General features: G+C 44.1%; 55 protein-coding genes and 7 tRNA genes. 27 read left to right on the top strand and 35 right to left on the bottom strand.

Annotation, left to right across the window (positions count from 1 at the left end; translation table 11 throughout):
- The first annotated feature begins 183 nt into the window (after positions 1–183).
- From AC5O63_RS21715 to AC5O63_RS21690, 6 genes are all read left to right on the top strand, one after another.
- Positions 184–268: transfer RNA gene (locus AC5O63_RS21715), tRNA-Leu, on the top strand.
- A gap of 3 nt (positions 269–271) precedes the next feature.
- Positions 272–348, top strand: a tRNA-Met gene (locus AC5O63_RS21710).
- Positions 349–397: 49 nt separating this feature from the next.
- Positions 398–482 (top strand) — tRNA-Leu (locus AC5O63_RS21705).
- A gap of 25 nt (positions 483–507) precedes the next feature.
- Positions 508–592, top strand: a tRNA-Leu gene (locus tag AC5O63_RS21700).
- Positions 593–594: 2 nt separating this feature from the next.
- Positions 595–671: transfer RNA gene (locus AC5O63_RS21695), tRNA-Met, on the top strand.
- Between the two features lie 52 nt (positions 672–723).
- Positions 724–808, top strand: a tRNA-Leu gene (locus AC5O63_RS21690).
- A gap of 233 nt (positions 809–1,041) precedes the next feature.
- Here AC5O63_RS21690 and AC5O63_RS21685 read toward each other — a convergent pair.
- From AC5O63_RS21685 to AC5O63_RS21615, 15 genes are all read right to left on the bottom strand, one after another.
- The gene (locus tag AC5O63_RS21685) at positions 1,042–2,175 is read right to left on the bottom strand and encodes a flagellin (RefSeq protein WP_494506220.1); all 1,134 of its coding nucleotides are present in this window, start codon (positions 2,173–2,175) and stop codon (positions 1,042–1,044) included.
- Between the two features lie 496 nt (positions 2,176–2,671).
- Positions 2,672–3,817, bottom strand: coding sequence for a flagellin (locus AC5O63_RS21680; RefSeq protein WP_004746752.1), 1,146 nt, complete (start codon positions 3,815–3,817; stop codon positions 2,672–2,674).
- 370 nt (positions 3,818–4,187) lie between these two features.
- Positions 4,188–5,381, bottom strand: coding sequence for a flagellar hook-associated protein FlgL (gene flgL / locus AC5O63_RS21675; protein ID WP_272785491.1), 1,194 nt, complete (start codon positions 5,379–5,381; stop codon positions 4,188–4,190).
- A gap of 10 nt (positions 5,382–5,391) precedes the next feature.
- Positions 5,392–7,266 carry a flagellar hook-associated protein FlgK gene (gene flgK, locus AC5O63_RS21670; protein ID WP_494506219.1) on the bottom strand — a complete coding sequence of 625 codons (1,875 nt, stop codon included), beginning with the start codon at positions 7,264–7,266 and terminating at the stop codon, positions 5,392–5,394.
- A 452-nt stretch (positions 7,267–7,718) separates the two neighbouring features.
- On the bottom strand, positions 7,719–8,627 hold the full coding sequence (gene flgJ / locus AC5O63_RS21665; protein ID WP_069666947.1) for a flagellar assembly peptidoglycan hydrolase FlgJ: 909 nt from the start codon (positions 8,625–8,627) through the stop codon (positions 7,719–7,721).
- 10 nt (positions 8,628–8,637) lie between these two features.
- Positions 8,638–9,729 carry a flagellar basal body P-ring protein FlgI gene (locus tag AC5O63_RS21660; RefSeq protein WP_069667281.1) on the bottom strand — a complete coding sequence of 364 codons (1,092 nt, stop codon included), beginning with the start codon at positions 9,727–9,729 and terminating at the stop codon, positions 8,638–8,640.
- 67 nt (positions 9,730–9,796) lie between these two features.
- Positions 9,797–10,576, bottom strand: a complete 780-nt coding sequence (gene flgH / locus AC5O63_RS21655) for a flagellar basal body L-ring protein FlgH (RefSeq protein WP_171801964.1) — start codon at positions 10,574–10,576, stop codon at positions 9,797–9,799.
- A gap of 25 nt (positions 10,577–10,601) precedes the next feature.
- On the bottom strand, positions 10,602–11,390 hold the full coding sequence (gene flgG / locus AC5O63_RS21650; protein ID WP_004746763.1) for a flagellar basal-body rod protein FlgG: 789 nt from the start codon (positions 11,388–11,390) through the stop codon (positions 10,602–10,604).
- A 19-nt stretch (positions 11,391–11,409) separates the two neighbouring features.
- Positions 11,410–12,159 carry a flagellar basal-body rod protein FlgF gene (flgF, locus tag AC5O63_RS21645; RefSeq protein ID WP_069666949.1) on the bottom strand — a complete coding sequence of 250 codons (750 nt, stop codon included), beginning with the start codon at positions 12,157–12,159 and terminating at the stop codon, positions 11,410–11,412.
- Between the two features lie 214 nt (positions 12,160–12,373).
- Positions 12,374–13,678 carry a flagellar hook protein FlgE gene (gene flgE / locus AC5O63_RS21640; RefSeq protein ID WP_171325237.1) on the bottom strand — a complete coding sequence of 435 codons (1,305 nt, stop codon included), beginning with the start codon at positions 13,676–13,678 and terminating at the stop codon, positions 12,374–12,376.
- A gap of 39 nt (positions 13,679–13,717) precedes the next feature.
- The gene (gene flgD / locus AC5O63_RS21635; protein ID WP_004746769.1) at positions 13,718–14,428 is read right to left on the bottom strand and encodes a flagellar hook assembly protein FlgD; all 711 of its coding nucleotides are present in this window, start codon (positions 14,426–14,428) and stop codon (positions 13,718–13,720) included.
- A gap of 15 nt (positions 14,429–14,443) precedes the next feature.
- On the bottom strand, positions 14,444–14,860 hold the full coding sequence (flgC, locus tag AC5O63_RS21630) for a flagellar basal body rod protein FlgC (protein ID WP_004746770.1): 417 nt from the start codon (positions 14,858–14,860) through the stop codon (positions 14,444–14,446).
- Complete coding sequence (gene flgB, locus AC5O63_RS21625; protein WP_272785493.1) at positions 14,860–15,258, bottom strand: flagellar basal body rod protein FlgB; 399 nt, start codon at positions 15,256–15,258, stop codon at positions 14,860–14,862. The genes flgC and flgB overlap by 1 nt, the downstream gene beginning before the upstream one ends.
- A gap of 244 nt (positions 15,259–15,502) precedes the next feature.
- Positions 15,503–16,330, bottom strand: coding sequence for a protein-glutamate O-methyltransferase (locus AC5O63_RS21620; protein WP_004746773.1), 828 nt, complete (start codon positions 16,328–16,330; stop codon positions 15,503–15,505).
- A gap of 12 nt (positions 16,331–16,342) precedes the next feature.
- The gene (locus AC5O63_RS21615) at positions 16,343–17,269 is read right to left on the bottom strand and encodes a chemotaxis protein CheV (RefSeq protein WP_494506218.1); all 927 of its coding nucleotides are present in this window, start codon (positions 17,267–17,269) and stop codon (positions 16,343–16,345) included.
- An 80-nt stretch (positions 17,270–17,349) separates the two neighbouring features.
- Here AC5O63_RS21615 and flgA point away from each other — a divergent pair, with 80 nt between their 5' ends.
- The 3 genes from flgA (at position 17,350) to AC5O63_RS21600 (ending at position 18,939) form a co-directional block, all read left to right on the top strand.
- Positions 17,350–18,096 carry a flagellar basal body P-ring formation chaperone FlgA gene (gene flgA, locus AC5O63_RS21610; protein ID WP_494506217.1) on the top strand — a complete coding sequence of 249 codons (747 nt, stop codon included), beginning with the start codon at positions 17,350–17,352 and terminating at the stop codon, positions 18,094–18,096.
- An 85-nt stretch (positions 18,097–18,181) separates the two neighbouring features.
- The gene (flgM, locus tag AC5O63_RS21605) at positions 18,182–18,496 is read left to right on the top strand and encodes a flagellar biosynthesis anti-sigma factor FlgM (protein ID WP_272785496.1); all 315 of its coding nucleotides are present in this window, start codon (positions 18,182–18,184) and stop codon (positions 18,494–18,496) included.
- A gap of 17 nt (positions 18,497–18,513) precedes the next feature.
- On the top strand, positions 18,514–18,939 hold the full coding sequence (locus AC5O63_RS21600) for a flagella synthesis protein FlgN (protein WP_494506216.1): 426 nt from the start codon (positions 18,514–18,516) through the stop codon (positions 18,937–18,939).
- 64 nt (positions 18,940–19,003) lie between these two features.
- Here the strand turns inward: AC5O63_RS21600 and flgP are convergent, their stop codons facing one another.
- A complete protein-coding gene (flgP, locus tag AC5O63_RS21595; protein WP_004746782.1) occupies positions 19,004–19,435 on the bottom strand; it encodes a flagellar assembly lipoprotein FlgP in 432 nt (143 codons plus the stop codon).
- An 8-nt stretch (positions 19,436–19,443) separates the two neighbouring features.
- Positions 19,444–20,079, bottom strand: a complete 636-nt coding sequence (locus AC5O63_RS21590) for a FlgO family outer membrane protein (protein ID WP_004746784.1) — start codon at positions 20,077–20,079, stop codon at positions 19,444–19,446.
- A 163-nt stretch (positions 20,080–20,242) separates the two neighbouring features.
- Between AC5O63_RS21590 and AC5O63_RS21585 the strand changes: the two genes are divergently transcribed.
- From AC5O63_RS21585 to AC5O63_RS21575, 3 genes are all read left to right on the top strand, one after another.
- Positions 20,243–21,379 carry a flagellar assembly protein FlgT gene (locus tag AC5O63_RS21585; protein ID WP_494506215.1) on the top strand — a complete coding sequence of 379 codons (1,137 nt, stop codon included), beginning with the start codon at positions 20,243–20,245 and terminating at the stop codon, positions 21,377–21,379.
- Positions 21,380–21,431: 52 nt separating this feature from the next.
- A tRNA-Arg gene (locus AC5O63_RS21580) sits at positions 21,432–21,508 on the top strand.
- A gap of 187 nt (positions 21,509–21,695) precedes the next feature.
- Complete coding sequence (locus tag AC5O63_RS21575; RefSeq protein WP_004746786.1) at positions 21,696–22,202, top strand: hypothetical protein; 507 nt, start codon at positions 21,696–21,698, stop codon at positions 22,200–22,202.
- Positions 22,203–22,267: 65 nt separating this feature from the next.
- Here the strand turns inward: AC5O63_RS21575 and AC5O63_RS21570 are convergent, their stop codons facing one another.
- The 5 genes from AC5O63_RS21570 to AC5O63_RS21550 form a co-directional block, all read right to left on the bottom strand.
- Positions 22,268–23,242 (bottom strand): OmpA family protein, encoded by a 975-nt coding sequence (locus tag AC5O63_RS21570; RefSeq protein ID WP_494506214.1) that lies wholly within the window; start codon positions 23,240–23,242, stop codon positions 22,268–22,270.
- Between the two features lie 221 nt (positions 23,243–23,463).
- Positions 23,464–24,432 (bottom strand): OmpA family protein, encoded by a 969-nt coding sequence (locus AC5O63_RS21565; RefSeq protein WP_494506213.1) that lies wholly within the window; start codon positions 24,430–24,432, stop codon positions 23,464–23,466.
- Between the two features lie 270 nt (positions 24,433–24,702).
- Positions 24,703–26,130 carry a glutamate--tRNA ligase gene (gltX, locus tag AC5O63_RS21560; protein ID WP_494506212.1) on the bottom strand — a complete coding sequence of 476 codons (1,428 nt, stop codon included), beginning with the start codon at positions 26,128–26,130 and terminating at the stop codon, positions 24,703–24,705.
- A gap of 120 nt (positions 26,131–26,250) precedes the next feature.
- Positions 26,251–26,907, bottom strand: coding sequence for a YccT family protein (locus AC5O63_RS21555; protein ID WP_494506211.1), 657 nt, complete (start codon positions 26,905–26,907; stop codon positions 26,251–26,253).
- Between the two features lie 75 nt (positions 26,908–26,982).
- Positions 26,983–28,128 carry a porin gene (locus tag AC5O63_RS21550; RefSeq protein WP_494506210.1) on the bottom strand — a complete coding sequence of 382 codons (1,146 nt, stop codon included), beginning with the start codon at positions 28,126–28,128 and terminating at the stop codon, positions 26,983–26,985.
- Between the two features lie 479 nt (positions 28,129–28,607).
- Here AC5O63_RS21550 and AC5O63_RS21545 point away from each other — a divergent pair, with 479 nt between their 5' ends.
- The 4 genes from AC5O63_RS21545 (at position 28,608) to AC5O63_RS21530 (ending at position 34,292) form a co-directional block, all read left to right on the top strand.
- Positions 28,608–31,304, top strand: a complete 2,697-nt coding sequence (locus AC5O63_RS21545; RefSeq protein WP_494506209.1) for a heavy metal translocating P-type ATPase — start codon at positions 28,608–28,610, stop codon at positions 31,302–31,304.
- Positions 31,301–31,744, top strand: a complete 444-nt coding sequence (locus tag AC5O63_RS21540; protein WP_239825272.1) for a DUF411 domain-containing protein — start codon at positions 31,301–31,303, stop codon at positions 31,742–31,744. Before AC5O63_RS21545 ends, AC5O63_RS21540 begins: the two co-directional genes overlap by 4 nt.
- A gap of 276 nt (positions 31,745–32,020) precedes the next feature.
- On the top strand, positions 32,021–32,647 hold the full coding sequence (locus tag AC5O63_RS21535; protein WP_494506208.1) for an outer membrane beta-barrel protein: 627 nt from the start codon (positions 32,021–32,023) through the stop codon (positions 32,645–32,647).
- A gap of 145 nt (positions 32,648–32,792) precedes the next feature.
- The gene (locus AC5O63_RS21530; RefSeq protein ID WP_494506207.1) at positions 32,793–34,292 is read left to right on the top strand and encodes a winged helix-turn-helix domain-containing protein; all 1,500 of its coding nucleotides are present in this window, start codon (positions 32,793–32,795) and stop codon (positions 34,290–34,292) included.
- Between the two features lie 59 nt (positions 34,293–34,351).
- Here the strand turns inward: AC5O63_RS21530 and AC5O63_RS21525 are convergent, their stop codons facing one another.
- The 4 genes from AC5O63_RS21525 to htpG form a co-directional block, all read right to left on the bottom strand.
- The gene (locus AC5O63_RS21525) at positions 34,352–35,038 is read right to left on the bottom strand and encodes an oligogalacturonate-specific porin KdgM family protein (protein WP_494506206.1); all 687 of its coding nucleotides are present in this window, start codon (positions 35,036–35,038) and stop codon (positions 34,352–34,354) included.
- Between the two features lie 478 nt (positions 35,039–35,516).
- Complete coding sequence (gene hemH / locus AC5O63_RS21520; RefSeq protein WP_494506205.1) at positions 35,517–36,476, bottom strand: ferrochelatase; 960 nt, start codon at positions 36,474–36,476, stop codon at positions 35,517–35,519.
- Between the two features lie 132 nt (positions 36,477–36,608).
- Positions 36,609–37,253, bottom strand: coding sequence for an adenylate kinase (gene adk / locus AC5O63_RS21515; protein ID WP_004748977.1), 645 nt, complete (start codon positions 37,251–37,253; stop codon positions 36,609–36,611).
- Positions 37,254–37,569: 316 nt separating this feature from the next.
- The gene (htpG, locus tag AC5O63_RS21510; RefSeq protein ID WP_171325277.1) at positions 37,570–39,474 is read right to left on the bottom strand and encodes a molecular chaperone HtpG; all 1,905 of its coding nucleotides are present in this window, start codon (positions 39,472–39,474) and stop codon (positions 37,570–37,572) included.
- Positions 39,475–39,739: 265 nt separating this feature from the next.
- Between htpG and AC5O63_RS21505 the strand changes: the two genes are divergently transcribed.
- Genes AC5O63_RS21505 through AC5O63_RS21490 form a run of 4 tightly spaced genes read left to right on the top strand, consistent with a single transcriptional unit; the run spans position 39,740 to position 42,217 of the window.
- Positions 39,740–40,606: a winged helix-turn-helix domain-containing protein gene (locus AC5O63_RS21505; RefSeq protein ID WP_494506204.1), complete on the top strand. Its 867-nt coding sequence runs from the start codon at positions 39,740–39,742 to the stop codon at positions 40,604–40,606.
- An 11-nt stretch (positions 40,607–40,617) separates the two neighbouring features.
- The gene (locus tag AC5O63_RS21500) at positions 40,618–41,133 is read left to right on the top strand and encodes a regulatory protein ToxS (protein WP_069666989.1); all 516 of its coding nucleotides are present in this window, start codon (positions 40,618–40,620) and stop codon (positions 41,131–41,133) included.
- A gap of 39 nt (positions 41,134–41,172) precedes the next feature.
- The gene (locus tag AC5O63_RS21495; RefSeq protein WP_494506221.1) at positions 41,173–41,928 is read left to right on the top strand and encodes a sulfite exporter TauE/SafE family protein; all 756 of its coding nucleotides are present in this window, start codon (positions 41,173–41,175) and stop codon (positions 41,926–41,928) included.
- 10 nt (positions 41,929–41,938) lie between these two features.
- Entirely contained in the window at positions 41,939–42,217 is a 279-nt protein-coding gene (locus AC5O63_RS21490; RefSeq protein ID WP_494506203.1) for an Rdx family protein, read from the top strand.
- Positions 42,218–42,277: 60 nt separating this feature from the next.
- Here the strand turns inward: AC5O63_RS21490 and yfcE are convergent, their stop codons facing one another.
- The 5 genes from yfcE to AC5O63_RS21465 are packed head-to-tail and all read right to left on the bottom strand — an operon-like array spanning position 42,278 to position 45,143.
- Complete coding sequence (gene yfcE / locus AC5O63_RS21485; RefSeq protein WP_494506202.1) at positions 42,278–42,826, bottom strand: phosphodiesterase; 549 nt, start codon at positions 42,824–42,826, stop codon at positions 42,278–42,280.
- A 50-nt stretch (positions 42,827–42,876) separates the two neighbouring features.
- On the bottom strand, positions 42,877–43,281 hold the full coding sequence (locus AC5O63_RS21480) for a CBS domain-containing protein (RefSeq protein ID WP_239825264.1): 405 nt from the start codon (positions 43,279–43,281) through the stop codon (positions 42,877–42,879).
- Entirely contained in the window at positions 43,278–43,628 is a 351-nt protein-coding gene (locus tag AC5O63_RS21475; RefSeq protein ID WP_494506201.1) for a P-II family nitrogen regulator, read from the bottom strand. Before AC5O63_RS21475 ends, AC5O63_RS21480 begins: the two co-directional genes overlap by 4 nt.
- Positions 43,618–44,412, bottom strand: coding sequence for a DUF1538 domain-containing protein (locus AC5O63_RS21470; protein ID WP_486795395.1), 795 nt, complete (start codon positions 44,410–44,412; stop codon positions 43,618–43,620). Before AC5O63_RS21470 ends, AC5O63_RS21475 begins: the two co-directional genes overlap by 11 nt.
- Positions 44,409–45,143: a DUF1538 family protein gene (locus AC5O63_RS21465; RefSeq protein WP_171325291.1), complete on the bottom strand. Its 735-nt coding sequence runs from the start codon at positions 45,141–45,143 to the stop codon at positions 44,409–44,411. Before AC5O63_RS21465 ends, AC5O63_RS21470 begins: the two co-directional genes overlap by 4 nt.
- A gap of 230 nt (positions 45,144–45,373) precedes the next feature.
- Here AC5O63_RS21465 and AC5O63_RS21460 point away from each other — a divergent pair, with 230 nt between their 5' ends.
- From AC5O63_RS21460 to AC5O63_RS21435, 6 genes are all read left to right on the top strand, one after another.
- Positions 45,374–46,288 (top strand): TIGR01777 family oxidoreductase, encoded by a 915-nt coding sequence (locus AC5O63_RS21460; RefSeq protein WP_494506200.1) that lies wholly within the window; start codon positions 45,374–45,376, stop codon positions 46,286–46,288.
- Between the two features lie 46 nt (positions 46,289–46,334).
- Positions 46,335–47,162: an SDR family oxidoreductase gene (locus AC5O63_RS21455; protein WP_494506199.1), complete on the top strand. Its 828-nt coding sequence runs from the start codon at positions 46,335–46,337 to the stop codon at positions 47,160–47,162.
- 330 nt (positions 47,163–47,492) lie between these two features.
- Complete coding sequence (locus AC5O63_RS21450) at positions 47,493–48,347, top strand: co-chaperone YbbN (protein WP_494506198.1); 855 nt, start codon at positions 47,493–47,495, stop codon at positions 48,345–48,347.
- A gap of 141 nt (positions 48,348–48,488) precedes the next feature.
- Positions 48,489–49,412: an SPFH domain-containing protein gene (locus AC5O63_RS21445; RefSeq protein ID WP_494506197.1), complete on the top strand. Its 924-nt coding sequence runs from the start codon at positions 48,489–48,491 to the stop codon at positions 49,410–49,412.
- Positions 49,413–49,420: 8 nt separating this feature from the next.
- On the top strand, positions 49,421–49,876 hold the full coding sequence (locus tag AC5O63_RS21440) for an NfeD family protein (protein WP_494506196.1): 456 nt from the start codon (positions 49,421–49,423) through the stop codon (positions 49,874–49,876).
- 329 nt (positions 49,877–50,205) lie between these two features.
- Positions 50,206–50,376 carry a hypothetical protein gene (locus AC5O63_RS21435; RefSeq protein WP_494506195.1) on the top strand — a complete coding sequence of 57 codons (171 nt, stop codon included), beginning with the start codon at positions 50,206–50,208 and terminating at the stop codon, positions 50,374–50,376.
- A 48-nt stretch (positions 50,377–50,424) separates the two neighbouring features.
- Here AC5O63_RS21435 and AC5O63_RS21430 read toward each other — a convergent pair whose 3' ends face one another.
- The 4 genes from AC5O63_RS21430 to zipA form a co-directional block, all read right to left on the bottom strand.
- Positions 50,425–51,189 carry a YccT family protein gene (locus AC5O63_RS21430; RefSeq protein WP_494506194.1) on the bottom strand — a complete coding sequence of 255 codons (765 nt, stop codon included), beginning with the start codon at positions 51,187–51,189 and terminating at the stop codon, positions 50,425–50,427.
- 85 nt (positions 51,190–51,274) lie between these two features.
- Positions 51,275–52,363, bottom strand: a complete 1,089-nt coding sequence (locus tag AC5O63_RS21425) for a porin (protein ID WP_494506193.1) — start codon at positions 52,361–52,363, stop codon at positions 51,275–51,277.
- Between the two features lie 496 nt (positions 52,364–52,859).
- Positions 52,860–54,869, bottom strand: a complete 2,010-nt coding sequence (ligA, locus tag AC5O63_RS21420) for an NAD-dependent DNA ligase LigA (RefSeq protein WP_494506192.1) — start codon at positions 54,867–54,869, stop codon at positions 52,860–52,862.
- Positions 54,870–55,020: 151 nt separating this feature from the next.
- The gene (gene zipA, locus AC5O63_RS21415) at positions 55,021–55,911 is read right to left on the bottom strand and encodes a cell division protein ZipA (protein ID WP_494506191.1); all 891 of its coding nucleotides are present in this window, start codon (positions 55,909–55,911) and stop codon (positions 55,021–55,023) included.
- A 194-nt stretch (positions 55,912–56,105) separates the two neighbouring features.
- On the opposite strand from zipA, the gene cysZ reads away from it, so the two are divergent.
- Positions 56,106–56,843 (top strand): sulfate transporter CysZ, encoded by a 738-nt coding sequence (gene cysZ / locus AC5O63_RS21410; RefSeq protein ID WP_494506190.1) that lies wholly within the window; start codon positions 56,106–56,108, stop codon positions 56,841–56,843.
- The last annotated feature ends 114 nt before the right edge of the window (positions 56,844–56,957 follow it).

The raw sequence follows: 56,957 nt of genomic DNA, 5'->3' as shown, positions 1-56,957 counted from the left end.
TAAGGCAGCGGCTTTTGATGCCGCCATTCCCTGGTTCGAATCCAGGTAGACCTGCCATTATTTATAGGTTCAGTGGATAACATCTTTTGATGCCTCGTCTATTGTCCCTGGTTCGGCTCTAAGTAGCCTGCCATACAACTTCATAGCGCTTTTACCAATTAGCGATATGAACACAAAATTGATGCGGAAGTGGCGGAATTGGTAGACGCACCAGATTTAGGTTCTGGCGCCGCAAGGTGTGAGAGTTCAAGTCTCTCCTTCCGCACCATTTGGCTACGTAGCTCAGCTGGTTAGAGCACATCACTCATAATGATGGGGTCACAGGTTCGAATCCCGTCGTAGCCACCATTTATTTCGATCGTCTGTAGTTATACACATGATCACGTAGTTTCAAGATGCGGAAGTGGCGGAATTGGTAGACGCACCAGATTTAGGTTCTGGCGCCGCAAGGTGTGAGAGTTCAAGTCTCTCCTTCCGCACCATCTTGAAGACTACAGCCATATTTATGCGGAAGTGGCGGAATTGGTAGACGCACCAGATTTAGGTTCTGGCGCCGCAAGGTGTGAGAGTTCAAGTCTCTCCTTCCGCACCATTGGCTACGTAGCTCAGCTGGTTAGAGCACATCACTCATAATGATGGGGTCACAGGTTCGAATCCCGTCGTAGCCACCATTTACAACTTCGTATTGCTTTTACCAATTAGCGATATGAATACAGACTTGTTGCGGAAGTGGCGGAATTGGTAGACGCACCAGATTTAGGTTCTGGCGCCGCAAGGTGTGAGAGTTCAAGTCTCTCCTTCCGCACCATTATTGAAGAAACCCAGCTATTTAGCTGGGTTTTCTTTTATCCGCAATATACTCATCTCTACTTTTCATACCTATTGGACTAATAGGTGAGCAGATTTTTTCTAGCTGGTATCCTGCCAATCGCCACTACTTATCCTATACAGCGCGTTTTGAAGAACTACAAGCATAAAAAATCCAGCCGAAGCTGGATTTTAATTAAGTCATGACTTTTGTTGTGCTAAGAGACTAACTCTTTAGCCTAAAAGCCCCAACGCTGAGTTGGGCGCTTGCTTTGCTTGTGCAAGAACAGAACTTGATGCTTGCGATAGGATCTGAGACTTAGTAAGTGCCGTTGTCTCTTTCGCAAAGTCTGTATCCTTGATACGGCTCTTAGACGCGTTCACGTTTTCGTTGATGTTGTCTAAGTTGTTAATCGCATGGTTGAAACGGTTTTGGAATGCACCAAGCTCAGCACGGTGACTATCAACAAACTTAAGTGCTGAGTCGACAATCGCTACGGCTTGTTGCGAACCACCAACAGTAGTCACGTCCATCGTATCGACTGTAACTGCTTGCGCTGCACCAATGCTTAGCTCACCAGCAAGTGCGCCACCAAAAGTCGCAGCACCTTCAACTCGGTTGTTATCCGTGAATAACTGTAGTTTACCATCTTCGTCAACAGATGCTGTTACTAGATCTGTTTGACCGTTGATGTAAGTGGCTAGCTCTTCGATATCATCACCTTCTTTGGCATTAATGGTAACGTTTTGAGCCTGGCCAAACTTGTCAGTCAGTGCAATGGTCAGATCATTCGCGCCCGCTTGTACGCTCCAGTCTTTGTCTTGACCGTTTGCGGCAATATAACTATTACCACCCATCATTGAGTTATCACTGCGCATATTGTTAAGCGTTAACATGACCGCTTCACCATTGTCCGCACCGATCTGGAATGATTTGGTTGCAAATGTGCCGTTAAGTAGCTTGTTACCACCAAATGAAGTGGTTTCAGCAATACGGTTTAACTCATCGTTCAATGCCGTTACTTCCTCTTGGATCGCGACACGCTCAGACTTTGAGTTTGAACCGTTAGCAGATTGAAGTGACAAGTCACGCATACGCTGCAGAATGTTAGTCGTTTCATTCATAGCACCTTCAGCTGTCTGTGCCATTGAAATACCATCATTTGCGTTACGTACTGCGACATCTAAGCCACGGCTTTGCACATGCAAACGATTAGAGATCTGAAGACCTGCTGCATCGTCTTTTGCGCTGTTAATCTTAAAGCCAGATGAAAGTCTTTCCATCGACGTTTGCTGGGCAGAAGTCGCACTGTTTAAATAACGCTGTGCTGTCATTGCCGAAACGTTTGTATTTACATTAACCGCCATAGTGGTTTCTCCTATTGATTTCCGTACACCGGAGGTAAAGGGTTTCCGACGTCTCGGTAAACCAATTAGTTCTCTCAAAGTAACCTTATTAACGACGTAAAATTGATTATCTTTAGAGCTAAATTGGCAAATATTTTAAAAAACCAAGGATTAGAAGGAGATATTGACACAGACCACAGATATGAAATCAATTGCTAAAGTTTTTCCATCGTCTGCCGATGCTGCGCGGTTTTGAATTAAATGGGGGATAGAAAATAGATGATATTTTCTTTAGGCAAAAGAAAAGCCCCTTTCCTTTGAGAGAACCGGGGCTATTTGGTAGCCAATGCCAATATGGAGATCGAGAGAAATGATCACAGCCTGGCTGCCGTGCTACATAAGTGACTCCAGTTATGGAGCAGGTGTGAGAGAGAGCTCCATTACCTGATCACCTATGTTTGCCGTCAAAATCACACTGACCCTACGTCTAGGTTAATGTCAGTGTAAAGTTTGACTATTACTGCAATAGTGACATTGCAGAGTTAGGCAACTGTTTTGCTTGAGCAAGTATTGATGTACCCGCTTGTTGCAGAATTTGTGCTTTCGTCATCGCCGTCGTCTCTTTCGCGAAATCGGTATCGCGGATTCGACTGTTCGATGCTTCAACGTTTTCTTGGATGTTAGCTAAGTTGTTGATACTGTGGCTCAAACGGTTTTGTTTCGCACCTAAGTCCGCACGTTGTGAATCCACATACTTAAGAGCCGCATCAATAATACCGACCGCATTTTGCGCACCACCGACTGAGCGAACATCAATATTTTGTACTGATGTTTGAACACCCGGACCGCCACTTAGACCAAGCTCACCAGCAAGACCACCTGAAATATTCAAGTTACCCTGAAGGTTAGGTTCTGCGGCAAAGATTTGCAGTCTACCATCTTGGTCTACAGATGCTTTTAGCTTGTCTGTTTGACCATTGATGTAGGTTGCTAGCTCTTCAATATCATCACCCTCTTTGGCAATAACATCTAATGTCACAGCTTCACCATCTTTGGTTGTAAACTCAAACTTCAGATCTTTGGCCGTTGGAGGTACGCCCCAGTCTTTATCTTTCGCCTGTTCAGGTGCAGATATAAAGGATTGGCCACCCATACGGAAATCATCCGCACGGATACTGGTCAAGCCCATAATAATAGCCTCACCAGAACTCGCGCCAATTTGGAATGATGCTTCACCAAATGAACCGTTTAGTAGCTTCCGACCACCAAATGACGTTGTTTCTGCGATTCGGTTAAGCTCATCTTGCAGAGCAGAGACTTCTTCATGCAATGCTTGGCGCTCAGATGCCGAGTTAGTGCCGTTAGCCGATTGCAGTGACAAGTCACGAATACGTTGAAGAATCGAAGTCGACTCATTCATCGCACCTTCCGCTGTTTGAGCGATCGAGATGCCGTCATTTGCATTGCGCATCGCCACATCTAAACCACGAGACTGAGCAGTCAATCGGTTCGAAATTTGTAGGCCCGCCGCATCATCTTTCGCACTGTTAATTCTTTGACCTGAAGATAGACGTTCCATGGAGGTATTTAACTCTCCAGTCGCCTTATTCAGGTAACGCTGAGCGGTCATCGCCGACACGTTAGTATTTACTGTAATGGTCATACTTTGCTCTCCTATTGAGTTCGCAAGTGCTTGCGAAGCGGCCAGCTTAGTCTCATTTGGAAGCACTGACCGTAAATGACTTGCTAAGTAGATCTATTGCCTACTTAAAACTAATTTGTTTAACTCTGCCCTAACTCAATTCAAGTTATGTGCCAGTTTTAAAATAGTTACTAAATAAATTAATTTCCTTATATTTATTAGTAACTTAAAAAGCAAGTTTATTATTTACTCGCATTGAGCAAATATCACCCACTTAAAGCGGCAAATTGATTGCCGCCCTTTTGCCACTAGATTGCCACTACTACTGTGGCCGTTTTTCCAATAGCTGTTTCTATCTCGCACTTATGGCATAGCACATAAGGCTTTGAGCTTAGATGTAATTAAATAGAGTCAGGTCTTTGGTTTTGCCAAATGCCTGTTGAGATGCCTGGAGCGCACGCGAGTTCTCATTGAACTCAATGATCGCTTCAGCATAATCAAGATCTTCAAAATTACTTTTGGACTTGGCCAATGTCATATTGAAGTCATCATGCTGCTCTTCTTGAATGTCTAGCGTACTTAATCGAGCACCCACATCTGTACGTGCCTTGTTCAAGTGAATAAAAGCAGAGTGAAATTCTTCCACAACTCGGTGTAATTGAGCGGTGTTTGATGTGTCAGATACAGAGCCTTGCGACAGTGCCATCGCATCTTGAAAGGTTTCAAAAATGCTATAAGTGCGTTTGGGCTCTAAAGTAATTTGGTCACCTTTAGTAATTTGCCCTTTTACTTGAATCGACACATCTTCAAACTTGATACCCACGGCAGGATCGAAGGTATCGGCTTTTACCACTGCACCATCGCGCTCAAGTTGATAACCGTATTTTCCATCAGGCATATCAACAAATGTCACCTTGTAAGTAGAGGTATCATCAGGGTTGATATTGTTCGCGCGCTCAAGTAAGAGCTCTGAAGTCTCGTTTAGAGTGTATTTAGGCTCAAAATCACCAAACGGGTTATCAATCTCCATAAACAATTTGCTGCCTGGATCGTTGATTGGCATTTCTAAACTGTTAGAGATTTTCATCTTGCGTTGATAATCATCGCCTGCATATACGACGTCACCATCTTTATCACGAAAGAAAGGCTGATTCTTAGGCTTAGTTCCAGCAAAAATATAGTTCCCAGACTCATCCTGAACATTTACTAGATTCAAGAAGTTATCGGCAATTTCCTGCATTTCACGGCGTTTCGCGAAACGGTCTTCCGGTGACAACGAACCATTGATCATTTCCATTACGGTTCGTTTTGCTTCATCAGCATAATCTTCCGCATTGGAGATAATGACTTCATGATGCTCTAGGCGATTACGGGAAAGAGTAATTGCATCGGTAAACTGACGCAGTTGCTCTTTCTGCTGACCGATGTTCTGTATGTAATGCGTGGCGAGTGGATCGTCACTCGCTTTCATTAACTTTTTACCCGATGCTAATTGCGCTTGGTTGTGATGCACTTTTGCTTCCGAGCGACGTAAGTCGTTCTGCACCGACTGATAGTTATGGAAGCTAGAAATACGATTCATCATTTATGCCTCCTTATCTCAGCGCAAGAATGGTGTTAAAAGTGTCGTTAGCCGCCTGCATGATGCGCGACGACGCCATATAAGCTTGCTGAAACTTCATCATGTTGGCCGCTTCTTCATCCAAGTTAACACCTGAAATCGATGCAACTCTTTCCTGTGCGGCTTCTTTCTCCAAACGAGAAACATCGGTTAAGCGCGAAGCCGTAGACATTTGAAGACCGACATCGGTATTGAGGTTGTGGTAAATGTCTAGAATGGTCGACTCACCATCATTAAGCTTTTTATCCGTTTGGATGTTTTGCATTTTTAGTAGGTTGCCGTTATCACCTTCAGAGGGGACAAGATTTGCCGTAAACTTATCATTTGGCAGAGCGCCTCCAGTAAGCTCAAATGAGGTACCCTGAACCGTTACAGCGCCACTAGGTGGATAAGCTTGTGGTTGAAGTAAAATGTTCCCTTTAGTATCCGTTACTGCAAACTGCTGACCATCAGGTGAAATAATCACTTCAAACTCTCGCAAATCACCTGCTTGAGCAATGCTAAATTGCGCGTTACCTTGAGCAAAAGTCGTAGAGGCTTCATAACTTTGCGCGGCAATATCACTGGGATCATTGGTCGCCATTTGCATCTGAGCGGCACCGCTCCGAGTCGGACGAATAAGGACTCTTTCACCTGCCTCTAAACCGTTGCGGATATCAATTCTCAAACCATCTAAGGCAATAGCATTATCGACAACCGGAACAATAAACTGCTCTCCTGATGGACGGGTGACATAATAATCACCACCCACATATTGCAAAGAATATTGCCCGCCAACGAGCTGACTAGTGTCTTCGATATAAACCGCCAAGTCCGCTTTTGAGTTAGAAGAAGTGACAACACGGGACTCTGCAATAAAATCGGAGTTCACATCTGTGAACATCAAACCACCAATGTTTCCGCGTAAATCTAGACCTTGGGACTGTAAGCTATTGACTTCATAAGAGAAGGAAGTTGCAAGCTTACCAAGTTCATCCATTAACTGAGGAATCTTTTCGTCACGCATTGTTAGCATGGCACCGATTTTTCCATCAATATCTTTGGTGGTAATCGCTTTGATACCCTTACCTTCAATCATGGCTAAGCGACGCTGATGTACATCTGGATAGCCATCGATCATTTTTAGCTCACTGGCTTCAGTACCTGAAACCAAGGTATGGCCGTTACCGATATGAACGTTAAAACCCTCTGCGTTTTTGCGCGGCGTTACGGTAACTTTGGTGTACTCAGAGAGTTCTGCGATAAGCTTCTCATGCGTATCCATCAAATCATTATGTGGACCAGGCGTACGCATCATAAGGCGGTGTAAGTCTCTGATCTCTAATGCAAGCTGGTTTACACGCTCGATACCTAAATCAAGCTTCTTGTTAGTCACATCAGACTGACGACGAACCGTTTCATGGAAGTCATTTAGGTTCTGGGTAATCAAGTTTGCCTTTTCAAGCACAACTTTACGCGCACCCACGTCATTCGGGCTATCAGCCAATGACTTCACGGCATCAAACCACTCGTTGAGGTTTTCTGGAATTTTTTTCGAGGCAACCGATGACAACATATTGGAAAGCATTTCCAAATTAGCTTCGTCATCGACTTTATGGGCGTAATTGGTGGTGGAAACATTCAGTTCATTAACGGCAAACTGATCCCACGAGCGGCGAACTTTTTCCACATGAACGCCCATACCATAGGTTTCCCCGCCATATTGGCGTGGCATATTTGTGCCTTGTATCACCGACTGACGGCTATAACCCTCTGTATTCACATTAGAGATGTTATGACCGGTGGTGTTTAGTTGTCTCTGAGCTGTGAGAACGCTTTGCGAACCAAGATTCAGAAGATCAGACGACATATTGCCCCCAAGAAACCTTTTAAAATCAGCGTTAACTGAACATCTGACTTAGATTTTGCAATATGTATGCCAAACTGGAGAGCTGGAGAGCTGGAGAGCTGGAGAGCTGGAGAGCTGGAGAGCTGGAGAGCTGGAGAGCTGGAGAGCTGGAGAGCTGGAGAGCTGGAGAGCTGGAGAATTTTTGAGGGTTGGTAATTAGCTTCAACCCTTTTATTTCAACAGGTTAATTTGTCATCCTCAAGAGTGAGGCACGAACGAGTTGGGGATCTCGAAAAGCATGTAGAAAACCTCTAGAGATTCCCTACTCCTTCCTTCGTCAGTCTAGGGAATGACGGAAAACTAGAAAATTTACATTGCTTTGTTTGAGCTCGCCAAACTCGTTTTCCAGCGCCGGAGCGATCCATAGGGCGAAGCCCGTTCTAGTACCTGTAGGACGAAGTCCGTCCTTCACTTTACATCTGATCAATGCGCGCTTTTACGCTAAGAACTTTATCTGCGTATCTAGGATCAGTCGCATAGCCTGCTTGATGGATACCACGAATAAATTCTTCGTTATTGCCGCCATGACGTAAAGCTGTGGTATAGCGAGGGTTTTCATTAAGAAAACGCACGTAGTCGTTAAAGCTCTCTTCATAGTTAGCGTACGAGCGGAAAGCGGCATTCTCTTTAACTGGCACGCCTTGGTGATACTCTAAAGTTTGAGTAGAAACTTTATCACCTGACCAGCTTCGATCTGCCTTAATATTGAATAGGTTATTACTGCTGCCACGAGAGTTATTAACTACTTTCTGCCCCCAACCCGTTTCTAACGCAGCCTGCGCTAATAGAAGCGATGAGTCGATGCCAAGCGCTCTTGCCGCTTTTTCAGCATAAGGCTTCATTGAAGTCACGAAAGTTTCCGGCGACTCAAAGCGAGAAGGTTGCGACTGTGAAGGTAATTCAACGCTAGTTGCATCAGCACGTTCATGGCGAATACGGTCAATTTTCTCCATCACAGCTTCAAAATCTTCATTGCGCGCTTTGGCACTCTGGTTTTCAACGCTACCTGTAGAAAGTTGAGCGACAATCATATCAGCCAAGCCGAGTGAGCCAGAAGCGCTTAGCTCGCTGGACATCTGCTCGTCCATCATTTGTCGATAAAACTGCTGGTTTTGACTGTCCATCAAACCCGACTCAAAAGTCGAGTTGGCATCACGCATGGACTTGAACAGCATCGAGGTAAAAATCGCTTCAAATTGCTTTGCTGCCGCGGTTAGCGCTGCTTTTTCACTACCTTCGTCACCTTCCACTGCTTGCTTACGTAACTTATCTAAGCCTGCAATATCGTGAATAAAGCCGATGTCATTACCATTGTTAATCATGCTCTACTCCTTAGATAACGATCAGTTGACCTTCAATCGCCCCTGCTTGCTTAAGAGCTTGCAGAATTGCCATTAAGTCCGAAGGTGCTGCACCAACTTCATTCACCGCTCGAACCAGATCATCCAATGTCAGACCCGGCTCAAACTTAAACATTTTACCTTGCTCTTCCGTTACCTCAATATCCGTATCTGGCACGACAACGGTTTCTCCGCCACCAAACGCGTTAGGCTGACTAACATTGAGGTTTTCTTTAATCGCCACTGTCATACCGCCATGGGTGACCGCCGCAGGCTTCAAACGCACATGCTTACCCACCACTATCGTACCAGTGCGTGAGTTGACAATGATTTTTGCCGAGCCTTCGGCAGGATTAAATTCGATATTTTCAATCGCAGATAAGAACGCCACACGTTGAGTAATGTCACGCGGTGCACGAACCTTCACAGACGTCGCATCAACCGCAGAGGCCATTTGAGGACCAAGGAAATTGTTTACCGCATCAGCCATGCGCTGCGCAGTGGTAAAATCAGATTCAAGAAGGTTAAACGTGATGTAGTCACCACGGCTAAACGGAGTGGGTATCTCACGTTCAACCATAGCGCCATTAGAAATCATGCCCGCTGTCGGGTTATTGCCGACAATTTTTGAGCCGTCCGCCCCTGTTGCACTAAAGCCGCTGACGACAAGGTTACCCTGTGCTACGGCATAGATTTGCCCATCGAGACCTTTAAGCATTGTCTGCATAAGCGTACCGCCTCGTAGGCTTTTAGCCGAACCTATTGAAGACACCGTCACATCAATGGTTTGACCTTGCTTTGAAAATGCAGGCAGCTCAGCAGTCACAATCACGGCAGCAACGTTCTTACTTTTTGGCTTTGTGCCCGGTGGCATTTGAATGCCAAAGTTTTGCAACATTGCATTAAAGCTTTGATCAGTAAAAGGGGTTGATTCTCCAGTCCCAGGTAAACCTGTGACCAAACCATAGCCAACCAATTGGTTACTACGCACACCAGCAACTTGCGAGACATCTTTGATACGCGCGGCCTGAACCGACGTCGCGATAAACATCATACTGGTTAAAAGGAGAAACAACTTTTTCATGATCATACCCTTGTTCTAATCTCTATGCCCACTTTACACTCTGCCAAAAAAGCGGCATCAGATGGATTTATAGGGAGACATTAAAGAATCGTGCCAAGAATCCCGGTTCTTGCATATCTTGTTGCGTTCCAGTGCCTGAGTACTGAATACGAGCATTAGAAATTCGGTTCGATGCAATCGTATTATCGTACTTAATGTCATCCGGACGGATAGTGCCACTTAAGCGAATGTACTCATCGCCAGTATTAAGCGTAAGCCACTTTTCACCACGAATAATCAAGTTGCCGTTGGCCAGTACCTCGATAACTTCAACTGTAATTGAGCCAGAAATACTGTTGCTCTGGTTGGCTGCCGCACTGCCCTTAAATTTGTTGTCATTACTTAAGTTATACGAGAAATTATAGTCGCCAATATTCAGTTGCTGACCACCGACCTCTAGCGGATCCATTGACGCGTCATTGTTTTTCGATAAATCTGCGTCAGAGCTTTTAGCCGCTTTGGTGCTCTCATCAAGTGTTACGGTAATGATGTCTCCGATGCCACGTGGTTTTGAGTCATCATATAAGCTATTAGTGCTTGCCGTGTTGAACAGTGAACCTGTTTCCGCTGCATAGTGCTCAGGTTTGTGCTTAGGGTGAATTGGCGCCCAAGCTGGGTCACCTGAGACAGGGTCTGTACGGTTACGTAGAGAATCAATTAGCCCAGAACTTTCCTGCTCTGATTTGTCCCCTTCAACAGCATCGACAGTCGTCGTGCCTTGAGTCACATCTGGGGTTTCAATTGGCGGCTCTAACATCGAGCATCCAGACATCACTGCTACTGTAAAAAGTGCGATTATGCGTTTCATTTTTTATCTCCACCCTAAACAATGATTACAGCTGCTGATTCACGAAGCTCATCATCTTATCGACAGCAGAGATGACTTTAGAATTCATTTCATACACACGCTGAGCTTCGATCATATTCACTAGCTCTTCGGTCACGTTAACGTTGGAGGTTTCTAGCATCGATTGTCTGACTTCACCAAAACCGTCAAAACCCGGTACGCCCTCTTGAGGATCACCACTCGCACCTGTTGGTAAGTAAAGGTTTTGACCAATTGGCTCTAAGCCACCTGGGTTAATGAAATCGACCGTTGCAATCTGACCAACCACTTGGTTGTCTTGCTGACCACGAACGCGAACAGAGACCTCACCATCCGTACCCACCGTAATGCTGATAGCATCTTCTGGGATAGCAATTTCAGGCTCAAGGGCATAACCTGCGCCTGAAGTCACAATGACCCCTTCGTCGTTAACGGTAAATTGACCGTTACGAGAATAACCAATGTTGCCGTCTGGCATCAGAATCTGGAAGAAGCCGTCACCTTCAATCATCATATCCAGGCTATTGTTAGTTGTTTGAGTGTTGCCTTGAGTATGGACTTTTTGTGTCGCAACAACCTTAGAACCTGCGCCTAGCATTAAGCCGCTTGGCAGTTCGGTGTTCTGAGAAGACTGACCACCTGGCTGATTGATGTTCTGGTAAAACAAATCTTCAAAAACCGCGCGGCTCTTTTTATAACCAACGGTTGAAGCGTTCGCCAAGTTGTTTGAAATGGTTGAAATATTGGTTTGTTGAGCGTCTAAGCCCGTTTTACTTACCCATAGTGCCGGATGCATAGCTCTCTCCTAGAATCTGTTAGCTCATACGAAGCAGAGAATCAGACGCTTTGTCCATATCTTCTGCTGTGCTCATCATTTTTACTTGCATTTCAAACTGACGTTGCAAGTCAATTAGATTGGTCATCTCGCCAATAGCATTGACATTACTACCTTCAATTGCGCCTGTGAGCAGTTTTACACTGGCATCCGCTTCGTATGCCGCATTAGGATCTTTTGCACGGAACAAGCCGTTAATATCTTTGAATAGTGATTGATTGTTGGTGCGAGTGAGTTTGATACGGTCAACAACTTCAATTGCATCGGCTGGAGCGCCTTGAGGTACAACAGAAATCGTACCGTCGTTACCAATCTCAACTTTACTGATTGGGATAGGCAATGTGATTGGTGCACCCGTTTCACCTAGAACAAGATTACCGTTGCCGCTGACTAGTAAGCCGTTGACATCAATCTTTAGGTTACCATTACGCGTAAGACCTTCTTTACCCGTTTTATCCAGTACAGAGATCCAGCCATCACCTTGGATGGTGACGTCTAAGTCCCGCCCAGTGGTAATCACGCTGCCTTGTTGGAAATTATGTCCCGGACGTTCTGTCATGCTAAACACACGGCTTGGTAGACCATCGCCATACGCTTGCATCGAGCGAGCTTGCGCCAAATCAGCACGGAAGCCCGTGGTACTGACGTTCGCCAAGTTGTTTGCTCTGAGCTGCAAAGCCTGCATATTTTGCTTGGCGCCGCTCATAGCGAGAAACAGTGCACGATCCATAATTTGCTCCAAAAATCACAATTCAGATCAATAAAAGCAATTGGCGTGCCAGTTTTATTTTTACTTAAAAATCAAAATATTAAACAAAAAACGGCAAGAAAATAAGAGGATTTACGGAGGGTTTTGCCGTAGTGGCAACAATAGCAAGCTGATCATTGCCACCAGCTTGCTATTCAGATGATTGCGACATCTCGCTAGGAATACCTTACAAAGATTAACGAATCTGTAAGATGTTCTGTTGCGTTTGGTTATGAACTTCTAGCGAGCGAGAGTTAGCTTGGAAGTTGCGTTGCGCAGAAATCAAGTCAACCAGCTCTTGAGTCATGTCGATATTCGACTGCTCTAGAGTACCGCTACTGATCGTACCGAATGAACCTTTATTGGACTCACCCCAAATCTTGTCACCAGAGAACTGAGTAGAATCCCACTGAGTACCACCCTTCTTATCTAGCCCTTGCTCATTCGCTACACGAACCAATGAAACACGACCTAGAACGATGTTTTCGCCGTTAGAGTAAGTACCTAAAACGCTACCATTCTCATCGAAGTCAACCTTAGTTAAGAAACCTGTCGTCGCACCATCTTCATCGAATTTAGTCAATTCAAATGGAGCAGCAAACTGAGTCGCATCTTGTAGGCCGAATGAAAGAGTCTGGTTTACGTCAGCACCGTTAAGCTCAATTGGATTTGCACCTGTACCTAGAGGCTCAGACACAATGTTTTGACCATTGTTAAGACTCGCTAAAGTACCATCATTATTGAATCTCATCGTATGACCAATATGGCCTGTAGGTGCTGTCGCATCACCACCTACAATATTGATCGGCTTCTCACCCGCACTATCGGTGACTGTATAGTAAGTCTGCCAAGTGTTTGGTTGAGTTTGATCTTTGAGGTAGTAAGTCGTCAGCTTGTACGATTGACCCATAGAGTCATAAATAGTCGATGAAGTTGAACGGTTGTAAGTTTCAGGATCGGTGTAATCAAATAGCGCAGGATCTTTGAGATCACCACCAGCAGGAAGGTTAACACCTACATCTATGTTTGATGTCTGCTTTGGCTTACCGAACTCTTTTGGAATGTTGATTGGCGAAGGCTCATAAGAAAGAACATCACCAGTATCTTTATTCACCTGATAGCCTAGCAAAAACTCATCGTTCGCCGTGACCATGTAGTTATCTTTGTTAAGGTGGAATGCACCATTACGCGTTAACTCATTGGTCGTTGGTGTTAGACGATCTTTTGCTACTGCAAAAAAGCCAGTGCCGCTAATACGCAAGTCCATTGGGTTGTTAGTATAAATACTAGAGCCTTCGTGGAACTGCTGAGCAACCTTAGCCGCTTGCACACCTTGTCCGGGTGTTGTTTTCGCATGAGTGAAAAGTGAATTTGAGTAAACATCGCCAAATTCAGCACGAGACTCCTTAAAGCCGTACGTGTTCGCGTTCGCAATGTTGTTACTGGTTGTGTTCAGATCTAACTGAGCTGCGGAAAGACCGCTTAGTGCAACATATGACATTCCAAAATCTCCTATCTAGCTAGCATATCTACTTATGAGTTACGCTTTGCCAACTTCTAGTACTTCAGCAAGTCGAACTGGCGACTCAAAGCCAGCCAGATTGAGTAGTACGTTACCATCGCCTTTACCTAAGAGAACGCTGTTTACATTAGCGTAGGTCGAAACCTCAAACTCTTTGGCCTTGCCATCTAGTAAACCCGATGCTTTCACATTGTATTTACCTGCCGGCAATGGATTACCGTTTTGATCTTTACCGTCCCATTCAATTCGGCTGTCACCTGGTGGTTTAGAGCCAACATCAAAGGTACGGATTAGCTGACCCATTTGATCTTCCACTCGCACCATCAAGTTATCGACAGATTGAGGAAGTTTCACCATGGCAGCCATTGAGCCGTCATCTGCTTTAACTCCTGCTGCACCAGGGACGAGAACGTCTCGACCAACAAGAGAAGAAGCTTGAAGCGCTTGGTTAGAAGTCATCGACGCATTCAGTGTTTCAAACTGATTGTTCATTTTGCCGATTCCGTCCACCGTCGCAAATGACGCCATCTGTGCAATCATCTGGTCATTGCTAACCGGCTTAAATGGGTCTTGCTGGGCAAGTTGCTTAGTGAGCAGAGATAAGAAGTCTTCTTGTTTAAGATCCTGCTTACCTGTTGTCTCGTTGGGCTTGTTCTTGTCCTGAAGCTGTTTAAGCTGGTCTACATAGGACAAGCCGCTTTGACCAACATTATTAATGCCATCGGCCATAGTTACCTCCTATCCTTATTGACCCATCTGCAGCGTACGCAGCAGCATTTGTTTGCTTGCATCTGCTACTTGAACGTTCGTTTGGTAAGAACGTGAAGCAGAAATCATGTTAGCCATCTCTTCCATCACATTAACGTTAGGTTTGTAGATATACCCTTCATCATTTGCGAGTGGATGGTCAGGGTTGTACTCCGCATCTAGCGGCTTATCGCTTTCTACAATACCCATCACTTTCACTGGCACCGTATGATCGCGGCCATACTTTGCCTTACTTAACTCCGCACCGAACACAGCATGGCGGGCTTTATAAGTATCTTTCGCAGAGCTAGAGACACTGTCCGCATTGGCTAAGTTACTTGAGGTCGTATTTAGACGAACAGATTCAGCGCTCATGGCAGAACCAGTTACATTGAAAACGTTAAATAAGCTCATCAGTTACCACCTTTAATTGCTTTAGTTAAGTTCTTGAATTTACTTCCTAAGAAGTCAAGTGAAGCTTGGTGTCTGATTTGATTTTGCATAAACAAGTTACGCTCTAAATCCACATCAACCGTGTTGCCATCACCTGTGTCAGGTTGTGTAGGAAGACGATACAAGACTTCCCCTGTCACCCTAGTAGAGGCAGGAATATGCCGACTATCAGTACGGCTAAGCCCGATGCTTGCCTCTGATGTTGCCGCCTGCAAGGCCTTTTGGAAGTCCATTCCTTTCGATTTGTAGCCTGGCGTGTTCGCTTGAGCAATGTTGGTGGAAATCACCTCAGCATTGCGCTCACGTACGCCCACCGTGTGTTGGTGGATACCTAATGCGTTGTCGAAAGAAATAGCCATGTTAACCTCTACTCAAGAACTGACCGTTACTATTAAATCTAAAAGCAATTAGCGTACCAACTTTAGAAAAAACTTGTTCCACCGTTGCTTTCAATTGGATATTTAGCAATAAGTACGCCAACTCATATGGCGCCAGCATGCTAGAGAGTTTGGAATGACTCGTAAAAAAAGTATACAAGTTAAATAGGGATTAAGTACAAAAATGCCCAGCATAAAGCTGGGCATTTGAAAGATTAAGACTCGATTATTTGAGTTTGTAGATAATACCTGGGTTACATCGAACCATCTCAAACCGGTCAGTAAGACCCGTTAAAGATTCAGATGCCCCCAACAGCAAGTAGCCACCAGGGTTTAAGCTATTTGCCATCTGGTTCAATACTTGCGACTTCATATCTGGCGAAAAGTAGATAAGTACGTTACGACAGAAAATAATGTCGAACTTACCTAGCAATGCGTAACTATCCATTAAATTCTGCGGTCGGAAGTTAACCAGACGCTTCACATTGTCTTTGACCTTCATTCGGCCATCGCCGGCATCTTCAAAAAAGTTGCGTCGACGTTCAGGTGAGAGACCTCGACCTAACGCCAGATTGTCGTAGACACCAGCGCGACACATATCAAGCATGCTCGCTGAGATATCAGTTGCAGTAATAGACACGCTCGGTAGCATGCCGGGCTTACGCTGCTGAGTCTCAAGTATCGTCATCGCCATGGAATACGGTTCTTGACCGGAAGAGCTTGCCGCAGACCAAATTTTAATTGGGCGCTTGTTTGCCGCCGCTTCAGGTAACAGCTTATTAGCTAACACTTCAAACGGGTAAGTATCACGAAACCACAGTGTCTCGTTGGTGGTCATGGCATCAACAGCGGCAACACGCAATTCACGATTACGCCCAGTCACCACATCTCTTAGCAAGTCAGACAAAGTCGCTAACTTAAACTTAGTGACGAGTGGGCTTAGTCGGCTTCTTACTAGGTACTGCTTACTATCGCCAAGCACAATACCACATTGTGACTCTAAGAATCGGCTGAAATCACGATACTCTTGATCGCTTATAGTTATCGCTGTCATTAACTACTCTTTTTATTCTGTAAGTGCGGACTTAACCGCATTACCAAGTTCATCTGGATTGAATTTCGCAATAAAGGAGTTAGCTCCTACACGCTCAACCATCGCTTGGTTAAATACACCACTGAGTGATGAGTGAAGAATAACATACAGATCTTTAAGATCAGGATGGCGTCTCACCTCTGCTGTTAGAGTATAGCCGTCCATCTCTGGCATTTCGATATCTGAGATAACCAAAGAGATCTGATCGTAAATACTTCCTTCAGATGCCATCTCAATCAGTTTATCGTATGCCTCTTTACCGTCCTTAACTGAAACGACTTCAAACCCCAGCGAGGTAATTGCGCGCTCTACCTGCTTACGTGCAACCGTCGAGTCATCTGCAATGAGAATGCGGCGAACAATTTCTTTCTCTGCCTCAACCTGAGCGATTTCTTCACCGATTGAAGAATCCATTGTTTCATCGATTGGCGCAATTTCTGCAAGAATCTTCTCTACATCGAGGATCTCTACGAGCTCATTATCAATGTTGGTTACTGCTGTTAGGTAGTTCGCTTTGCCTGCCCCTTCTGGAGGTGGCAAGATCTCCTCCCAGTGCATATTGATGATACGCTCTACAGAAGAGACCAAAAATGCCTGCATGGTTCGGTTGAACTCGGCAATAACAACAAACGCTTTATCAACATCAACAGTTGGGCGACCACCAATCGCTAAACTCAGATCGATAACCGAAACAGTATGGCCACGAATATGAGCCACACCTTTAACCAGGTGGTGTAAGTTTGGCATTGAAGTAAGCTTAGGGCACTGAAGTACCTCTTTTACTTTAAATACGTTAATTCCATAACGTTGACGCCCCATCAGGCGAAAAGTTAGGAGTTCCAATCGGTTTTGTCCGACGAGTTGCGTACGCTGATTCACAGAATCAAGAATACCCGACATAAGCTCATCTCCATCTCAAACTTTAATGCTAAAAAAAATGGTAGTCTACTAACGGCCATGTAAAACTTTAGAGAAACAGAATGACATACTTTAAATCACACTTATGCTCATTTTCCATAACTAATTGTAGAGCTTTCTATAAAAAGTTTTATAAGTCTATCGGCTTTTTGTTGTTTTTCTTTAGTTTTTCAGCGACATCTGCAACAGAAAACCAAATTCAACTTATTCAACAAGCTGCAGAAGAGTACATTCTTGCAACTATTGAGTGGCCTTCAGGTGGCACACTAGAGGCCAAAGCGGCAAATTTAGATAGCCGAATTTTTGCGACTGACTGTCCTACGGCACTTAATAGTTCTTCTTCATCGACCAACCCCAATGCCAGTAATATCACCGTACTGGTGGAATGTCCCGACGATGACTGGCGAGTCTACGTACCTGTACGTTTAACTCGCACAGGCCCCCAAGTTGTACTCACTACGCCACTATCACGCGGGCAAATCATTGCTGCTCAAGATATCACTATTAATATGGTAGACTTACAACGCTTTAGGCGGCAAGGCTTTTCCACAATTGATGCTGTAATAGGCGCAAAAGCAAAGAAAAACCTTCGCTCTGGTGACATTATAGAAGCTAGAGATATATGCGTTGTATGCCGCAATGAAACCGTCACAATTAAAGCGATAAAGTCTGGTATGACGATCACCACAAAAGGCGTTGCGCTCACAGATGGTTCACATGGTGAACAGATTAGAGTGAAAAATAGTAAATCCAACCGTATAATTGAAGGACGTGTAACTGGAATTTCAGAAGTGACGGTCATCTTTTAGAACTTTTTAAAAAAAGCTAAAGTTTTAACCGTGTTCGTCGATATTGACAGTACATATCGATAAATCTTCAAAAGGCTCAACAATTATGGCAGGTATTGACAACATACGCTCAGGGCAAACGCTATCGACTTCGACGCGTAGTTCTGTTCGTAACGAAAGCAGTCCAACAAGCAGCTCAGATTCAGCAAAAAAGTCTGATGTTGCTCAGGATGCAGTTTCACTCAGCTCACAAGGCAAGGCGGTGGGAGAAATGCATAATCAAATGGTCAGCCAACCTAGCTTTGACAAAGCTAAAGTAGCCGCAATCAAAGAAGCGATTGCCAACGGCTCATACAATGTCGATCCTCAAAAACTCGCCGACAATATGATTAAGTTCGAAAAAGAGCTTGGCGGACTGTAATCTGCGAGATTGTTACCATGGCTGCAATTCTAAGTTTGATCGAATTTCAATTGAAAAATGCCCAAGAGCTGACAGAAGTTCTTGAGCAAGAAAGAGCTGCGATTGCGAATCGAGTATCAAAAGATATCGAAGCCATCGCCAAAAAGAAGATAGTGTTAATTGAGCAGTTGCAGAGCACTGACGAACGTCTTCGTCGCCACCCTGAAGTAGACAACTTATCGAGTGATCCAGAGTTGAGCCCTCTGGTTGATCAGATTCGCGCTTTAGTCAGTAATTGCCAACAAGCCAACGAAGTAAATGGCCAAGCGCTGCAACGTGCACAGCTTAGCTTTAACAAACTCAATAACCTAATGCAGCAATCTCAAGGCAAATTAGGTATGACCTATACTGCTGAAGGCCAAACCAAGAATGTCACCACGTTAGGCACTAATATCAAGGCTTAACAATAGAAATAAAAAAAGCGGCAACCAATGGTTGCCGCTTTTTGTTTGTTCGGAGATTAAAGTTTTAAAATAGTGTCTGTTGACGTTTTTCAGGAACCGTTTGTACCTCACCATAATCACGTAGCTTATTCATTTTCTGAATATCTAGTCTTAGCTCTGTGACATAGCTATCGCCGACTTTATAACTACGCACGACTTCAGCACCACGTATCACACCATCAACAGCGCCAGATGTCAGTTCAGTGCCAAGACGTTGGTCTTGCAGGTCAGCACGGCCACTTACGCGCATCCCGTAGACTTGCTCGGCTAACTCACGATAAGCATCGATTTTAGACGCACGCATCGCACGGACTTGCTTTTCTTCTTCATTGCGACCTTTTTGTTCGCTGATGCTTGCATAACCAACGGCTGTTAACCAGTCATCTTTACGCATATCGGTTAGAGGTTGGCAACCGACCATAACTAAAGCAACAATCAGCAGTAGTAGCTTTTTCATCTTGTCTCCTATGGACGCAATATAACCGTGTAAGGCTGAGTAATCGTTGGATCAGAACGGATTAATACACCATCTTGGGTACGAATACTATTAAGGGTATCAAGATCTCGACCAATACGATCCGCTGGTAAGAAGCCTTGCGCCGTAGCAACCACAACACGCGACTGCATGCCTACAACACGAGCGTTCACCAATACGCCGCCTTCTTGGCGTAACATCGTACCCGTTAGTACGTATTGAATATCTTGCTCTTGCGCCAAATCTTTCCAATCGCGACTAAAGGCAAAATCACCTTGATGCGTTACCTGTATAGACCCCGTTGTTTTGAAGTCTACCACTTTAAAACCGCGACGTTGGAACTGATGGATAAAACCTTCAGACACAGAGTTACCTAACCAGTTGGTCGCATCCATGTTTTGTAGGTCAACAAACGAGGTAACCGCAATTGGCGTACGTGCAGACACACTGGTGTTCGAAACCATTAAGTCTTCTGTCATACTCTCTACAAAGAAGTCAAGAGTATGACGCGGGCTCTCCATAAGCATAAACTGCGAGCCTGGGTACGGTTCTTTACCGTTATATATTGGAGCATAGGCACAAGCAGTGAGAAACACCACAGGGACTAGCGATAGCCATTTTTTCATTCTCAAATCTCCGATACATTAAGGCTTAAAATGTCAGATCTTTTAGCTCTCTTCTAAAAGTGGAACATTCCTTGCTTTTCTAAGTTTGCAACTATTTAGAAAGGCAATGCCTAAATCAGCTAAGATTTTACAAGCAAGAAATGAACCAACTTGGTAACTAGATATGAAAAAATCGCTTCTTCTCTTCTTCTCCACACTTTACCTAAGCATGCTTGCCAACACGGCAACAGCAGCGTGGTTTGAAGTGACAGGGACTGCCACGGTTGTCTCTTCAGAAGAAGTCGCCCGCATCCATGCCTTGGAGGATGCTCTGTTCAAAGCTGTTAGCTTCTCTGGTGCAGATATTGGCAGTATTGCGAATCTACGCCCTCTATTAGAAAGCGATAGAAAAGAGTATCAATTTACCAATAGCGAAGTGCGCTACATCTTAGTTGATGAGCAAAAAACACGCAGTGGCGTGATGTTTGTAAAAGCTCGCATTGATATTTACCCATCGGCAACGGGTTGCCACGTTAGCCAGTATAAGAAGACGTTTCTAGTCGGTAATATCGATATTGCCTCTCCTCAACAAGCGGTAATGGGGCAAATCTATAGCGTGGGTGATGACTTCGCTAATGTCATCAATCGTCAGCTAGATCAGCAGTCTGCCAACTTCGTCTCTGTCGGTACCACCGATTTTGAAATTAACAAGCGCTATCCAGAGCGGCTAAAGATGATCGCTGAAGATACCGGTGCTCAATACATCATTGGGGGCGTGATTACCGACTTAACTGCCACCATTGAAGCAGGTGGTTTACTCAGTGATGACGTGATAAATCGCCAGTTTGCTTTAGAGATGCAAGTATTTGACGGTAAGACAGGCAACGAAGTCTACAACCGTAATTATCGCGAAGTCGCACGTTGGCCGTTTGCTAAAACCAGTCAGGTCGACACTCGTAGTGCGCGCTTTTGGGCTTCGACCTATGGCGACATGATGCTGCGCGTAAGCCGCAATATTATGTTAGACCTAGAGTCAGAGGTCTCTTGTAAAATCACACTGCCAGAAGTAGTAGCCAAATGGGATAACACCATCACAATCGATCTCGGGCGCATTCACGGCGTAATGGAAGGCGACAAACTGCAATTGTGGCATACAGGTTCATTCATCGACCAGCGTGGATTGCCACGAAACAAGGTCACTGAAACCGATATTACGCTAACGGTATCTCGCGTATACGAAAACGAAGCGGAGCTTACTGTTGACCAAGCAGAGCTTTCAGGAAGCATTCAAATCGGCGATGTCATGCACAAGCTACTATAAAAAAACACTTCGGACTTAACTTATGATTTGAAATCAGTATCATAAGAATAAAGCTCCCGTGGCACAGCTGGATAGCGCGATCCCCTCCTAAGGGATAGGTCACAGGTTCGAATCCTGTCGGGAGCGCCAGAACTTTTAAGGGGCTAAATAACCATTATTTAGCCCCTTTTTCTGTTTGTCAGGCGCAGCAACGACAATTTTGCGAGCAAGTTCGTAGCTAAGATGATACAAAAAAGCGGCTATTAAAAATCAAACCTTCTACATTTGGGGACATTCAACTAAAATAGCTATTAATAAAACTATTTATAAAAATTGAATGACCAAAAGTAACTTGACCACTAACACTGGTCACCGCTTTATTTCAAAAGCCAAGACAGCATTTAAGATTCATATCCACACTCCTGATGACAAAGTTCTTCATCGCTCAGTGGGATACGTACGTATTGGTGAAAAAAAGGGCTTGAAGAAAGCGATCAAACTTCGCAACGAACTTGGTTCAGAAATGTGGGGCAAGTTTTGGCGTAAGTTACTCAAAGACCCTTATTTAATGACTCGCTTGCCGCATTCGCTAGAGCCCAAGATCATCTTTAAACCTAGACCAACGAAAGAGAACCCAACGGCGAAAGACGAATGCTATATCGCTGCTTGGCGTAATTATGATGAGAACGGCAAGCTGATCTATAAGAGCGTGGTTTGTTCAATCAAAAAACATGGTCGATTAGCCGCCTACTCGAAAACGAAAAAAGCCTTATTGGCAGCGAACAAGGAGAACCTAGAAATTCTAGAGTTTATGGGGCGATTAAATAGTATCGATTTGAAGTGATATCCAACTAAGTTCAATCAAAAAGCCTTGGTACAACGCCAAGGCTTTTTTGGATGTTATTGAGATTACTCTGCTTCGTATTCAAACGCAGGGACAATGATTTCAACACGTCGGTTTTGAGCTCGACCTTCAGCGGTGTCATTTGAAGCGACTGGATTATTCTCACCTTCACCTTTCGCCGTGATACGTGAGCTATCAACACCTGCATCTAGCAATGCACTCTCAATCGATTTAGCACGCTTTTCAGACAGTTTCTGGTTGTATGCAGCCGCACCACTTGAGTCTGTGTAACCGGTGATTTCAACATTTGACTGAGGGTACTGCTTCATAAACTGAACCAATTCCTCTAGCATTGGCAAGCTTTCAGGCTTTAGTTCGGCACTGTTTAAAGCAAAAGCACCAGAATCAACAACCTTAGTTTCAAAAGTCTTCAGCACTGGTGTGACAACCACTGCTTCTTCAACGACAACTTCTTCAACCACTTTCTCTTCTGCCACATAAGGCTCAGATGCTAGCTGCTCACTTGCCCCAAACTTATAGGCAAATCCTAACGTAGCTGAGTTCACTGCCGCACGTACATAGTCGTTGTTTACGTCAGTCAGACGCTGATACTCAAGACGAATTGACACATTTTTGTGCGAATCTACCTCAAAACCAACCGCACCAAGAAATGAGTTGTCATTCTTGTTGCCGTAGTCAACTCGTGCGCCACCAAACTTACCGTAAAGAGAAATATCTTCAGTCAAAGACAGGTTTAGCTTTGGGGCAATAGTGAAGGCTTTTACTTTATCATCAGCTAAGCCGTCTGCTGTAAACTCGCCCAGATAGTCATAGCCAGCTTCCAGCGACAAATAATCCATAAATTGGTAACCCGCTAAAACACCTACCGCCATTGAATCATCATCACAATTGGCCGTAATTGAAGTACAAGCGTCATCCAACCATGACTTACCGACTTTACCACCTAAATAGAAATCTGCGTTTGCATTCATTGATGCCAGTGCAAGCGTACTTGAAATTACCACTGCTAACTTTTTCATGAGTCCTTCCCCATTTTTCATTATGTTTATGCTAGTCAAACTACTTTAGACCAACTGCTCTAGTTTAGTCTTAGAACTAGAAGATAGCATTACTATTGCATATGCCAAACGAAATATTTCGCAAGCCAGATAGCAAGCGCCATTATAATGGGCTTACCTGTCTTACAAATAAGACAAAGCCCCAACCATTGGTTGAGGCTTCGTATGAGGAAGAAAAACTGCTAGTTCACTTGATATTCGAATTCGTTGATCACTACGTCAGCACGTCTGTTTTGAATTCGACCTTCTCGGGTTTCATTTGAGGCAACCGGATTACTTACCCCTTCGCCTTTAACGTTAATTCGAGAGTTGTTCACACCAAAGCTATTAATCACGTCAGCGACAGATTGCGCTCTTTGTTCAGACAGCGTCAAGTTATAACTTGCTGGTCCGCTGATATCTGTATGTCCTATAACATCAACGCTCGATTCTGGATATTGAAGCATAAACTCGGACACTTCTTGTAGAGCAACCTTGCTGCTATCCGTCAACTCTGCACTATCAAACTTAAACTGGACCGAGTACACAACCTGAGTTTCGTATGTTTTCATCACTGGTTTAACAAGGACTTCTTCAACAGCAACGTTTTGTAGCTGCATCTCTTCTTGAACAACAGGCTCATTGACCGTATTCGCCGAGCTGCCAAATTTAGTGGTAAAACCTAATGTAACCGCGTTACCCGAAATTCCATGAGACTCGATATCTATATCCGCTAGACGTTGATATTCTAGTTGAATATCGATGTTTGGTAGAACGTTGTAGCTAAGACCTAAAGAACCCATCAACGTGGAGTCACTTTTATTTCCATACTCCACATAAGCACCACCAGCTTTTGCAAACACATCAAGGCTATTGGTTAGCGGAATATTAAAACGCGGCGCTAGAGAATAAGAAATTAGGCCTGCGTCGGTATATCCAGCACCTGTTGTTTTACCCAACGTATCCAAGCCTGCCTCTAAGGCAAAATGATCGTTAAATTCATAACCTAAAAACGAACCAAGTGCCCAAGAATTTTCATCACACTGACTTCCAGAAGTACATAGATCATCTACCCAACTTGCACCTGCCTTCGCTCCAAGATAGATTTGAGCGTTAGCGGAAGCTGAAACAAGCAAGATAAGACTAGACGCAACCACCACTTTTTTATTCATTCTCTAATCCTTAATTATTGAATGTGGCCATTACTTGGCTGACATTCCAATAAAACAATAACTTAATTGGTAATTAAGGAGCAAAAAATACACATATATTTAATCAATAACAATTTTCTTTTCCAATTTTTATTTTAATTCATGGATTTATAGGTTTTCAGGAAAATCAACTGGAAACATGCGGCTAACTAGAAAGCTGAGGCAATATGTTTAGGCAATAAAAAACCGCAGCGATTTGCTGCGGTTTCGGTTTTGATTCAGGCGAACTTGTTATGCGTTAGCTTCGCGCTCAGCAATAAACTCTAGTGCCATCTTGATGCGAGCAATAACGCGCTCTTTGCCTACGAGTTCCATTACTGCGTCAACTGATGGAGATTGACCACCGCCAGTTACCGCAACACGCAGTGGCATACCGATTTTGCCCATGCCGATCTCGAGCTCTTCACAAACCGCAGCGATCACGCCTTGTTTGATGTTGTCCGTCGTCCACTCTTCTAGCGCTTCAACTTTTGCTAATGCTAGTGCTAGAGGCTCTTTCGCTACACCGCGAAGGTGCTTCTTCGCTGCACCCGCTTCGAACTCAGAAAAGTCTTCGTAGAAGTAACGGATTTGCTCAGCTAGCTCCACAAGCGTATTGCAGCGCTCACCTACTAAGGTGATCACTTCCGTGATAGCTGGGCCGTTTTCAACGTTTAGGTTTTGGTTATCTAGGTGCCATTGCAGATGCTCAGCTACGTATTCAGGAGCTGAAGTCTTGATGTAATGGTTGTTCAACCAAAGTAGCTTTTCAGTATTAAAGGCAGATGCTGACTTCGAAATCGCGTTCAAGCTAAATAGATCAATCATCTCTTGCTCTGAGAAGATCTCTTGGTCACCGTGAGACCAACCTAGACGTACTAGGTAGTTGTTCAGTGCATTTGGTAGGTAACCTTCATCACGGTACTGCATCACAGAGACCGCACCATGGCGCTTAGACAGCTTGGCACCATCATCACCAAGAATCATCGCACAGTGTGCAAATGTTGGTACAGGTGCACCTAGCGCTTCATAAATATTGATTTGACGAGGCGTGTTGTTGATGTGGTCTTCACCGCGAACAACGTGAGTAATGCCCATATCCCAGTCATCCACCACAACAACAAAGTTGTAGGTTGGAGCACCGTCTGTACGGCGAATAATCAGATCATCTAACTGGCTGTTTGCGATTTCAATACGACCACGGATTTGGTCATCAAATACCACGCTGCCTTCTTTTGGGTTACGGAAACGGATAACAAACGCATCACCCTCTTTCGCTTCTGCGTTTGCAGCTACGATTTTCGGATGGTTTGCATCGTAGCGAGGCATCTCTTTCGCCGCTTCTTGCTCAGCACGGATCTCATCTAATAGCTCTTTAGATGCGTAACACTTGTATGCTTTGTCTTCAGCAAGCAGCTTATCAACCATTTCGTTGTAACGGTCAAAACGCTTAGATTGGAAGTAAGGACCTTCATTCCACTCTAAACCCATCCACTGCATACCTTCTAGGATCGCATCTACCGCTTCCTGAGAGTTACGTTCTAAGTCTGTATCTTCGATACGTAGAACAAATTCACCACCTTGGTTTTTAGCGTAAAGCCAAGAATAAAGTGCAGTACGAGCACCACCAACGTGTAGGTAGCCTGTTGGGCTAGGAGCAAAACGAGTTTTAACCGTCATGTAAAATACCTTGATTGTCTAAATGACCGCACCACTCTATTCAAATGAGGATGGTGCCAAAATTGCGCGTTATTTTAGCACCGATATGCAAATCTACAATCCATCTACACCATGTTTTGTTTATTCATTGATGTGTTTGACTGCCCAAGAGATAAACTCTTGGCGCTGAGTTGGTGTCATCGACAAAAAGTCGCTTTTAATTGAACCGCTTGAAGTCGCAATAGCTGCCTTCATCTCAGCTTGAGCACTTGTGCTCTTGATTTCCTCATTGTTGCTTGCGTGAGGTACTACTGTATCTGTATGTGAGATAGAGGCAATGCCCCCAACTTGGTTATACTCCGCAACTGCCGCTTCATAATCATTGAACTGGGAAAAGCCTTTGATGTGTAACAGATCAACCTGGTAATCCACAGCCTTACCCTGAGCATCGAGTAGTGAGAAATCCAATGCTTTGCGGAACGATTTCGCTTGGTCAACATGACGAAAAACCGGATAGCTAAGGGTGGCCGGAGCAGACGCTGCATCAAATTTAATTACGACTGACGGAAACACCAATTTATTGCGACGGCCATCTTCAACAACCAGTTGGTCAAGGGCGAATAAGAGCTGGTTTTGACCCTCTTGCAAATTAATCACTTGAGCGCTTTTATAATCGTTACGAGTCAGCTCTTTTCCATTTAGCACTAACGGCTCAATCTCGTTAATAATAGTAAGTTCGGTCGCTCCCACTGGCAGTGCCATCGCAGCGAATAAAAGTGCGCTTGTTAGTTTTTTCATAGATTCCTCGACGTCAAAGCGAATAGTAAACAACGAAGGGCGGCATAAAGCCGCCCATATAATTTTAATTAATAATTAGAACCAGTATTCGATACCGACAGACGCTTCATCAAAGCTGTCTGACTTCCAACGACCTTGGTAACCTTCACCAGTAGTTCCAGTGTTTTCTAGGTCATTCATTGCGTAACGAGCGTACACAACCGCGTTAGTATCAACCGAGTACATTAACTGCATGGAAGTCACTTTATCTTTAGTGCCTTCAATATCTTTACCATCAACTTCTAGGCCAAGGTTTTCAGCGCGAGCGATCTTCGCTTGCCACTTATTACCTTCACCAAAGTTGTAGGTTAGACCCACAGAGTAAGAGTGCTCTGTTTCATCACTGCCTTTAGTATCTTGCGCTTCAGCAATACGGTAGTAAGCGAAATAGCCTAAGCCGTTAGAGAAACCACCTTGAGAGCCCAATAGGTAGGTTTGGTTGTCCCAATATTTAGCATTATCGCCTTCCATTGTGTCGTAGTTCATTTCATATGCTAAATCGAGCTGAACCCAGCCCCAATCACCGTTGAACTGCTGGTGCGCGGCCATACCATGCCAGTAGTTGCTACCCGCTTTTGTGCTACTTGTACCGCCCGCTCGGTCTTGACCTGCACCCGCTGCGATATCCATGGTGAAGCCTTTCCACAACTCATTGGTATCCCAGCGAATCGTGTCGGATTGACGGTCATTAAAGTTGTTACCGCCAATGTTGCCACCCCAGTCCCAAACGTTACCCATACCTGGGTTGGTCGCTGGCCAGTCAATCAGTTCATAGATTGGCGTTAATACGCGGCCTAGGCGAACTTTACCAATCGTGTCATGTTCAAAACCGACGAAGGTATCACGACGACCTAGATAGCCATTACCACCATCTTCACCTGCAAATGACTCATCAACGTAGCCTGACTCGATTTGCCACAAGAATGTCCAGTTATCCCAACTATCGAACTTCGCTGTACCACGCCAACCAAGGCGAGACTCGTTATTGAACTGAACACCATCGTTCTGTGGTGAGTTGTCGTAATCACGGTTTGCTACCTGCATAGCAATCAAACCATAGATACCTTGCTCATATTTAGCTTCTGCGGGATTCAGGTTCGTATCTGCGGCGGCCATGCCAGAGAAACCTAATACAACGGTCGAAACCGCTGCGCCAAGAAGTGTCTTTTTGAACATAGACATAGTATTAACCCCTAGTAATTATTCATTTTGGTCGTTTTTCTTAGTACCCCTCTCTCACTTATCAATTGGTGTTCGAGGGGGACTATTTATGGACAGGGGCATGGTGGCAAACTTTTTTCGCTGCAAAAAATGAGGCGAAAAATAATCTGACTACGTTCAAATCAAAAAAAACACAAACAAGATAAAACAAATATAAACAACAGGTTAAAATCACAAATCAATAAACAAAAACGTCAAAACACTCAGTTACAATCAAATTAGCCAGTTAAGTCAGGGAAATTTTCGGCGCAGATCACCGTAAATTTTTATTCCTTTATAGGTATTAACAAGTTTCCCAGTAAAAGTTTGAAATCTCTCGCAATCATCTGTGCTAACAATTTTCAAATAATTCTAATTTTGACGTTTTGGTTTAAAGGCTTGACCTTACCCTTGAGGTAAGGTTTAGGCTAAGCAACAGTTCCATTTTTCGAGGTGTTGATATGTCTAAGTTTGATATTCCATTGTCAGGATTAAACTGTATGGGATGCGCACGTAATGTAGAGCGAGCCCTTACCGCAGAACACCAAGTACAGATTCACCAGCTGTCCCCAACCTTTATCTCATTGGATACCGACAGTTCATTCTCATCAATCGCAAAAGTGGTGGAGAAACTCGGCTATTCAGCGGGCAATCAGCATCATTTTTTCTTAACTGGACTAAATTGTGGTAAATGCGTCGCCAAGCTTGAGCAAGCATTGGCACAAGATCCGCTCAATGGCACATTTGCAGTTTCGAAAACAGAATTAGCCATTACTACTCTGCGAACCGCTGAAGAAATTACACAGTTAGTTGCATCACTTGGCTATCAAGCTAACCAAGAGACAATTGAACTTGATGAAATTAATCCTGCTAACACTGAGGTAGTTCAACCTGTCAGCCCTATAGAAGAAGTATCGGCTCACTCTTTTCATTTAATTATCTCCGGCATGACCTGTGCGAGTTGCGTATCGTCCGTGGAGAAGGCTCTGATTTCTGTCAAAGGTGTTCAAAAAGCTCAGGTCAATTTAGCAGAGCAAAGCGCGTTAGTTTTTAGTACAGAACCAAGAGAGCAAATTGAAGCTGAGCTTGTTAACACAGTCAAAGAAGCAGGTTATCAAGCCCAAATCATTGATGATCCAGCAACGCAGCAACAAAAACAGATTGAACAACAAGAGCAGGCACAAGCGCAGCATAGAAAAAGTGCGTTAGCCGGTATTGTTGTCGGTGCTCCACTGATGCTCTGGGGAGTGTTTGGCGGCAACATGATGATTCGCAACAGCCAAGACCAACTGGTTTGGGGAGTCATTGGTGTCGTCTGCTTTTGGCTATTAGCAACAGCAGGGCGAAGCTTTTTTACTAATGCATGGCAAGCGCTTACTCACAAACGAGCGACGATGGATACCTTAGTCGCGCTTGGTACAGGCGCAGCTTGGCTGTTTTCCATGTTAGTAGTCACTATCCCTGAATGGTTTCCACTTGCTTCAAGGCACGTTTACTTTGAAGCGAGTGCGATGATCGTCGGATTAATCTCACTCGGTCACTATATAGAAGCCAAAGCCAAAGCCAAAACGACCCGCTCACTTCAAGCCTTAGTGAACCTTCAACCGCAGAACGCCACTCTAGTCACTGAGGATGGTGAACGTGAGATTCCGCTTGAGCAAGTCACCTTAGGCATGAGATTAAGAGTAAAACCCGGTGAGAAGGTGCCCGTAGATGGTGTAGTCGAGAGTGGCGAGTCTTATCTGGATGAATCTATGCTCACCGGTGAGCCGGTTCCAGCATACAAAGCATTAGGTGAGACAGTGTCAGCAGGTACCATCAATCAAGATGGCAGCTTAGTAATAACCGCTTCAGGCATCGGTAGCGATACCATGCTGTCGCGAATCATCACTATGGTTCGAGAGGCTCAGAGCAGTAAACCGGCAATTGCCAAGCTCGCCGATCAAATTTCATCGATATTCGTACCGGTTGTGGTTGCCATTGCTATTGTCTCTGCACTTGTGTGGTTTATGTTTGGTCCAGAGCCAAAAGCCAGTTATATGTTAGTAGTGACTACCACTGTGCTGATCATCGCTTGCCCTTGTGCGCTCGGGCTCGCGACTCCCCTATCAGTCACAGTTGGAATTGGTAAAGCTGCTGAGATGGGCATTTTAATCAAAGATGCTGATGTACTTCAGTCCGCAAGCAAAATAGATACGGTTGTATTTGATAAGACCGGAACCTTGACCAAAGGGAAGCCGCAAGTTCAAGCCGTTCATTCAATCTCCAATGACGTTGACCACCTACTTGCTTTGGCCGCTTCGGTTGAAAAACATTCAGAGCATCCTCTGGCTAAAGCCATTGTTAATCAAGCCAACGAAAAACAACTCACTCTCGTTGATGTAGAGAACTTTGAGAATCGCCGTGGGCAAGGTGTTTTTGCCCAGTATCAACAAGAAGAAATTGCGATTGTCTCACTCAACTATGCTCAGGCGCAGTCTTGGGACATGTCATCAATAGAGGCAGAAATTCGTCATTACTTAGACAATGCTTGGACCCCAGTTGTTATCGCAGTGAACGCTGAAGTCGTCGGCACGATCGCTATTGCCGATCCGATTAAAGAAGACGCAAAGCAAGCGGTCTCCATGTTAAAAGCAATGGGTATTACACCTGTCATGCTCACAGGAGACAACCAGTCCGTCGCACAAGCAATCGCGACTCAATTAGGTATTGAACGCGTCATCGCCCAAGTATTGCCAGATCAGAAAGCGAGCCATATTGAACAGCTTAAAAGTGAAGGCCGTAAAGTTGCCATGATTGGTGATGGTGTCAACGATGCACCCGCTCTCGCTTTAGCTGATATCGGTATCGCAATGGGCAGCGGCAGCGACGTCGCAATTGAAAGCGCGCAAATTACCTTGCTCAACTCATCGCCAGTTTCTGTTATCAAGGCTATTGAGTTGTCAAAAGCAACACTGCGTAACATGAAACAGAACCTGTTTGGCGCATTCATCTACAATTCACTAGGTATCCCAATTGCGGCTGGGGTACTTTATCCAGCCTTTGGCTTTTTGCTCAGCCCTGTTATCGCTGGTGCAGCAATGGCCTTATCATCAATAACGGTGGTGAGTAACGCCAACCGCCTAAGACTATTTAACACTTCCGAGAGGTCACTATGAATAGAAAAGCTCTAACTTTGGCTACCCTTGCACTCTTGTCTGGTCAAGCGTTAGCTGCTGATGTCATCAACCATAAATCACCTTACTGTGGTTGCTGTACGGAGTGGACCAAACACATGCAAGATGCTGGGTTTAATGTCGATGAAAAACTGCATGAAAACATGAACCCAATTAAACAGAAACTCGGGATTACACCAGAGCTTGCTTCTTGCCATACTGCTGAAATCAATGGCTATGTGTTTGAAGGGCATATCCCTGCCGAAGACATTAAAGCCTTCTTAGAAAACCCGCCACGTAATGCAAAAGGGCTCGCTGTTCCAGGCATGCCGATGGGTTCACCAGGTATGGAATATGGCAATGAGAAAGATGAGTATTCTGTATATGCATTTAATGAAAAGGGTCAGGTATTCACTTACCGACACTACGAAGGTAATAAATAACGGATTCTGTTGATTCTATTTGTATTGCACTTTAATTCACTCAGGCAGATTAAAGTGCAATAAAGATCCATTTAAATCATAGATATAGATCTAAATTAACATCAAGTGTAACTACGTTTACTTTTGTTTTTCGCATTTTTTCTCTCTCTCAGATAACTTTCTCACCAACTTAACGACGCCGAGAAAATGGCGTTCAATCGACTCTAGCTGCATTACGCCTATTTAATAGAAACGCAGCAAATGAGTACTCGTTACCTAACAAAACTGAGAAGTACTATGCGTAAACATCTACTGATTGCAGCGACGGCTGCTGTGGTTTCACTACCAACTTTCGCTAATTCACCTTACATTGCAGTTGAACTTGCTGGCGGTAAATACAGCACCTCAGCAGCGGATGCCGAAAGCAAAACTGTCGTTGATAAACTTGATAACGCAGGCTCTTTTGCAATTAAAGGCGGCTCTTACCTAACTGAGAATGTACGTGTTTATGGTTACTTGCAGTACAACGGTGAGTCAGAACTAAGCATCATCGATACTGAAGAAAATGCTCAAGTTAAGTTTCAGTTAGATGGATACCAATTTGGTGCGGGCTCTGACTACGTTTATCACATTGACAAAAGTTTCTATGTACTAGCTGGCGGTTCATTAGGTTACTACAACAGTGAGCTAGAAACTAAAGTGACACCAGCTATGGGCTTGAGCGCTTCCACTACGAGCAAAAACTCAGGCTTAACGTATGGTCTAAATGCAGGTTTGGGGTACATGTTTACAGAACATTTTGGTATGGAAGCAGGCTACCGATTCAACTACTTTACTGGCAACGAGCATAAAGTAGATGACGAAGTGCTTGGTAAGTTTAAGTCGTCAAACCAAGGCTACATCAACGCCACTTACAAGTTCTAATTATTGAAGTTAACTCGGTGTGTACTCCCCTAGCACACCGAGTTTCTCAAAAATGATACAAACAAGCTAACTTATGAAGGGATCTATAAGTCGGAAGAATATTTTTGTAGAATGCGCGGCGTCTTTTCGCTCCCCTGTGACTCGTATGAATATACTCGCTCAAGCCAAGCAAAGCGGCCAACTCATCGCTATTGCTCACTTACTCTATGACCCTGAACATAAAACGCTAACCAATGGCAGCACTGAAATCGCGCTAGAGCCGCGTAATGTCGCCTTGTTAGAAGTATTGCTGTCTAATGTCGGTGAGCCAACCTCCATCGAGCAATTTATTGAGCAAGTTTGGGAGAACCAGTACATCTCAAAAAATGTGGTCACAAACCGCATCAGTTTGCTGCGCAACCTCCTAAGAGAACATGTCCCAGAAATTGATTCGACCAAACTGATCGTGACCTATCCTAAAAGAGGCTATTACATTCCAAACAGTCATGTGAAACTGGTCAGTTCATCTCGCGTAAACCTAGATTCTGACAAACAGACCTCTGTTAAGCATAAACTAAAGCGAAAACCATCGAAGTTTGCTTTTTGGAGCTCTGCTTTTGTTATTACAGCTCTTGTAGCGGCAGTAACTTTGGTCAATACATTCTTTGACGTAAAGGTCGAATCCAAAGATCAGGCTCTGTACGTACCTCAGGTTCGTTTGCTACTCGATCAAATCTCTTCGTCACGACAATCAATGCAGGAAGATGCTTTAAAGCTCAAAGTATTGTTACTCCATGCTTACAGCCATTCTCCTTATATCCACTTGGCCAATATGCGCTCACCGAGTTACTACTTGATGAGCTTAAGCGAGCACCATCACTTCCCGGGTTCAGATGCAATCAATGATTCGGATTATAAGTTGACGTTTAACCTGATAAAGGACAAAGAGGCAACAGATACACTAGAGGTCATCCTTTACCATTCGGCGTCCGCTCGTGTTGCGTGGCGTAACTTATATTCGCTTGAAGACAGTGAGTTGGTTGCAACAATTAACGAATTAAACTCTGATTTGACCGAATACTTTAAGCTACCAACGCCTATTTTGCGCATCGATCAGGAACTTAAAACCAGTCTCACTCAACTATCTGAAGCTGAGTTCGATAAGTTAATTGAGCAAAATATGAGTGGCGCAGAGATCAGCTTCTATACCCGAGAGCTACTGTTTAGTGACCAGTCGCCTGACGTACTTCGCCATTGGATTGACAAGGTTAAACAGAGCACGCCAACGCCTTCTCCAGAGCTGCATATGCTGCTCGCACTGCTTACCTATCGCTCAGGTGAGATAGAAAAAAGCTTACAGATGCTGCAGCGGGAGTATGTCGCAGAAATTCCAAACAATGCGCTTATTTTGATGCTGCAAGCCAATATTAGCCGTAAGAAACGCAATATAGAGCAATATTTAAGTAACTACCTAAAAGCGACTGCAGCACTCACCAGTAGCATTTCGGCTAAGCAAGTCCTAGCGCACTATACGAGTGACAATAAGCAGGCTGCTTGCTTAGGTTTATGGAAAGACGCGCTATCAAACATAGAATACATGCAAATGCCGGATAGTATACTTTGGCAAGGTGTAGAGCGCTTTTGCGCACCAATCAAAACAGCATGATACGAAAAAGGCCCAGTAACAACTGGGCCTTAGTGTTAGGACAGTAAATTTAGGTTGGCTTAGAAGCCGTAAGAAGCACCGAATACAAATGCAGTGTTCTCTTTCTTATCAGAACCGTCTAGGTTCTTCGCACCGTGGCCTTGGCTACGCAACTCGAAGTATGGTTGAACGCCTTCGCGAGTCCAAGTAGCACGGAACTCATGGTCCATTGTATTTTCAGCTTTGTCGTTACGTACGTAAACGTTGTTGTACGCTAGAGCTAGAGGCATATCTGCCACTGCGTAACCGATACGGTTGTCAAAACGCAGTTGGTCATTGTCGCTATTCTTAACGTTGTGGTAACGAGTACGGTTGCTGATTGCAAGGCCGTTGTCGAAGTTATAGCCAATTTTCACTAGTGGACGATTTTGTACCGTTTCACCGTTGTTCAGTAGGTGGTGGTAACCAGCTGCTACCCATAGGTTATCGTTGATTGAGTAGCTCTGCTCGATACCTAGCGTGATGTAAGGCGTTGTACCTTGTGCTTCTTTAAATTCACCTTCGTAGCTACCTAGAGAAATACCATCAAACTCAGTTAGTAGTGTTGTACCAGTATCAAATGTGTGGCCAGCTTCTAGTGTAGAAGTCGCGTTAGGGTTTTTGTTTTCACTGTGGAACTGAACGTTACCTGTTACGTAAGAAGAACCTGCGTATGCAGTAGATGCGAAAGCAAGCGTGATTGCGCTAAGAGTTAGTAGTTTTTTCATTATAGTCTGCCTTTAATTACTAAAATGTGTTGCGGCTGTATCTTGGTAGTTCTTCACCGTTAACCGCTAAATAGGTTTGCCTCCCTGGCTTGGCAGTCATAATGTCGGATTTAATTCACGATAAAAAATTAATCCATTTTTTGTGCGACGGACTTCAACGTAAAAAAGAGAAAAGTAATTTAATTCTTAACTTTCATGCTCTTACAAAAACAAAAAAATTAATAAAATAGAGATTGGTGATCCCTATCACCTAGAGACTCCCTATTAACCAGATTAACAGTATCGAGATCACACAGCTTTTAGCTTTTTATTAATTTTCGATAATAATAATCTGATCCTGATCACCAAAATATCGATCAGACGAATAACTTAATCAGACAGTTTTAACGGGGGTCTATGTGTGTTTGACGTTACAGATGCAGGGTCGAGCAATAAAAAAGGCCGCTTTTGCGACCTTTCGAAATGACCAGTCATGCCTTTAACGGCTCGATATCAAGTCCACCATCATTTGAATATGCAGCTCATCGTCATTAAGACATGGGACGTAAGTGAACTTCTCCCCACCATGCTCCATAAACAGCTCACAACACTGCTCTGAAATCTCTTCTAATGTTTCAAGACAGTCTGCAGAGAAGGCTGGCGCCATAATGTCGAGCTTTTTGATCCCTTTGGCTGGTAAGGTTTCTAATGTTTTGTCTGTATAAGGCTGCAACCATTCCTCGCGACCAAAACGCGATTGATATGTCATGCCAATTTTGTCAGGTGACAAACCAAGTTCCTCGCCAAGAAGCGCAGTCGTTCGCTCACAATGTTGCGGATAAATATCGCCATTGTCGGCAAAGCGTTTCGGAATACCATGGTATGAGCAAAGCAGGTAATCACCTTGACCGTTCTCTTGCCAAGAACGCTTAACACTCTCAGCCAGTGCTTTGATATACAAAGGGTGCTTGTGGTAATCACGAATAAACTGAAAACTAGGCATTACAGGAATCTGCTTGAATGCCTTAGTCAAACCATCAGATACCGCTGCCGACGTCGTTCCTGAATACTGAGGGTATAAAGGCAAAACCATGATGTCTTCAACACCTTGGTCTAGTAAAGCCTCTATACCAACTTTCAGGCTAGGGTTGCCATAAGTCATCCCCAACTCAACCGGCATATCAAGCTGCTGGCGAAGTTTTTCAGCTTGCTTCTTGGAGTAAACCAGAAGTGGAGAGCCCTCTTCCATCCACACGGTTTTATACAGCTTCGCTACTTTGGGTGCGCGAATTGGCAAAATCACACCATGCAAGATTGGACACCACAACCAACGCGTCATATCGACGACACGCTTGTCATGCAGAAACTGACTTAAAAAGCGCTTAACCGCAGGGGCGGTGGCCTCATCGGGCGTACCTAAGTTAACCAGGAGTACACCTTGTTTTTTGTTATTTTGCATAGCTTCCTATCGACACTAAAAAGGCTCTTTACGTACCTATCTCAGAAATGGATCAAACTAAGAGCATAAAAAAAGCGATCCTAAAACGGATCGCTTCACTATAGCAAATTTTCAAAATTCGCGGTTAGCGATTTATGCTAGTGCTTTCTCGATATCTGCACTAACTTCAGCAACTTGCTTAGTACCGTCGAACTTAAGGTACTTAGTATTACCTGCTTCAGCTTCTTTACCGTAGTAAGAGATAAGCGGTGCAGTTTGCTCATGGTATACACCTAGACGAGCGCGTACTGTCTCTTCTTTGTCGTCATCACGAACAACTAGATCTTCACCAGTTACGTCGTCTTTGCCTTCAACTTTAGGCGGGTTGTAAACAACGTGGTAAGTACGACCAGAAGGTAGGTGAGCACGACGACCAGCCATACGCTCAACGATTACGTCGTCAGCAACATCAAATTCGATTACGTAGTCTACGTCAACACCCATTTCTTTCAGACCATCTGCCTGAGGAATAGTGCGAGGGAAACCATCTAGTAGGAAACCTTTTTCGCAGTCATCTTGAGCGATACGCTCTTTGATTAGACCAAGGATGATTTCATCAGAAACTAGCTGACCAGCGTCAATAACAGCTTTAGCTTGTTTACCAAGCTCTGTACCTGCTTTGATAGCAGCACGTAGCATGTCACCAGTAGAGATTTGCGGAACACCGTATTTTTCCATGATGAAATTAGCTTGTGTGCCTTTACCTGCACCTGGAGCACCTAGAAGAATGATGCGCATGTTGAATCCTCTTAAGATAATAATGATTTATACCGAAGCTCACTATGGGGTGACCAAATGAACACATCTAGCGCTCACGGTAAGTTTCGGTATAACTGTTCTACAGTTAACAATAAAGCAGGCGTGCACATTACACGCCTGCTCATTGGGTTTCAAGGTTGCATTCTATCATACAATTTAAAACCAAAGCGCGAATTACGACTAAAGAATGCTTAAACACTCACACAAGTCTGCAACTTCTCGCGGTTTTATTCATGATTAACGCAAATAAATCAAAAAGCCCGCAAGATGCGAGCTTTTTGGTGTTTTTAGGCTATTAGCCCTTAGTCAAAAGCGTGTTGATTGCACCTAAGAACTGCGATGGATCTTCCATCGAACCGCGTTCAGCTAACATCGCTTGACCTAACAGTAGTTCTACCCAACGACCAAACGCTTCTTCGTCGGCTTCGTCGGCCATGCGCTTAACAAGTGCATGCTCTGGGTTAATTTCAAAGATGTACTTCACTTCAGGTGCTGCCTGACCTGCGGCTTCAAGTAGCTTAGCCATTTGTGTGCCCATCTCGAAGTCATCCGTCACCACTACCGCTGGAGTATTGGCTAGCTTGAAAGTAGTACGAACCTCTTTCACTCGCTCACCTAAGTACTCTTTAGTGCGCTCAACGACAGACTTAAACTCTTCTTCGGTCTCTTTCTGCTTTTCTTTCTCTGCTTCGTCTTCAAACTTGCTCAGATCAAGACCCGCTTTAGTGATTGACTGAAACTGCTTACCATCAAACTCAGTCAGGTAGTTCATCAGCCACTCATCGATGCGGTCAAACATCAGAATGACTTCGATGCCTTTCGCTTTAAATTGCTCTAAATGAGGGCTGTTCTTGGCTGCTGCGTAGCTGTCTGCAGTCAGGTAGTAAATCTTGTCTTGATCTTCTTTCATGCGTTCTACATAAGACGCAAGACCAACAGTTTGCTCGGCAGAATCAACTTCAGTAGACGCAAAACGAAGTAATGCTGCGACTTTCTCTTTGTTGCTCATGTCTTCTGCTGGGCCTTCTTTTAGCACCAGACCAAACTCTTTCCAAAACGATTGGTATTTCTCTTCATCGTTTTTCGCCATGCGCTCAAGCATAGTAAGCACACGCTTAGTACAAGCATTACGTAGCGATTGGGTAACTTTGTTGTCTTGCAGAATTTCGCGCGATACGTTGAGTGGTAGATCGTTTGAATCTATTAGACCGCGAACAAAACGTAAGTATGAAGGCATGAACTGTTCAGCATCATCCATAATGAATACGCGCTGCACATACAGTTTAAGACCAGATTTGTGGTCGCGGTTCATCATATCCCAAGGTGCTTTCGCTGGGATGTACAGCAAGCTTGTGTAGTCGTTCTTACCTTCTACGCGGTTATGGCTCCATACCAATGGATCAGCGAAGTCATGAGAAACATGCTTGTAAAACTCTTGGTACTCTTCTTCAGAGATATCAGACTTATTACGCGTCCAAAGTGCCTGAGCTTTGTTGATCTGCTCCCACTTTTTCTCACCGGTTTCTTTGCCTTCTTCATCACGCTCAGCGGTCTGAATCGCCACAGGAATACCGATGTGATCAGAATATTTGCTGATTACTTCACGCAAGCGCCACTCGTTTAAGAACTCTTTGCCCTCTTCACGCATGTGAAGAATGATGTCTGTACCGCGGCTCTCCTTAGAGATAGTTTCGATGGTGTACTCACCTTCGCCCGCTGAGTGCCATTGAACGCCCTCTTGAGCATCTAAGCCTGCTGCACGCGTACGAACCGTGACTGCGTCAGCCACAATGAATGCTGAGTAAAAACCAACACCAAATTGACCAATGAGTTGCGAGTCTTTCGATTGATCTTCAGACAATTTTGAGAAGAACTCAGCCGTACCTGATTTTGCGATAGTACCTAAATGCTCAATCACATCCTCACGGCTCATACCAATACCGTTGTCAGAGATTGTCAGAGTATTCGCTGATTCGTCGAAAGAAAGCTTCACACCAAGGTCTGCATCACCTTGGTACAGTTCTGAATTTGACAAAGCTTGAAAGCGCAGTTTGTCAGAAGCGTCAGACGCATTTGAAATTAGCTCACGAAGGAAAATCTCTTTGTTTGAGTAAAGAGAGTGAATCATAAGGTGAAGTAATTGTTTTACTTCAGACTGAAAGCCACGAGTTTCTTTGTTTTGAGTTGCTGTATCGCTCATGATAACTCCATAAGTTCTATACTTATCAAGCCAATACATTCATAATAATGATGTCTATTTGGCCTAAATCTGCCAATTAACATGAGGGTGACAAATGTAAATTCAAGGTCAAGAATCATAAAAACAGTGTTTTTTTTGTTTTATTTTGACTATCCTTTGCCACGCCAAAAAATCAAAAAATATAAACTGATTTCACCGAAATTGGTTGTATTGAGCGCTTTAACAACTTAACTGTCTGAAACCTCTAATATAGTGGCCGCAATTAATGAGTAACATAGGTACTAAGTTTAATCTTGATAATAGATTTACCTTTGACCCAAACACCAACTCTCTCGTCGACAAAGAGAATAACAACGAGCTAATTCGTTTAGGTAGCAACGAAAGCCGTATCCTGCTGTTGTTGTGTGAGAAGCCAAGCGAGATTGTCTCTCGTAACGATCTGCATGACTTTGTTTGGCGCAAACAAGGCTTCGAAGTTGATGACTCAAGCTTGACTCAAGCAATCTCTACGCTGCGAAAACTACTCAAAGACTCTACAAAGTCACCGATGTTCGTAAAAACGGTGCCAAAACGTGGTTATCAATTGATTTGTTCTGTAGAGCGCGCAACCACACTAATGAGTGGTGAATCCCTTGAGGAAGAAAACTCAGAGGTTGAAGCCGTTGAAGTTTCCGAGCAAATCAAAGTTGAAGAGACAATTGAAACACCTGTCGCTCCAAAAGCTGTTAGCTCTTTTAATGAAACAGCTGAAACACAAGATCCGGTTCGTAAGCCAAGCTCATTGCTATCTAAACTACTAGTTGTAGTAGCGTTCTTGATTCCTTTATGTGTCATCTTATTCACTAACCCAGCTGAGTCTAAGTTCAGACAGTTAGCTGTGTTCGATAACACTGTTGTCAAAGCACCTATGAATCATCCAGATCTCAGCAAATGGTACCCGTCCATCGAGCAGTGTGTGAAGAAGTACAATGAAACACATGTTGAAGCACTGGCTCCAGTGGAAGTGATCGCAACAGGTGGTCAGAACAATCAACTTATCCTGAACTACATCCACTCTTTGGATAATTCAGGTGAAAATATCACGTTGCGTATCTTCGCAGAGCAACAAGATCTCAGTAAAGTTTGCCAGTAGGAAGTACACCGATGAATCAAAAAATTGCAGCTAGCCTACTTGTTATCTCCGCTGTATTTAGCGCTTGGTTATACTGGGGCAGTGACCTTAAAGTTGAACAGGTTCTTACTTCAAAAGAGTGGCAGTCTAAGATGGTGACGGTTATCACTGAGCCGCTTCAAGAAGAGTCTGTTGGCTCACTTCGCAAAGTCGATGTGGTGTCGAACGTTAAGTACTTACCAAACAACACTTACATCCGTGTAGCAACAGTGCGTTTGTATCCTTTCAATGCTAAGACAGAGAGCGTGATAAACATCTCTGAGACTGGCGAGTGGGACATCAGTGATAACTACCTGCTAGTCTCTCCGACAGAGTTTAAAGATGTTTCTTCTGCGCAAAGTAAAGACTTCACTGCAGAACAGTTAGACTTGATTACTCAGATCTTTAAGATGGATGCTCAGCAAAGCCGTCGTATCGATATTGTTAACGAAAAGACACTGCTACTGACGAGCCTAAGTCACGGCTCTACCGTTCTATTTTCTAACTAAATTCAATAAAGGGGCATGATGCCCCTTTTCTTTTTTCATATGGATTGGATAAATACCTTCGGCCTGTTATTGGGCTCACTTATTGCGAATACACTCGCCTCACTCTCTGGTGGTGGTGCCGGGTTACTGCAATTCCCACTGCTGATTTTCTTTGGTCTGCCTTTCTCTATCGCTTTAGCCACCCACAAGATCGCCAGTGTCGCCCTTGGTCTCGGGGCTGCATACACCCACATCAAAAAGAAAAGCTTCAGCTACCAAGTAGCTTTGTATCTTATTGGTGTGGGAAGCTTCGGCGTCATCATTGGTGCTAACATTGTCTTGCTTATTCCCGGTGATATTGCAGAGAAATTGCTTGGTGGAATGATATTGTGCCTTGGTATCTATTCACGTTTTAAAAAGCAGCTTGGACAACAAGAGCTACCGTTAAATCGCGACACTAAAGGCTGGGTGATTGGCGGACTTGGCCTAATGCTAATCGGGGTGATTAATGGCTCACTGACGGCGGGGTCTGGCTTATTGGTTACACTATTTCTAGTCCGCTGGTTCGGTTACAGCTATAAGCAGGCTGTTGCGCTCACCATGCTGTGTGTCGGCCTGTTTTGGAATGGTATTGGCGGTATTGCAATAGTTCAGGCAGGCGCTCCCGTATATTGGCCTTGGTTACCTGCTCTTCTACTAGGCTCATTCATTGGCGGTAGTTTAGGGGCTTACCTAACCACTCGTTACAGCAACCAATTCATCAAGGTATGCTTTGAAATACTGACCTTCGCCGTTGGTATCAAGCTTTTGTTTTAAAGGAATTTTCATGGATAAAGCCATCATTGATATTTACTACTGCCGCCAATGTAATTGGATGCTGCGTTCAACGTGGCTATCTCAAGAGCTACTGCACACTTTTAGTGAAGAGATAGAGACAATTTCACTCCACCCAGACACGGGGGGTCGTTTTGAGATTCATTGTAATGGTCAGCTTATATGGGAACGCAAACGCGACGGCGGATTCCCAGAAGCTAAAGTACTGAAGCAAAAAGTGCGCGATGTCATCGACCCAGAAAGAGACTTAGGTCATTCAGATTCGAAATAGTGCGAAGTTAAATACAAAGGCAGCTCACTGAGCTGCCTTTGTTTCATTTTGGCTGAGTACTTAATTAATTAGTACCGAGGCCAGTACCTCACCTGAGAAAGTGACGACTCTAAGTTCATTACCTTCTAACAAGCCGTAACTAGCAGAAAATCCATTGCGCGGAAAGGTGATTGAGCCCGGGTTAAATATAAACTGCTCCCCCTCTCGCTGAGCGACAGGAATATGAGTATGCCCATGAGCCAACACATCTCCCTGCTTTAGCGCAGGACGCTTATTGGAATTGTAGAGATGACCATGAGTTAAAAACAGTCGTTGTCCGGATTCTAATAACACCCAAGCGTAATCCATCATCATGGGAAACGAGAGCAGCATCTGATCGACTTCACTGTCACAATTACCACGCACCGCAATGATTTGGTCAGCATATTGATTGAGCAGCTCACTCACCGCTGGAGGATTGTAACCTTCGGGGACAGGATTACGTGGGCCATGGTTTAATATGTCCCCAAGTAGTACTAACGTCTCAGCACCAGATTTTTCATATTCAGCAAGAACTTGCTGGGTTGCAGGCAAACAGCCATGCAAGTCAGAGGCAAAAAAGAGTTTCACGACATCATCTCCTCAAAAATAATGAGGAGATTCTACGCACTCTTCGGCTGTTAGTCATCATGTACCATGCCGTTAATGACGATGTTGTTGTAACTGACCATTCCGATGATTTTACCTGCTTCAATCACTGGCGCTCGGCTAATACCAAAGCGCTCAAACAAACGGGCGCAGTATTTTACATTCATATCAGGATCGACCGATAACGCGGGCTTAGTCATAATCTCATAGATGTTAGTACGATCTGGCGAACGGTTTTGCGCGAGCACTTTTTTAGCGATGTCATTCATCAATACCAATCCGTATTCATCATCTTCATTACGCTTATTCACCACCAGCGCTTTAACTTCGTGGCTACGAGCTAGCTGAATCCCTTCTTTTACCGTTGTTAAGCCATCGATGACCGCATAGTTATTAGTCATTACATCCCGAACTCGAACCTTTTTGTGTGTGCTCATAACTCATCCTCTACCACTTTGCTTAACTTCTCGACTTGATGCGCGACTCCAACGGCATCTTCAATATCAATCTGAACCGCAATCCCTTGGCCTGACTCTTGGTCAAACTCTCCGACTTCGCCAATCGTCTCTAAAATATGTCGGGATAAATGTTCTTCAACAACAAACAACAAAACGTCTTTCTGTACATCTAGGGTGAGACCAAAAAAGGTTTTCTTTTGATTCAGCCCCTCCCCTCTCGCGTTATTGATCACTGTTGCGCCTGTCGCTCCAGCCTTACGAGCGGCATCAAGCACCACGTCTGTTTTACTGTCTTCAACGAAAGCCAATAACAATTTAAAGCGCATTTTCTTCATCCTCCCGCTCAGCACCTTTGTTTAACCGCTGAGTGATTTGTGCATACCCCATGACCGAAATCATGGGAAATAAACTAGCGAACGCTATCAGTCCAAAACCATCTATCATTGGATTGCGCCCCGGAACCGTCGAGGCCAACCCTAAACCTAACGCCGCGACTAACGGAACCGTGACCGTAGAAGTCGTCACCCCGCCGGAGTCGTAAGCGAGGGGAATAATAAGCTTTGGTGCATAAAAGGTTTGTATTACTACTACGATGTAACCGACGATAATGTAGTAATGGATGGGATCACCAACGACTATCCGGTAGCTGCCTAAAGAAATCCCCACCGCAACGCCAATCGCTACTGCAATTCTTAATCCATTGACACTGATACTCCCACCAGAAACCTGATTGGCTTTAATCGCAACCGCTATCAAAGAGGGCTCAGCTATCGTAGTGCTAAAGCCAATGAAGAAGGCAAACAGATAAACCCAGTAGTAGTCCATCCATTCGAACACGGTTCCAGCAGAAAGCTTGAACTGCTGAATAAAGCTTGGAGCGGTAAGCTGCTGCGCCATGGTTTCGCCAAGAGGAAACAGGGCTAAATCGAGGCCAAGTAAAAACAGTGATAGACCAAGAATGACGTAAAAAAAGCCGAGAATGACTTTTGGCAGATTAGTCACTGGTCGCCTGAGAACGGCAAACTGAAAGCCAAAAATGATGGTGGCGATCGGCAATACATCGGTAATCGTACCAATAAAGGTATCTAAGAAATGAGTCCACTCGATCATGCCACCACCATTCCGTAGACCATCACAAACATCATGGGTAACAGTGAAGCGAAAGCAATCAACCCAAATCCATCTATCATTGGATTACGCCCTTTAATTGCCGAAGCAAGGCCGACACCAAGCGCTGTCACTAGAGGCACAGTAATGGTTGAGGTCGTCACTCCACCAGAATCATAAGCAACACCAATAATGCTCTGTGGCGCAAACATAGTAAGAACCACCACACCGATATACCCGCCAATAATCATATATTGGATGGGCCATCCTTTGAGAATGCGCAACACGCCGAGTAAAATCGCGATCCCGACCGACAGTGCGACGGTGTAGCGCAATCCGTTGGCGTACTCCTCCATAGACTCCTCGTTGTGAAGAATCATCCCTCCTTCTGCAGCCACTTCTGCCGCTTCATCAGCAACAGCAGTTAATGCGGGCTCTGCGACGGTGGTACCAAAGCCTAAACAAAATGCAAATATGAGCAGCCAAAACACACTTCCCTTACGAGCAAAAGCTTGGGCCATGGTTTCACCAATAGGGAATAAGCCCATCTCTAGACCAAAGATAAAAAACGTTAAGCCAAAGACAACTAATACAAGACCAAACAAAATAGACAATAAATTGGGGAGAGGCTCTTGCAATACAACAAGCTGAAAAAAAGCGATGACAACAATAATGGGTAATAGATCCCGTAAACTTCCTAATAGCGCTTTAAACAACGCCGTCGCTGCTTCCACTGAACCTCCTTGCAAGTCAGTTAATCGCTAATCTTTTCTCTAGCATGGCAAACAATTTCGCTTTCTTATGTGATACCCGCAACGTCGATAAGGATAAACGTAACAAAATGTGAATTTTGTGATATTGCCACGAGTGATCACATTTGCTGCTAAGTAACTATAATTAGTAACAATAGTTCACTATGGTTAAAATTGGACTTGTCTGCTCTGCACAAAAAAGAGGATTAGGAATGAAGGTATTGCTCACTGGGGGAACCGGCTTCATTGGTCGAGAATTGCTAAAGCATTTAACTACTCATGAAGTAGTCTTGCTTACTCGTGAGCCAAGACATGCCAAAATGGTCCTTAGCCATACAGATATGGGCAATGTCACTTACATTTCTTCACTGGATGATTTTCATCACCTCAACGATTTTGATTCCGTCATCAACCTCGCAGGAGAACCGATCGCTAATAAGCGTTGGACTAAAAAGCAGAAAAAAAACATCTGCGACAGTCGCTGGAAACTGACTGAAACCTTAGTTGAGCTTATTCATGCCAGTACTACCCCACCAGAAGTTTTTATCAGTGGTTCTGCGGTAGGCTATTACGGCGATCAACAAGAGCACCCTTTTGACGAAAGCCTGCATGTAAATTGCCAGGGTTTTCCACACCACGTATGCAGTAAGTGGGAACAAATTGCCAACCGTGCCCGTTCTGAGATGACACGTGTTTGTATTTTGCGCACTGGTGTGGTGCTTGCTCCACAAGGGGGAGCACTATTAAAAATGCTTCCTCCTTACCGTTTAGGGCTAGGGGGACCATTGGGGCATGGTCGCCAATATATGCCTTGGATTCATATGTTGGATATGGTCCGCGGTATTATCTACTTGCTCGAAACACCCCATGCTCACGGGGAGTTTAATCTCTGTGCGCCGCACCCTGTGTCGAATAAGCAGTTCAGCCAAACATTAGCTAAAACGCTCAAGCGTCCACACCTTCTTTTCACGCCTAAATGGGTAATGTCAGTGGCGATGGGAGAAAGCTCAGTACTACTGTTCGACAGTATTAGAGCCAAACCCAAGAAGTTAACTGAACTCGGATTTCGCTTCAGTTACTCACGCCTTGAACCTGCACTAAAAAACTTGTTACAACACCATGAATAATCCAGTAACCTAACTCCAATTAAAAGAATCAACGGGTTAGATCGCGATGGATAAATCGATATTAATTACGGGCTGTTCAACTGGAATTGGCTATGTCTGTGCCCACGCTCTACATAAGCGAGGCTATCAAGTCATTGCATCTTGTCGCCAACAACAAGACGTTGAAAGACTGCAAGCAGAAGGTCTCACCTGCATCCAGATTGATCTTGCAGACAGCCAGAGCATTACCAAAGGGGTAGAGCAAACATTAGCACTCACTAATGGCAAGCTTGATGCTCTGTTTAATAATGGGGCTTATGGCCAACCTGGTGCGTTAGAAGACCTGCCTACCGATGGTTTAAGAGAACAGTTCGAAGCCAATTTTTTTGGTTGGCACCAATTGGTATGTGAACTCCTTCCAACCATGCGCAAACAGGGTTATGGTCGAATCGTACAAAACAGCTCCGTGCTCGGCTTTGCAGCGATGAAATATCGCGGTGCCTACAATGCTTCTAAGTTTGCGATTGAAGGTTGGAGTGATACGTTAAGACTCGAACTGATGGATACCGATATCCACATAAGCCTGATAGAACCAGGGCCAATTGAAACCGAGTTTCGTTCTAATGCCCTTATCGCCTTTAAGAAATGGATCACAATTGAAGGCAGTGCCCATGAAAAGCAGTACCGCCAGCAAATGGAAAGGCTGAACAGCGACACCTCAAACAACGCGTTTGTTTTGCCAGCTGAGTCGTGTATAGATCCCCTTATTCATGCGCTAGAAGCAAAAAAGCCTAAGATTCGATACCGCATTACCACGCCAACTAAAGTGTTTGCTGTCTTAAAGCGCCTACTGCCAACACGAGTACTGGATAAGATATTGCGCCAAGCAGCGTGATGTTTTCTACACGATTGTAATTATTCCGTAACAATAAGACGTTAGATTAATCCTTAGGGCAAGCCCTAGTTATAAAATTCAAGCGCTACATTCGGTATAATAATATGACTTTAAACCAGTTAAACTGGCTGAGTGTGGGTGTTGCGCTAACGTTGTTTATCGTTTTATAGACACCTTCGCTTACCCTTTCGGGAGAACATTAACACCGCCACTGCAGGCGGTGTTTTTGTTTCTGCCAACAATATAATCTCAAATTCAAGCTCTTACCTTGAACTCTCCTCTACTAGCCCATATCTTTGATCCATAGAATAAGTCGCAAGGAATTCATAGATGCAGTCTCCATTTATTGTTGAGCTAAACGAACAAAACTTCCGCCAAGTGCTAGAAGGGTCAATGCAGACCCCAGTGCTAATCCACTTTTGGGCGCCAATGAGCGAAGAAAGTGCGCAAGTGATACCTGACCTGCAAATGCTAGCGCAGCAATATAACGGAGCCTTCACATTAGCTCTTTTGAACTGCGAACAGGAACAAGCGATTGCAAGCCAGTTTGGTGTTCAAGCCTTGCCTACCATTGCCCTATTCGTAAATGGTCAGCCTGTCGATGGTCTTGGCGGTCCACAGACAATTGCTGCTATTCAGCAGATGCTAGCAAAACATCTCCCTAGCCAAGACGAACTAAATTTAAAGCAAGCACTTGAGCTCATCCAAGCAGGTCAACATGCCCAAGCTCTCCCGCTTCTAGAAGCTATCGCCGAGGAATGGAAACAAAAAGGCGATGTAAAACTTGCTCTGGCAGATTGCTATTTAGAAACACAGAATTTTGACCAAGCTAAGTTGCTGCTAGAAAATATTCCTCTTGAGTACCAAGATAATTACTACAAAGGCTTAGTCGCTAAATTAGAGCTTCATGCGCAAGCAGCAAACAGCCCTGAGATTCAGTCTTTAGAAGAAGCATTGGCACAAAACCCGAGCGATCTAAAACTGGCTAACGAACTGGCGCTTAACTACCACCAAGTCAATCGCGACGAAGAAGCATTAGAGATTCTATGGAACGCTTTACGTACCGATTTGAACGCGCTAGATGGCGAAATGAAAAAGTCATTTATGGATATACTTGCCGCGCTTGGGCAAGGTAATCCAATCGCAGGTAAATACCGCCGTCAACTTTACTCCATTCTTTATTAGTTCATTCTAAATCATAGACTTAAAGCCGGCACTGTCCGGCTTTAATTTCGCCCAAATTTCGCTAAAGTTCTCACTTCTGCCATTGTCACAAGCGACTCTATAGGCAACAATCAATAGACTATTCTCATAAGGAACTCAGATATGGCTATTGATTCATTGATTACTATCGGCGTGTTTCTCGTTGTTGTGATTACGCTGATTATCGCCGGTGTAAAAACCGTCCCTCAAGGCAACAACTGGACCGTTGAGCGATTTGGTCGCTATACCCACACCCTAAAGCCAGGCTTAAACATCATCATTCCATTTATTGATGGTATTGGCCATAAAATCAATATGATGGAAAGAGTACTGGATATTCCTGCTCAGGAAGTTATTTCTAAAGACAACGCGAATGTCACCATCGATGCGGTCTGTTTTGTTCAAGTGATTGATGCAGCACAAGCGGCTTATGAGGTTAACGATTTAGAACACGCGATTCGTAACTTAACACTGACGAACATTCGTACTGTGCTAGGTTCAATGGAGCTGGATGAAATGCTCAGTCAGCGCGACATGATCAATACCAAACTGCTCTCAATTGTTGATGAAGCGACCAACCCTTGGGGCGTAAAAGTTACCCGTATAGAAATCAAAGATGTTCAGCCACCATCAGATCTTACCGCAGCAATGAACGCTCAAATGAAAGCGGAACGAAACAAGCGCGCAGAAGTACTCGAAGCGGAAGGTATTCGCCAAGCAGAGATTTTACGAGCAGAAGGTCACAAACAGTCCGAGATTCTTAAAGCGGAAGGTGATAAACAAGCGGCTATTCTTCAAGCCGAGGCTCGGGAGCGTGCGGCGGAAGCGGAAGCGCGCGCAACGACTATGGTTTCAGAAGCGATCGCTAAAGGTGATATGCAAGCCGTTAATTACTTTATTGCTCAAGGCTATACCGACGCACTCAAGTCAATCGGCCAAGCTGAGAATGGTAAGATCATCATGCTTCCACTTGAAGCGTCTGGCCTAATGGGCTCAGTCGCGGGTATCGCCGAAATGTTTAAGCAGTCGAAAGAGTCAACTAAGTAGAGGCTAATGTGTTTGAATTTCTAGATAGTATCAATCATTGGCATTGGCTAGCCTTCGGGCTAGCTTTACTTGCCATCGAGCTGCTCGGCACCGCAGGCTATTTTTTATGGCTTGGGTTATCAGCTTTAATCGTGGGGATTTTACTCACATTTATTCCCATGAGTTGGCAACTACAGTGGGTCGCTTTCGCAGCATTTGCTTTAGTAACCACTTGGCTGTGGTGGCGTAGACAATTTAAATCAGATAGGCAATCCGATGCTAACCGTGAACTTAATCAGAAAAGTAAGCAGTTAGTCGGTCAAATCATTCGTCTTGATGAGGACTTTCCAGCCGGGAAAGGACGCTTAAAGGTGGGTGACACCACATGGAGTGCTCAGGCAGAAAGCGCGATTAGTGCAGGTCAACAGGTTGAAATTATCAAAGTGAGCGGAATTATTTTAACCATAAAACCACGAGATAATTAGACTAATCACTTCAATTGACGCGTTTTATTCGTTTTTAATTAAAATTAAGTCGGTAACTAGTTAAAGGAACTCTATTTTTTAAGTTTAATTCGAGAAATTAAGTATTTAACTAGTTGCCAAAATACATAAATACACTTATCAGAACCATCAAGCCCTCAAAATAATAACCAAAGCTTTCATACATTTAAAAATAGCCCCCTCTTTCCCCCTCCAACTTAATAAACTTTAAAAAATTTGATTTCTTGCAATTATTTTTGATCCTTCGTGGTCTATTGCCATACTAGTCAATATCTCTGACTAGGAGATTTTAAGACACAAGGAGAAATGTTATGAGAACTTTACTAGCGCTAGCAGTTGCCGGATTACTTTCTTTTTCAGCTTATGCAGGTTCTACTGGGTCTACAGAAATGGGACCATTTGTAGATTGTAAATTTAAAGATGGCTCGATGGATTATATCCCAAGCATGATGTGTAGATTAAATGGTGGTAAACCAATGTAGCGACGAAAATGCGGCGTGCTATCGTAGCACGCTGCACAATGGAATTGTTTATAGTGAAACTAGGTGAGCAAGGATCTTCTTACGCTCGACATCACTTGCTTTGTTATACCAATAGCCCAACATTTGAACAGGTTGGCTTGAGTCATTGGGCACTGAAACCTCCGTTTTACTGCGAGCAGCAAATGCTAACTCAGTAAATCGATTAATTTCGTCTGGTGTGGCTTGTTCTAGCCAATAGCCAAACATATTCTCCTGTTGAGAAACTTTATTATTAGATACTGCTAATTTTTCGCTAGTTGTATTTTTAGCGGTGGTAATAGCCGTTGCCGTGACAACATTTAGATCTGGGTAATTATTGTCATTAAATTTAACAAGTTCTCTTTCGTAATCCCGAGTTAGACCGTCTGATGCTGGTAACACTGCGTAATCGAAATCTACTTTACGTCCATTTTCATCTTTAACAATAAACTGGGGATCTTCATTAAATTTTTCTGCGTGCTCTGTTCGAACTATTTTAACCCCTGGTTCGATAATTAAATGCTTATCTGATTCTCTAAAAGTAAATACAAAGGCATCCGAATTGTACTTCTCTCTTTCTCCTTGTCTTTCGACTAATTTTGAAACTCTTAATACAACTTGGTTAACGCCATTTGGAATCGTGTAATTTTTCTGCGAAAACAAGCTGTATCCAATTTCATCTCCGTCAACCAAAATTGGAGAAATATCTCTGTGGAATTCCAGTTCAACTTCAGCCTTTGGAGCAAATGAAGTAATCACAGCACCAACCAATAACAACGTTTTCATTACTTTCATTTATCGCTCTCCTTGAGTGAAAAGAGCATTCTTTATAATAAAGAATGCTCTATTTGGCTAAATTAAATTGTTTGTCCTAACCGGATTAGAAGTAGTATTCAGCACCTAGTAGTAGACGAGTGTTGTCTTTGCTAGTGTCAGAGCCATCCATATCGTAGTCACGTACATCCATGTATAGGAATGCACTTGGTAGGATGTAACCTAGACGACCAGTGATTGCGACATCACTATCATCATTACCTTTCGCTTTTTCTACGTCAGACTTAGTTGTAGCCGCGTAACCCGCTTTAAATACCCACTTACCATTAAGGATGTACTGTGCAGTAGCTGAGTAAGCTTGTTGGCTATCGTCGCCTGAAGCAGTATCGGTGTTCATATCCTTGTACGCTGCAGTAAGAGTAACATCACCTAGGAATAAGCTACCACCGACGATTGCGTAATTGTGAGCATAGTTAACTACCGTGGCACCACCTGCTACATAGTCTGGGTTCAGAATCACGTTACCGTTCGCGTCGATGATGTATTTATCTTTCTCGTCTTCTTTCGAGTCATAACGACCACGATCATAGTAACCAGCGTGGATACTAAACAAATCAGTTGAGTAAGAAGCCGCAAAACTTGCTACCATACGGTCGGTATCTTGCCCCATACCACTTACAGTTGCTTGAACACCGAAACCACCCCAGTTTGCAGAATCATAACGAAGTACACTGTCTGCACGGTCTTGGTAAGAAACACCAATATCGTTGTTCCAGTCAAATACGTTACCTAGACCAGGATTTGAGTGAGGCCAGTCAACGTAGTTGTACGCTGCTACTAACTGACGACCGTACTTGATAGAACCAAAGCCTTCAAAATCAAAACCTAGATAAGTATCACGAGCACCTAGACCACCAGTCTTGTCGCCATTGTTTGCGTTACCACCTTCCATCTGCCAGATGAAGTTTGGTGCAAAGTCATCAAACTCAACTACGCCGCGGAAACCAATACGTGATTCGATATCAGCACCAGCACTGTTTGCATCGTTGTTATCAGCGATGATCCAAGCACCCGCTGCTTGACCGTAAAACTGTACAGCTTTACCTGCTAGCTCGATAGCTGCATTTGCTGAACCAGACATAGCAGCAGTGGCAATTGCTGCACCTAAAAGCGTACGTTTAAACATTTTGTCCATGGAAAAAACTCCTAAAAATGGATATAGCTGTCTTTTTATTTTTCTCACCTTAAGTTGGCCGCCGAAGGGAGAAATCATTTCCTATGTGAAAACCTTGGATTAATCATTAATTCTTAGTTTTCGATTCCTGCATACACACCGTGTATCCATGTGTCTCAGACTAACTTCGCGACAAAAAACATCAACCAGAACTTAATTTTCATGTAAAAAAATATGACCCGCTACAAATTTTTATAATTCCAGTGATCCAGATCGACAATCACTCTCCACACAAGTTCAAAAAATATTTAAAACAATAAAAACAAACACTTAAAGATAAAAAACTTCTAAATCACATTGAAGTGCGTCGCATAATTTTATTTAAGATTCACATAATTACATCTAACAAGATCCTCATCACAGAAGATCTGAGCGTATTATGAGGTTCAGAAAGGCACTTTATTTATGACAAAAAAAAGCCACCAAAAGTGGTGGCTTTAAGGTAGCATTTAGTCGGTCACATTAACGAAATAAGGTCTTCTTCGGTACGAATTTCAATGCCCAACTCTTGCGCTTTAGCGAGCTTAGATCCCGCATTTTCACCTGCAAAAAGAATGTCCGTTTTCTTAGAAACACTTCCGGTTACTTTTGCCCCAAGCGCTTGCAGAGCCGCTTTTGCATCTGAGCGAGTAAGCTGAGATAGTGAGCCAGTTAAGACCACAGTTTTACCTTCAAGCGGTTGAGGAGCGTCTTCATCTTTCTCTTCTATATCAGGCCAGCTCACCCCTTGCTCAATCAGTTCATCAATCACACTTTGGTTTTTATCTTGAGCAAAAAATGCCGTGATATGACTCGCAACTATATCACCAATATCTTGAACTTCGACAAGCTTTTCATGGCTTGCAGCTTTAACTAAGTCTAAAGTTTTAAAATGTTGCGCAAGGTTTGCCGCCGTTGCTTCGCCTACTTCACGAATGCCTAATGAATATAAGAACCTAGCTAAGGTTGTTTGCTTAGCTTTGTTCAAAGCATCAACCACATTTTGCGCAGATTTTGGCCCCATTCGGTCTAGCACAGTAATCACACCAGCAGATAGTTTAAACAGGTCGGCAGGTGTTTCTACCATTTCGCGATCAACAAGCTGCTCAATCACTTTCTCACCTAGCCCATCAACATCTAGCGCCTTACGTGATACAAAATGCTTCAATGCTTCTTTACGTTGCGCCTGACAAACGAGTCCCCCACTACAACGTGCAACCGCTTCACCTTCTACTCGTTCCACTTGTGATTTACACACGGGGCAGTTTTCAGGGAAAACAATCTCACGGGCGCTCTCTGGACGACGATCAGTCACCACAGAAACAATCTGAGGGATAACGTCACCCGCTCTTCGTATCACAACCGTATCACCAACCATGACGCCCAAACGCTCAATTTCATCGGCATTGTGAAGGGTTGCATTACTGACGGTGACGCCACCCACAAATACAGGCTCCAGCTTAGCAACAGGCGTGATAGCACCTGTACGTCCAACTTGGAACTCGACATCATTTAGCGTAGTGATTTCTTCTTGCGCAGGGAACTTGTAAGCAATAGCCCAACGTGGCGCTCTAGCGACAAAGCCTAGTTGTTCTTGAAGAGCGATCTCATCAACTTTAATCACTACCCCATCGATTTCATACGCTAAGGACTCACGGCGCTCAAGGATATCTTGATAATAAGCTTTCACTTCATCGAGATTGTTTACACGCTTTGTCTCTGGGCACATTGGCAATCCCCAGCCTTTCAGCTGGATGAATCGTTGATAGTGACTCGAAGAGAGCTCAACACCCTCAACCACACCGACACTGTAGGCATAGAAGCTCAATGGGCGAGTTGCTGTTATACGTGAATCCAATTGACGCAAACTACCTGCCGCTGCATTACGCGGGTTAACGAATACTTTTTCGCCTTTCTTTAGTGCTTGCTCGTTAAGTTTGTCAAAACCCGCTTTAGGCATAAATACTTCGCCACGCACTTCAATGCGCGCTGGCCAACCTTCACCTTGAAGCTTCAATGGAATGGCTTTGATAGTACGAACGTTCTCGGTGATATTTTCACCTGTTGCACCATCGCCACGAGTGGCAGCTTGGACCAGAACCCCGTTTTCATACAGCAGGCTAACCGCAAGGCCATCTAGCTTTGGTTCACAGCAGAAAACATCAAACTTCGCACTTGGAATACGATCGCCCATACGCTTATGGAAGCTTTCTAGCTCACCATCATCAAAAGCATTATCTAATGAAAGCATTGGAATTTCATGCGTGACCGAGTCAAAACCGTCTAATGGCGCTCCGCCGACTCGTTGGCTTGGTGAGTCTATGGTGACAAGTTCTGGATTTTGAGACTCAAGCTCCATAAGCTCACGCATGAGCCTGTCATATTCAGCATCCGGTATTTCTGGATTATCCTCAACGTAGTACTTCACTCCATGGTAGTGAAGCGTTTGACGCAATTGATTAAGCTTCTCTTGAATCTCTGTGGACATAGCTAACTCTATAATTATTACTTCTAACGGTGCTAAGAACGGCTCGTTCTTAGCGGCCAATGCAGGCAGTATGAACACGCCTTGCAACGTTCGCAACTGAGAATGAATGAAAAAAGGCTCCATACGGAGCCTTTCTGACGAATAGGAATGTTTAGGCTTGTTGCGCCGCCTTAAACTCTTGAATCTGAGCTCGGTAGCTGTCTAGTCGATTTGGCGTCATTAAGTTACGCGCATCATCTAAAACATTAGCACCTAAGTCATCAGCAATTTGCTGAGCCGTCTTAAGCATCAGCTTGAAGTTTTGTTCTGCATCGCCGAAACAAGGCATGGTCATAAAGAAAGAGATCCCCTTAGTAGAGAACTCGGCAGGATCGTCATGCTTTAATGTCCCCGGCTGCATCATATTAGCAACACTAAATAGGACTTTGCCTGTGCCCGATAGATCAGCATGGCGGTGGAAAATGTCCATTTCACCGTAAATCAGGCCGTTTTGCTGCATACTGTCGAACAGTTTAGTACCGACAAAAGGTTCTTCACCGGAGCAATGTACATTGAGGACAATAACTTCTAACGGCGCTTCTTCTTCCGCTGGCTGTGTTTCAGGCTCTTGCACTGGTGATGACTCGGCAATAGGTTCAAGCACTTCTTCACGTGCGACTTCGACGACCTCTTCAACTTCATCCAATGACTTACTTGAGAAAGAAGGCACATCCAAATCTACGTCATCTTTATCAGTCGTAGATGGATTCACTTCTGGTGATGTTTCTTGGTAAGTATCGATGAGCGGATCTGCGATGACTTCATCTCTGTCTATAAAGCCAGGCTCTTTACGCTCTTTCTTGATGATTTCGAAATCATCTTCTGGAGCAAAAGCGCGCTCAGGGACTAGGTCCGAGTCTTCATTGTCGACATCCAGCTTGCCAATCGGTTTACTACCAAACTTGGCTTTCCCTTCTTTTTTACTCGTCCATAAACCGTGGAACAGCAAAGCGGCAATCGCCAAAGCTCCAACAATTATGAGTACAAATCGCAGTTCCTGCATTTTTAGCTCTCATTTGTTCGATAGTAAGCGAGTTACATCGAATCTGTTTAAACCTAATTTTGAGTTACTCTACCAAAACTCGCCCCTGTTTTAGAACAACTTAATGTGAGAAGTTCCTGAAATGTTGTGATTTTGAACACGCTTTTTTCTTGTTAAGATAGAAAACGTTCGTTTTTACACCACAAAAGCAAAATATGAATACACAGATTAGACAGCGTTCTGGCTTTGGCTACTTCTTCCACGGTTTAGAACTGGCACGCACTCCGGGCATTCGCCAATTTGTTATATTACCGCTACTGGCCAACATTATCTTAGTTGGTGGAGCTCTCTACTACCTGTTCTCCAACCTAGATGCTTGGATTGGACAACTGATGGGACAGTTACCTGAGTTTTTGTCTTGGCTCAGTTACCTACTCTGGCCACTGTTAGTCCTGACAATCCTTGCAACGTTTTCATACTTCTTCAGTACCTTGGCCAACTTTATTGCTGCCCCATTCAATGGATTACTGGCTGAAAAAGTCGAAGAGTATCTAACCCAACAGAAAGTTAATGAAGATGGCATGATGGCAGTCATTAAAGACACGCCAAGAATCATGGCCCGTGAGTGGCGTAAACTGGTATACGTTATTCCTAAAGCCATCGGTCTCTTTCTGCTACTGCTCATCCCTGCGTTAGGTCAAACCATTGGTCCGTTTCTATGGTTTATCTTCACGGCGTGGATTTTGGCGATTCAATATTGTGACTACCCATTTGATAATCACAAAGTGCCGTTTAATGACATGCGAAACAATTTGAAACAAAAACAAGGCAAAGCCTATAGCTTTGGCGCTTTGGTCTCTGTTTTCACCACAATTCCAATTTTGAACTTGTTTGTGATGCCAATCGCCGTCTGCGGTGCCACCTCAATGTGGGTTGCGGAGTTTAAGAAGTAAGAGCTGGATAACTGGATAACTGGATAACTGGATAACTGGATAACTGGATAACTGGATAACTGGATAACTGGATAACTGGATAACTGGATAACTGGATAACTGGATAACTGGATA

It is taken from the genome of Vibrio sp. SCP2 (genome assembly GCF_059295395.1).
This window is presented reverse-complemented; position numbering and strand designations above follow the sequence as displayed.

What these genes read in the sequence shown, in the direction of transcription:
- AC5O63_RS21685 (WP_494506220.1), bottom strand. Translation starts at nt 2,175, where the DNA reads ATGGCGGTTAATGTAAATACAAACGTTTCGGCAATGACAGCACAGCGT.
- AC5O63_RS21680 (WP_004746752.1), bottom strand. Translation starts at nt 3,817, where the DNA reads ATGACCATTACAGTAAATACTAACGTGTCGGCGATGACCGCTCAGCGT.
- flgL (WP_272785491.1), bottom strand. Translation starts at nt 5,381, where the DNA reads ATGATGAATCGTATTTCTAGCTTCCATAACTATCAGTCGGTGCAGAAC.
- flgK (WP_494506219.1), bottom strand. Translation starts at nt 7,266, where the DNA reads ATGTCGTCTGATCTTCTGAATCTTGGTTCGCAAAGCGTTCTCACAGCT.
- flgJ (WP_069666947.1), bottom strand. Translation starts at nt 8,627, where the DNA reads ATGATTAACAATGGTAATGACATCGGCTTTATTCACGATATTGCAGGC.
- AC5O63_RS21660 (WP_069667281.1), bottom strand. Translation starts at nt 9,729, where the DNA reads ATGAAAAAGTTGTTTCTCCTTTTAACCAGTATGATGTTTATCGCGACG.
- flgH (WP_171801964.1), bottom strand. Translation starts at nt 10,576, where the DNA reads ATGAAACGCATAATCGCACTTTTTACAGTAGCAGTGATGTCTGGATGC.
- flgG (WP_004746763.1), bottom strand. Translation starts at nt 11,390, where the DNA reads ATGCATCCGGCACTATGGGTAAGTAAAACGGGCTTAGACGCTCAACAA.
- flgF (WP_069666949.1), bottom strand. Translation starts at nt 12,159, where the DNA reads ATGGATCGTGCACTGTTTCTCGCTATGAGCGGCGCCAAGCAAAATATG.
- flgE (WP_171325237.1), bottom strand. Translation starts at nt 13,678, where the DNA reads ATGTCATATGTTGCACTAAGCGGTCTTTCCGCAGCTCAGTTAGATCTG.
- flgD (WP_004746769.1), bottom strand. Translation starts at nt 14,428, where the DNA reads ATGGCCGATGGCATTAATAATGTTGGTCAAAGCGGCTTGTCCTATGTA.
- flgC (WP_004746770.1), bottom strand. Translation starts at nt 14,860, where the DNA reads ATGAGCTTATTTAACGTTTTCAATGTAACTGGTTCTGCCATGAGCGCT.
- flgB (WP_272785493.1), bottom strand. Translation starts at nt 15,258, where the DNA reads ATGGCTATTTCTTTCGACAACGCATTAGGTATCCACCAACACACGGTG.
- AC5O63_RS21620 (WP_004746773.1), bottom strand. Translation starts at nt 16,330, where the DNA reads ATGACAGCGATAACTATAAGCGATCAAGAGTATCGTGATTTCAGCCGA.
- AC5O63_RS21615 (WP_494506218.1), bottom strand. Translation starts at nt 17,269, where the DNA reads ATGTCGGGTATTCTTGATTCTGTGAATCAGCGTACGCAACTCGTCGGA.
- flgA (WP_494506217.1), top strand. Translation starts at nt 17,350, where the DNA reads ATGACATACTTTAAATCACACTTATGCTCATTTTCCATAACTAATTGT.
- flgM (WP_272785496.1), top strand. Translation starts at nt 18,182, where the DNA reads ATGGCAGGTATTGACAACATACGCTCAGGGCAAACGCTATCGACTTCG.
- AC5O63_RS21600 (WP_494506216.1), top strand. Translation starts at nt 18,514, where the DNA reads ATGGCTGCAATTCTAAGTTTGATCGAATTTCAATTGAAAAATGCCCAA.
- flgP (WP_004746782.1), bottom strand. Translation starts at nt 19,435, where the DNA reads ATGAAAAAGCTACTACTGCTGATTGTTGCTTTAGTTATGGTCGGTTGC.
- AC5O63_RS21590 (WP_004746784.1), bottom strand. Translation starts at nt 20,079, where the DNA reads ATGAAAAAATGGCTATCGCTAGTCCCTGTGGTGTTTCTCACTGCTTGT.
- AC5O63_RS21585 (WP_494506215.1), top strand. Translation starts at nt 20,243, where the DNA reads ATGAAAAAATCGCTTCTTCTCTTCTTCTCCACACTTTACCTAAGCATG.
- AC5O63_RS21575 (WP_004746786.1), top strand. Translation starts at nt 21,696, where the DNA reads ATGACCAAAAGTAACTTGACCACTAACACTGGTCACCGCTTTATTTCA.
- AC5O63_RS21570 (WP_494506214.1), bottom strand. Translation starts at nt 23,242, where the DNA reads ATGAAAAAGTTAGCAGTGGTAATTTCAAGTACGCTTGCACTGGCATCA.
- AC5O63_RS21565 (WP_494506213.1), bottom strand. Translation starts at nt 24,432, where the DNA reads ATGAATAAAAAAGTGGTGGTTGCGTCTAGTCTTATCTTGCTTGTTTCA.
- gltX (WP_494506212.1), bottom strand. Translation starts at nt 26,130, where the DNA reads ATGACGGTTAAAACTCGTTTTGCTCCTAGCCCAACAGGCTACCTACAC.
- AC5O63_RS21555 (WP_494506211.1), bottom strand. Translation starts at nt 26,907, where the DNA reads ATGAAAAAACTAACAAGCGCACTTTTATTCGCTGCGATGGCACTGCCA.
- AC5O63_RS21550 (WP_494506210.1), bottom strand. Translation starts at nt 28,128, where the DNA reads ATGTCTATGTTCAAAAAGACACTTCTTGGCGCAGCGGTTTCGACCGTT.
- AC5O63_RS21545 (WP_494506209.1), top strand. Translation starts at nt 28,608, where the DNA reads ATGTCTAAGTTTGATATTCCATTGTCAGGATTAAACTGTATGGGATGC.
- AC5O63_RS21540 (WP_239825272.1), top strand. Translation starts at nt 31,301, where the DNA reads ATGAATAGAAAAGCTCTAACTTTGGCTACCCTTGCACTCTTGTCTGGT.
- AC5O63_RS21535 (WP_494506208.1), top strand. Translation starts at nt 32,021, where the DNA reads ATGCGTAAACATCTACTGATTGCAGCGACGGCTGCTGTGGTTTCACTA.
- AC5O63_RS21530 (WP_494506207.1), top strand. Translation starts at nt 32,793, where the DNA reads ATGAATATACTCGCTCAAGCCAAGCAAAGCGGCCAACTCATCGCTATT.
- AC5O63_RS21525 (WP_494506206.1), bottom strand. Translation starts at nt 35,038, where the DNA reads ATGAAAAAACTACTAACTCTTAGCGCAATCACGCTTGCTTTCGCATCT.
- hemH (WP_494506205.1), bottom strand. Translation starts at nt 36,476, where the DNA reads ATGCAAAATAACAAAAAACAAGGTGTACTCCTGGTTAACTTAGGTACG.
- adk (WP_004748977.1), bottom strand. Translation starts at nt 37,253, where the DNA reads ATGCGCATCATTCTTCTAGGTGCTCCAGGTGCAGGTAAAGGCACACAA.
- htpG (WP_171325277.1), bottom strand. Translation starts at nt 39,474, where the DNA reads ATGAGCGATACAGCAACTCAAAACAAAGAAACTCGTGGCTTTCAGTCT.
- AC5O63_RS21505 (WP_494506204.1), top strand. Translation starts at nt 39,740, where the DNA reads ATGAGTAACATAGGTACTAAGTTTAATCTTGATAATAGATTTACCTTT.
- AC5O63_RS21500 (WP_069666989.1), top strand. Translation starts at nt 40,618, where the DNA reads ATGAATCAAAAAATTGCAGCTAGCCTACTTGTTATCTCCGCTGTATTT.
- AC5O63_RS21495 (WP_494506221.1), top strand. Translation starts at nt 41,173, where the DNA reads ATGGATTGGATAAATACCTTCGGCCTGTTATTGGGCTCACTTATTGCG.
- AC5O63_RS21490 (WP_494506203.1), top strand. Translation starts at nt 41,939, where the DNA reads ATGGATAAAGCCATCATTGATATTTACTACTGCCGCCAATGTAATTGG.
- AC5O63_RS21480 (WP_239825264.1), bottom strand. Translation starts at nt 43,281, where the DNA reads ATGAGCACACACAAAAAGGTTCGAGTTCGGGATGTAATGACTAATAAC.
- AC5O63_RS21475 (WP_494506201.1), bottom strand. Translation starts at nt 43,628, where the DNA reads ATGCGCTTTAAATTGTTATTGGCTTTCGTTGAAGACAGTAAAACAGAC.
- AC5O63_RS21470 (WP_486795395.1), bottom strand. Translation starts at nt 44,412, where the DNA reads ATGATCGAGTGGACTCATTTCTTAGATACCTTTATTGGTACGATTACC.
- AC5O63_RS21460 (WP_494506200.1), top strand. Translation starts at nt 45,374, where the DNA reads ATGAAGGTATTGCTCACTGGGGGAACCGGCTTCATTGGTCGAGAATTG.
- AC5O63_RS21455 (WP_494506199.1), top strand. Translation starts at nt 46,335, where the DNA reads ATGGATAAATCGATATTAATTACGGGCTGTTCAACTGGAATTGGCTAT.
- AC5O63_RS21450 (WP_494506198.1), top strand. Translation starts at nt 47,493, where the DNA reads ATGCAGTCTCCATTTATTGTTGAGCTAAACGAACAAAACTTCCGCCAA.
- AC5O63_RS21445 (WP_494506197.1), top strand. Translation starts at nt 48,489, where the DNA reads ATGGCTATTGATTCATTGATTACTATCGGCGTGTTTCTCGTTGTTGTG.
- AC5O63_RS21435 (WP_494506195.1), top strand. Translation starts at nt 50,206, where the DNA reads ATGAGAACTTTACTAGCGCTAGCAGTTGCCGGATTACTTTCTTTTTCA.
- AC5O63_RS21430 (WP_494506194.1), bottom strand. Translation starts at nt 51,189, where the DNA reads ATGAAAGTAATGAAAACGTTGTTATTGGTTGGTGCTGTGATTACTTCA.
- AC5O63_RS21425 (WP_494506193.1), bottom strand. Translation starts at nt 52,363, where the DNA reads ATGGACAAAATGTTTAAACGTACGCTTTTAGGTGCAGCAATTGCCACT.
- ligA (WP_494506192.1), bottom strand. Translation starts at nt 54,869, where the DNA reads ATGTCCACAGAGATTCAAGAGAAGCTTAATCAATTGCGTCAAACGCTT.
- zipA (WP_494506191.1), bottom strand. Translation starts at nt 55,911, where the DNA reads ATGCAGGAACTGCGATTTGTACTCATAATTGTTGGAGCTTTGGCGATT.
- cysZ (WP_494506190.1), top strand. Translation starts at nt 56,106, where the DNA reads ATGAATACACAGATTAGACAGCGTTCTGGCTTTGGCTACTTCTTCCAC.